The sequence below is a fragment of the Heterorhizobium halophytocola genome (genome assembly GCF_017873095.1).
In the GTDB taxonomy this organism is placed as follows: Bacteria; Pseudomonadota; Alphaproteobacteria; order Rhizobiales; family Rhizobiaceae; genus Allorhizobium; species Allorhizobium halophytocola.
Map to the genome: position 1 here is coordinate 113,719 of NZ_JAGGJU010000013.1, position 57,013 is coordinate 170,731.

Consider the following 57,013-nt stretch of genomic DNA (forward strand, 5'->3'; position numbering starts at 1 on the left):
TTCAGGTTTCGCTCAAAACCGGTCGTCTGGTCCAAAACTTCAAATTGTGCAGAACGAAGGACTTTTTTATCACCGGCTGCGACGGCGTCGCCAAGAAACGTAAAACGCTTTTCAAGCGGAGGTAGTGCGCGGCTCGCCCGCTTCTTTGTTTTGCCTCCGACCATGGCCCCGCTCCCCCACCCTGAAAACAAACAGTTAGAATACTTTACGTCGCTTAATCTCCACCGATCAACGGTTAACTTGCGGCTATACACGGTTGCAATCACGAAATAGAGCAGAAGCTTGCGCTCAAGCTATGATCCCTGATGTTCGAGGTGTTTGTCGCGGCGATAAATGGACTGGTAGCGCTGACCAAGTTGGATCAGTTCTGCGCTTCCTTCCGATGAGGGCACGGCTTTGACCAGAAGCCAGGTGCATAAGAGCGCACTCAACGCGATGCCGCTCATTGACTGAAAAAGTTCACCGTCGTCCAATGGAGGATCGATAATCATCCGATTGACGCCGTCCTCATCCGCACGAACGTGCCGATCTAGCGAGGTCAACGTGACATGTGCTGAATCAGCTGAAATCTCGCGATAGATCAGAATTAGCCGTTTGAAATCGCTGCCTTTCCCAAGGTCAGTGGGCTGTACACGTTTCGCGGTTTTATTGTTCATGAACTCTTGGACGAGGCGACGCGTTGCCGGATCGCTGGGAGGCTGATCGTCGTTCACTGCCTTGACTAGAGAACGCTTGCTGGCCCTGTCATCGTCCTTTATCGTCTGAACGTATTCGGGAATACGAGCGGCAGCTTCAAGGTGAATGGCACATTCGATGATTTCACGTGCTGTAATTCGCAGCTCGAGTTGTTTGTCTGCTTCAGCGTGACGAATTGCCGTGTCGAGCAGGGTCAGAAGGCGCGCATAGACGGCGAACCTAATGGACTGCAGCTCGGCATCTTTAGGGTCCTCGGGCGCGGCGACCACGTTTTGGACGAATTCGGTAGCGTCAGATCTGAAATCGCGTAGCCATACAAGCCAATCGTCCAACACCACTGCAACACCTATATCAAAACTGGAGAACTGAATTCTCCTCGTTGTTCACATTTTTCCCGGGGAAAAACGCGCCAGCCGTTTTCGCACTTCACTAACCGGAAGTCGACACCTCGGGTGACCCGCAAGTTTGCTCAGTCCGCCATGAAGATGCTCAATTGGTACGTGGTCTCCGTCCGCAAACTGGTCAAACAGCCACAAGACACCGTGCATTTCCAACCGCTCGGTTACAGCAAGTTCCCGGAGCACACCGTCACCCGTTAGCAGCCCCCATTTTCGGCTTTCCGCAATGGCGAAGGCGAAAGTATCCGGCGCAGACAGGCGAGAATACTGTCGGTTGATCACGGTCGCGCGGCGAAGCTCGATTGATGTCAATTCTTCGATACGAAGCCCTAGTCCCACCAACCTGTCTCCAAGCTCGCCCGCGAGCTCCCGATCATAGAGCAGATCGGGGACCGCGAATTCGAATGGTAGGAGAAACATCTCGTCGAGAAGCGCGGCTCTTTCGAGGTCAATCAGGACCGAAGTGTCTGATACAAGAACAGCCACAGATCACACCGCGACTTGATCCAGGCGCTTGTCGAGCTCACGAACTGAAATGCCAAGCAATTCAGCAGCACGGGATTCACCAATCGCTCCTTCTGACAAAGCACGATAGCAAAGGCGCTCGAACCGCCTTGGCTCCTCCAATTCCGGCTTCATGCTTTCGGGCTCTTCATAAGGAGCATCCCTCCAACCTCTTTCGGCGAACACCTTGAACAGACGCGCGCAGGAAGATTGGCTAATGATGCCAAGATCTTTGCATCGATAAGCCAGCGCCTGAATGCTGACGCCGAAGCGCTTCTTCAGTTCCACGAGTTCACCGATGCTGATCGATGATCGATGCGCACCAACCTCTGCGCGTAAGACATCAGCCGGCATTAAAAACGCGCCGGCAAAACGATGAGCAGCCTTTTCCTCATCGACACCACCACTTGGGGCGATGATCATATGTCCGAGTTCATGCGCTAGGTTGAAACGCTTGCGCTCCGACCATGTGCTTCTTTTGATGACAATCACGCGCGCTGCGTCACGGTCTTTTCGGCGCACTTTCGCTGCGAGGCCATCGACGTTGTCAAGGTCGAGCGATAGAATCTTTATCCCCCTTTCTTCTAGCAATTCAGCCAGTTGCGGAATGGGATCATTCCCAAGCCCCCAATCCTCCCGGACGGAACGTGCGGCATCTTCGGCATCGCGCACTTCCGCCACAGGATGAGGCGCACTTCTCGGCTGCTCCCACTCGACACTACGCATATGCAGGAGGTCCTCAACAGCAAGATATCGCTCCAGCATGTGGATGGCACGCGCCTCTAGTGCGGACTCCTCCTTTGAGGACGTGCCGGCCTTTTTTCGGAAATCCACACCTTCAAGCGAAAGCTCGTCTTCACTGAGGAGAGACTCTTCCGAAACCTTCAGTGCTTTCGCGAGCGCCATGAGTACGCGAGAACTCGGCATATCCTCGTTCCTCTCGTATTTCCCGATCGCCTGTGCTGACACAATGCCGCCTATTGCGGCGGCAAGTGCGCGCAAGGACAGCCCCGAAGCCGTCCGAGCGACTTTCAGTTTATTTCCAATCATGTCCGCCTCCTGTGTTGATGGTTTACAAAATAGAATTTTTTTTGCATTCTGTAAACCGCGACCTCTTGAAATAGTCGAGTCGTGATCTGACCTAATTAAGGTCACCGCTTTAAGCGTCGCTCTGTCGGCCCGATCGAGCGACATGTAGGGATGCCGGCCCGCTTCCGGTTCGTACGCAATACCAACCGGGAAGGACGGGGCGAATGGCTCTAAGCAACACGGAATTCCGATACTACGATAGCAATATCCTTCGCCTGCCGACCGACAAACGCACGGAATATCACGGTCAGGTCGATCGCCTGATCGAACAACTCCGCAAAAGCGTTCGCGACAAGACCGAGATCAAAATCACTAAGGTTGTGAAGGCAGGTTCTTTTGCCAAGTTTACTATTCTGCGTAAAACGGCTTATGACCCGGTCGATGTCGATGTGGTCTTCTATATTTCCGGAAAGGACGTGACGAAGGAAACACTCGATAGCCTCAGTCAGACTATCTACGAGCTCCTGATCAAGATCTATCCAACCAAGTCGGTCGAGGATTTCGAGATCCAGCGGAAGGCCGCTACGGTGACTTTCGTCGGCACAGGGCTCAGCGTCGATATCGTGCCAGTGATCGAGGATGAAGGCCGGCCGGGCTATGGATGGCAATTCGATATTCATGACGGGTCGAAAATGCAGACCTGCGCGCCTTGTCAGATCCAATTTGTTCGGAACCGCAAGAACCAGGACAGCGACTTCCGCACGCTGGTGCGAATGGCCAAGAAGTGGCGCAACTACGCCGAGATTAAGCCGCTCAAGTCGTTCGCCATCGAGTTGATCATGGCGCATGTGCTGGCTGCGCAGGGAAAAGAAGGCAGCATTGAACAGCGCTTCCGCAATTTCCTGCTCTACATTGCGCAGTCCGGCCTGAAGGACAAGATCAGCTTTCCAGAGAACACACTTCCTCTCGGCTCATTTTCTGATCCTGTCGTGATTATCGATCCTGTTTACAGCCTAAACAACGTGACAAGCCGAATCTCGGAGGCTGAGCGAAAGGAAATAGTCGCCGCCGCCCATGTGGCATGGGAAACCGCCAATTTCGCATCGGTGGAGAACGACAATTCGGTTTGGAAGGAAATCTTCGGGCCGGGCTTCAAGGTGGAGGAATAAATGAGCCAGACAACGACCGCTTCAGCCACCTATACCACGACCGATATCGAAAACGTCGTTCGGAGGGTGAAGGCTGATCTCATCATGATCGCCAACAGCACTGGTGCCTGGACCAGTGAAAAAGCTGCTGAATACGCGCACGACATCGAGATCCTTGCCAAGGAAGGTTACCTCGCCTGGGTTGACGTCACGCTCTTGCAATACGGCGTAGAGCTCCAGGCCACACGCTTTGATGTTGATACGGCAGCCGGAACTCTGACGACTAGCCGCCCTGGTGGTGTTTTATGGCCGCGAGTGGACAATGCCAAACTCCGCATCGTGATCAGCTATACCAGCGCCTATACGGATACGGCGCGTGAAGCGACCAGAAAAAAGCTGAAGATTGGTTGGACCACGTCCCATGACGACACCAGCCATGCAAGCCTGTCATCCTCAGGCGGCCGCAACTATGTCAGCAGCACCTACGGGATGCAGAGAAAGGATTGGGCCGCATGACCCAACAGAACATTTTCGACAGCGAACTTGCACTGCCGGACGAAGGTCTCGTCAAGCGCGAAAAAACGTTGCTTGGTTTTGCCAATCGCTACACCCGCGTTCATGACCAGCTTCGCCTCTTGTTAAACGTTGGCGCTCTTGGGGACTGGAACCGCAAGCATCACGGCGGCAAGCTGGGTCTTTGTGATCTGGTGGCTGAGCAATATCCCTTGGTCATTTTTCATGGCGACGTGGGCACCGGCAAAACCGCCACAGCGGAATGCATCGCAAATCGTCTGGTCGCCGAGGCTCGGAGCTCAGACTCCATCCTGTTCAAGCTGTCCAATCGGGTTCGCGGCAGTGGCATGGTCGGCGAGATGGGCACTTTGATCGCGGAGGCCTTCCGAAAGGTCACCCAGGCGGCTGGCAAATCGCGACGAGCTATCCTGATCATTGACGAGGGTGACAGCCTGGCAGCATCGCGTACGCAGGATCATAGCCACCATGAAGACAAGGTGGCGGTAAACACGCTCATCCAGGGCATTGATGACCTCCGGCAATATGGAGGCCGAATTGTCGTCATCCTTTGTACCAACCGATTGTCGGCCCTTGATCCTGCTCTGCGACGCCGGGCGGCAATCGTGGAGGCATTCAATCGGCCCTCGGACGCGGAGCGCCAGCAGCTTTTTCAAATGGACCTTGCAGAGTTGGGGCTGACACAAGCAAATCTCGCCGATTTGGTGCGGCTAACGGCAAGCCGGGATGGGCGCCCTTGCTGGACCTATTCCGACATCCGTACACGCCTGTACCCGGCTGCGCTCGCTCGAGCCTATCCAGATCGGGCATTGATTTTCGACGACCTCGCCGCTGTCGCAAACAGCCTGCATGCATCGCCCGTCATGGAGGATAAGTAATGGTGCGTTCCCCGCTGTTCGGTAGACGGATTCATATCTCTGGTAGCGTCGTCGATGATCTCACCACCGCCTCCACCTCCGACGTCGAGGCCGCACGCGACCTCGTTGCGGCCTTGGTAAAGGAGTTGGTCAAACGCGGCGCCAACTTCGTTATTCCCGTTGATGCCGAACCTACGCGAAAAACGGATAAGTTGCCCATCTGTTTCGACTGGCTAGTCTGGAGGAGCGTCAGGAGCAATCTCACCTTGCGCCCGCAGAACGTGCCCGGCCCGTTTGTCGTCGCCGTCCAGCACCATAAAACCGAAGAACAGATCCCGGAACAGTACATCGATTTGTGGGATGAACTCCGGGCTTCCCAGCTGGTCAAGATCGAAAGCGCGGCACAGTGGAATATGAACAGCAAGCGCATGGAAGCCCAAGCGCGCTTCGGGGACGTTCTGATCACACTTGGCGGAACGGAAGGCGTCCTCTATCTGGCAAACCTGTATCACGATGCCGGCAAGCCGATTGTTCCCTTGAACCTTCCACTGTGTCCAGAAAATGCCGGCTCACGCCGTCTCTACAGCTTCGGCCTTGCCAGCAGTCAGACCCGGCGCCTTTTCCAGATTGCCGATGATGGGGATGCGCACAGCTGGATCAATCGGATTGGCTTTCCAAAGCGTCAACCAATCGCCGATCGTGTGTCGGCGCTGATTGATCTGCTAGAAGCGTTAGACCGTCCCAAAGCGTTCGCTGTTCGCCTGCTGAACCCTGACCATGAAGATTACGCCGACGTCCAGAACTTCTTTGACATCGTCGTCAAACCTGTTGTCGAGGACGAACTCGGTTACCGACTGATTGTCATCGATGGCCAGCAGGCTTACGATCACTCCCGTATCGACCAGGAAATCTTCGCCAAGCTTCATCGCAGCAGCATGGTCATAGCTGACATCACTGGTGGACGTCCCAATTGCTTCTTGGAATTGGGTTACGCCCTCGGCCGCAGCTTACCCACCATGGTGACAGTGCGAAAAGGCGCAAGCCTACCTTTTGATATTGCGACCTTCTCCGGCCTGCATTGGGCGACTTCCGGAACCGCCGAAGACCGTAGACGCACTTTCAGAGAACACTGGACCGCGATTCGCAATCGCCCCTCCCTTGTTCCAGCGGAGCCTTTGATCTCATGAGCGAAAAAGCCGAGATATTCATTTCTGTAGATGTGGAGACCTCAGGACCGATACCGGGCGAATATAGCTTGTTGTCGATCGGAGCTTGCTCAGTTTTTGAACCTGAGAAAGTCTTCACCTGCACATTGAGGCCGATTACCGACGCGTTCGACCCGAAGGCACTCGAGGTCACGGGTTTGTCACTGCAGGACCTGACAGAAAACGGTTTGGAACCCAAACTGGCCATGAATCAATTCTCTGAATGGCTTCAGAAGATCGCGAAGGATGATGAGACAATTGTGTTCGTCGGCTTCAATGCTCCTTTCGACTGGTCGTTTATAAACTATTACTTCCATCGGTTCTTGGGCGAAAATCCGTTCGGATTCACCGCACTCGACATCAAAGCACTCTACATGGGTTCGACTGCGTGCACTTGGCGCGACACTCGATCGAGCAAAATCGCAGCGCATCTCAGACCTCAAGAATCTGGCACGCACGATGCTTTGCAGGATGCTCGGTACCAGGCCGAGATATTTCGTCTTGTCTGGCAATACATCACCAACCAAAATCACCGAGCTTAGACGATATCGCGACATGGAGCGGTTCTGGAACCTTGCAAACTAAGGCAATGCCGGCGACCCGTTCGATATTAAGCGCGTGTTGCCGGCGAATGATCCAGCGCTGCCGATGGAAACACGAGTTCGCCGATGGCCGACAATACTGCCCGCGCGCAATGGGCGAGAAGATGAGCCGGAAAGTCGTCGACAGCAACGCAATGCAATCGGAGGCGCTTCGGTCTTTTCTGAGCGCCTCTACCAGCAACTACGCGGTACTGAACGATTATGCCGCCATGGAGGCGTACAAGGGCGACACCTTGATATCGATCTTCCGCTCCATGAACATCGTGTGCGAATTTCCACGGCAGATTATCGTCCTGAAAACGACCGGACGCATCTGCTCACTTGCCGGACGCGCGCGAGGTCTTCAGCGGCGAATGATCGAAGAGCGCCAGACTCGTGACTTTCCGAATTTTTGCCGGCGCGTTTCTACCGGCAGCGTACCTGCTGGAGAACGAACCGCCAGATGACAATCGATGCCGAAATCGCCACGCTCCGGACCGCTTTCAATCGCGCGGAAGATATTCCGCTAACTACCGAGCCGATCTCGATCCGGGAACCGACAGAACGCCTGCAACGTCTTCCGGGGCGCGAAGCCCGATCTTTGTGAGCTGAAAACGCGTTCAGTACTTCTCGTGAGTAGGATCATCGTCCGGAAACGGGTCGACATAGCCGAAGTCCGCCGAAACTTTTGTCGACGTGACCGTTGTCTCCAGAACCTCGATCACGCCGCCGTCGATTTCCCTCGATACTGTCAGGGTCACATCGAACGTGAGGTCGTCTTCGGTATATGGCGTTCGTGATCCCAGAGAGACGTTATCCCCATCGATCGAGTCGTGCGCGTAGAAGCTAAATTCGGCCTCGAACCCCACCTTAGCGACCACCTTGACGGAAAAAGTCACCTGGTCGTCGTCCTCGGCGATAACTGCGGGCGACCCAATCTTATCCTTGTAGATGTGCTGAAGCACCGCGCTGATTGGCTCGACATCATAGTCGAGCGGCGCATCAGCGTTGATGCCGAAGTCGATGCCATCGAGGTAATATTCGAAACCCCGGTCGATTTCGACTTCAATGTCTTTCGCCTCGCCCTTTGTCCAGATCGCAACGATCTTTTCCGCAAAGTGCCTGCCAGGATCGTTGAACCACGACAAAAGCAGGTCGAGCTCTGGAACAACGACCAAATGGTCCGACTGTGCGGCAAACGCGGCCCAGCCCTTGTCGGGGCTCACGCATACGATCAGTGTCTTGCGCGCGGAAGCCACCTGTTCGAGAGCGAGCAGAGCGAACGCATCCGGAAATTCGTGCTTCTTGGCTTCCCTCGCCTCAAAGGGAGTTAAGACCTCAAAGTAACGGCGCAACACTTCTGCCGCGAGGTTTCCGTCGCCCTCTCCCGGAATAACTTCTGCGCCAACGGAGTCGAGATATTCGGTCACTTGTTCAGTAGCGGCGACATCAGGATCAACGTTGAGCTGGAATTCGGCCTTTAGGGTCGCGAGATCCTTACTCAGGCCCCACCTGCGATCGTGCCGCTTCAGAGCAGCGTTCAGTTCGCGTTGGGTCTCGGCCGCGGCGCGAGCAATGTGGTTGATGACCTCTTTGACGACAATCTCGGACAGCATGACATTCACCCCGCCTTTCTTGAACTGATCAAGGCGCGCGAGCACCGCGTGGGTGAGATTGCATCCATATTTGTCGAAGATGGCGGTATCTATCGAGATCGATGAGATCGTCCCATCCGCTATGTAGGCCTTGACGTCGCTTTGCTGCAATTTTGGCATCCCCGCCCTCCTTATTACTTACCGATATCCAAAACGTCTTGCTCGCGGGCAGCGGGCAAGATCCGGTCCTGAGCGCGAAATGTTTACTTCCACTCTCCCTTACAATCCTCGCGACCTGGCCGAAGCGAAGTCTCTGGGCGCGCGCCGGCAATCGGAAACTGAACGAACTGAATCGTGCCCATTATGACGACCCCACATCTTCGATGATCTCGATCGGCGTTATCATGACAAATCGTAAGCGATGCCGACGACGGATAAGCGAATTGTTGCACGCTTAGATACGGGAACAAGCAATGCGTAGGGGTCCAAACCTTTGGCTCGCTATACAACTCCCCACGCACGAAACCTCCCCCTCCCCGTCATCTCGCGCAAGCCCAGCTCCAAAACAATCCGCCGCGCGGCCTGCGGCGTCACCTCGAGCGTCTTGGCCACCATCTTCGCCGACACCAACGGTTTTGCCATCACCAGCTCGATCAGTTCAGGCAGTTTTGAAGACGTCCGGCGGCCGTCCAGCTTCCGCTCCAATAGGGTGCGGGCCAGCGCCAGCCGGTCATGCTCTTTCATGCCGATCTCGGCGGACGCCAACATCCCATGCGCGATGGCGACCAGCCGGGTTTCCCGGTTGCGATCGCGGCGCCGATCGACGGGAATGGTTTTCAGGCCAAGATTGATGGCAGCGAGATGCGCGCCGGTGGTGATGCCGGCCTGCCGTAGGATCGACCCAGCAAACAGACGGCCGAGCCAGGGCGCGTGCTGAAGCACCGAAACCTCGTTCCAGGCATCGAGGGCGACGATCGCCTGCAGCACCGTCGGCAGTTCCTGTGCCTGTCGCAACACGCCGCGCCATTCGTCGAGCCGGGCGTCCTCATCCCAGTCGAGGTCGTAGACCATCGGATCTTTTTCCTGGCCGCCGGCGCGGCCGGGCCGTCTGGCATTCTCGATCGCCGCCTCGGATCGCGCGAGGACCGCATCAATGGCGGCATAGTCGACGCCAGGCAGATTTTCGGCCTCGTCAATATCGTCCCGCTCCCCTTCTCGATCGACGGCAGGCGCAGGTCGCATGATCCTCGCCGGCTCTGCCGCCTCGGCGCCGATCGCACCGGCGTCCGAGGTTTGTCGCAAAACCCGGATACCCTCCGCGGACAGAGCCCAGTCGACTGACTGGCCAGAAATCCGCCGTCGGGTGCGCAGCACGTCGCGGGCGATGGTGAGTTCGTGGGTCGGTGTCCGAATGTCTCGGGTGGCGTCATGGAGTACCAGGTCTTCGAGATGGACGAGTTCGCCGTCGATCCACAGTGAGGCGCAGGCGTCGGCGAAGTGCGACCGTTCGAGGAAGCCCGAACCGACCGGCGAACGGGCGATACGTTCGTCGAGACGTGCCAATTCGATACCGGCGCGAAAAGCCGGTTCCATCAGGGCTTTCATGCTGATTTTTGCGAGATCGTAAGCCATTGAAATCATGGTAAATGATTTCATAAAGGAACTCTATCTGAATATTACGGTTCGTCACATGGTATGACTGCGGGTTGGGTCTCTAACCATCGATAAGTAACCCTTATCGTATGTGATCAGACCAACCACTTGATCAACTCTGTCGGACAGCATATTTTGGTGCGCGAAGCCCAAGCAATGAGGTGCGCGATGACGACCACAGTGAAGATTTCCGAAGCAAAAACGCATCTGTCCGACTTGCTCGCCCGCGTCGAGGCCGGCGAGGATTTTGTTATCGCCCGCGGAAATGATCCCATCGCCCATGTGACCCGCATGCGCAAGGAAACCGACTTGCAATTGCTGCTCGCGGAAGTCCGCGTTGCGCGTCAGAAGGCGGCCGCTTCCAGGCATAATGAAATCCTCTCGTGGCGAGACGAAGGTCGCCGCTGATGACCTTTGTCATTGACGCCTCGATGGCGGCCGCCTGGCTGCTGCCAGAAGAGTTTTCCGATGCAGCCGACGCGGTGATTGCGACGATCGACGCTCCCTGCCCCATTCCATCGTTGTTTTTCTTTGAGATTAGAAACATCCTCGCCATGGCCGAGCGTCGCGGGCGCATCTCTGCTGGCAGCGCGCTGGTCAATATGGAGCGGCTGCGCCGGCTGCCGCTCGATGATGCCGGCATTGGCGGCGACGGTTATGTCCTGCTGCTCGCCGCCAATCACGGCCTCAGTGCCTATGACGCCACCTACCTGGCACTCTCCCTCAATCGCGAGGCTCCACTCGCCACACTCGACCGCAAACTGACCGCTGCCGCTCGCAAGGAAGGTGTTACCGTTCTCGGACCATTCGCTCATGGGGACTAAGCGGCCCGCCGGCGACCGGGTCGATCGTCGTGCCCACGAACTCGACACGATCGCCGCCGTCCTGCCGATGGAGCGGCGTGACGAGCTTGCCGAGCTTTTATCCGACCAGGACATCGAGACACTGCGGCATCTCGTCAACGAGGGCATGGGTCCCAACACACTTCGCGCCCTTACCTCGGATCTCGCCTATCTGCAGGCCTGGTCGGTGGCGGCAACCGGGCGCTCCCTTCTCTGGCCCGCCCCCGAAGCCCTGCTCCTGAAATTTGTGGCGCACCACCTGTGGGATTCAGAAAGGCGTCTGACCGATCCGGACCACGGCATGCCGGCAGAGGTCGAACAAAGCCTTCGCAGCCAAGGTTTTCTGAAATCCAGCGGTCCGCATGCGCCTGATACCGTCCGCCGGCGTCTCGCCACCTGGTCGACGTTGACGAAATGGCGGGGTCTGGCTGGTGCCTTCCCCTCCCCTGCCCTGAAGTCTGCAATCCGCCTTGCTGTCCGTGCCATACCGCGGCCGCGCAAACGCAAGAGCGCAAAGGCGGTCACGGGTGAGGTGCTGGCCAAGTTGCTGGCGACCTGCAGGGCCGATAGCCTGCGCGACGTCCGTGACAGGGCGATCCTGATGGTCGCTTTCGCGTCCGGCGGTCGCCGCCGCAGCGAGATCGCCGGTTTGCGTTGGGAGCAACTGACAGTCGAGCCGCCGATTGCAGTCGAAGGCGGCTCCCACCTCCCCTCTCTCGCAATTCATCTCGGCCGGACGAAGACCTCCGCCGCCGATCACGACGAGGTCGTGTATCTCACGGGGCGGCCGGTGGATGCGCTGAATGCCTGGATCGAGGCAGCCCGGATCACCCAAGGGTCGCTGTTTCGCAAGATCGATCGCTGGGGCAACATCTCCAGTCGAGCCCTGGATCCAAAAGCGATCAATGATATCGTCAAGCAGCGGGCGGCGATGGCGGGGCTCGATGCGCGGGAGTATTCGGCGCACGGGCTGCGATCGGGGTATCTGACTGAGGCAGCAAATCTCGGGATCCCGCTCCCAGAGGCCATGGAGCAATCGCGCCATCGATCCGTGCAACAAGCCTCGGAATACTATAACAGCGCAACACGGCGAAGCGGACGTGCAGCGCGCTTGCTATAGGGTGTTCGAGCGAACCTCTTGGCTGTTATTCACCGTATAGAGCAGCAGCATGTCAAGTCGTCGTTGCTGAGTAAGCCGGTCGGTATTGGGTGGTCTCGCTCCGCGGCTTTTCATGAAAACTTCTATAACTCGATCTGCTTAATTACGGGCAATTGTGTTCCGTAAGGTCTGAGCAGGTCCGGATCACCTACCGCGACTATCGGGCGATCGCTATCCCAGCGAGATTGTCGGTTTGAGCCGCGAGCAGCTGTCGGTTGAGGCACCTGTACCCGTTGATGGCGGCCTTCCCATTCCTTCTCGGACCCACATGACCTCCAGTCCTGATCGTGACGCAGTCGCGTATTTCACCGGCCACCCGATGGGTGCCTGGCTAGAGGCGGGGGAAATTGAGGGCGCAGCATTGTTCGGAAAGTCGATCGTTGGGCAAGTGTTTCTCAGGAGCCCCTTGATCCGAAATCCATCAACGGGCGACTGAACGAGTTTCAACTTCGCCATGGAGCCTCGCGGTTCGTTGAACTAACTTTCTAAAACTGAAGAGCCAAAGCCTGACAGCTGTCAGGGTTTAGTCGGGGCTATTGCAATCATCCAGGAGTAAGGTGAGACCCGACCATTCAAGCTTGGTAGGGCAGGGGAGGCTTCTGCCTTCTGTAGAAAACCTGACAGCTGTCAGATTTTCTGAGATTAAGGTGATACTGCTTCAGCGCTCCAGGCCGACCGGCGAAGCCGGCCGCACCCGCTATGGCAAGGGCGATCCGAGGTGGTGAATTGGAGATCGGCCGGCATAGACCGGCTTTATTGTTCGCGAAATGTATATTGGGAACGATCCGGGCGAAGGTAGGGTCTCGATAGCTTGGTCGTTTCCAAAGTGGCGCGAGGGCCAGTGAGCCTTAGTGGGTGGGGGCGTCAGCCGCCAAACGACCATGCCCTGATCTCAGCGTGAAGCGGGCAGGGGTATTCATATGTGGCAAGTCGGGGTGGGTCGGAGTGGCAAGGTAACGTCATCGCGGCATAATTATTCGCGACAGGGCCGGAACTCGGCTTGTAATGAGACGGGTCAGCGGCAACCACAAATCGAGAGCACGTCTCGTTGAGAGGACCTGACAGCTGTCAGGCTTTTGCTGACAAGACCTGCTCGATGGGAATTGTTATAGAGCTTTTGATCGACCTCGAGCACCGCATCATGGGAAATTTCGCGATCCATGCAGTAGGGAGCGCCTACGATTCTGGCGGTCTAACGAATAGCTGAAGGGCGCTCTGAATGACGGTCTACAGGGAAGGGCTATAGAGGTTCCGCTTGAGCGTTTCTCCACATTGTCCCGGGAGGTGAGCCCTCGGTTACGCGGCAAAGATTAAGACTAGCTGCGCCTATGCCTTCGGTCGGCGGATAAAATAGCTAGCGGGAGAGGCCCCTATGCCTAGTTCAAGCCAGCGATGCTCTGCTTGGAGGCAAGCGCGAAAAGGATATCTTGGCTCCGCGGAGAAGCTACAGCAGGTCGACAGAGGGTCATTGGCTTTCATGATCTGTCGGCGGCGGAACGGCGCTAGGGTGTATGGCGGGACCAGACGTCTTCAATTGCATCTGAAACGCGGAAAAGATCGCGTATCCGCCATGTTTCTTACGCAAATGAGATACTTTGCACTCAAGTGGATGTGCAACATGGGCGATCGGAGACGGTCGAGGTTGTGGGCCATGTTGAAAGTCTTATCAAGTATCTGGGCTCTTCTGGTCGGCATCGTTCTTATCATGTTGGGTAACGGCATGCATTTTACCCTCATCGGCTTGCGCGGCGGGTTGGAGGGGTTTTCTGCGACGGCACTTGCCGTTGTCACATCCGGCTATTTTGTCGGTTTTCTTTCCGGTGCGCGTTTCACTCCGTCTTTGATACGCAATGTCGGCCATGTGCGCGTTTTCGCGGCCCTCGGCAGCTTTATGTCAGCTGCACTGATCACCTTTCCCCTCCTCGCCGAGCCGTGGGCATGGACACTGCTGCGAATTCTCGTTGGGTTCTGCATGTCGGGCGTCTACGTCACGGCAGAAAGCTGGCTCAACGATGCAGCGACAAACGAGACACGCGGAAAAGTGCTGTCTGCCTATATGATCGCCCAGACACTCGGCATCATCGGGGCGCAAGGGCTGCTGACACTTGGCGATGCGCAGACTTCGGTGCTTTTTATCGGAGCGTCGATCCTGGTCTCTATTTCTTTCGCGCCCATTCTGCTGACCGTTGCGCCGACCCCGCAGACAGAGGTCACACGACCAATGCCTTTGATCGATCTGTTTCGCCAATCGCCTCTCGGCACTATAGGGATATTCCTTCTGGGAAGCGTCTATGCGACGCAATCAGGAATGGGAGCCGTCTTCGGCACGCTAATAGGGATGACGGCCGATCAGATTTCTCTGTTTGTGGCGATGCTGTTCGCCGGCGCCCTCGTTCTTCAATATCCAATAGGCTGGATCTCGGATCGCGTGGATCGCCGTAAATTGATCTTCGCAGCGTCGCTTATCGGAGCTGCGTCATGCCTTTGCGGCTGGATATCCGGGGAAGGACTGTGGCCGCTGATGGCATCGGCCTTTGTCGCCGGCGGAATGACAACCCCTCTCTATGCGCTCTTTTTAGCCTACACGAATGATTTCCTCTCGTCGGAAGACATGCCGGCCGCATCGGGCGGTCTCGTCTTCACTTTTGGGCTCGGCGCCATCATAGGTCCGCTTGTCACCGGTTGGGCAATGGAATGGGCGGGCCCCTTCGCCTTTTGGCTGGTTCTCAGCACTACGTTTGGCGCGATCGCTCTCTATGCGCTGTATCGTATGACGCAGCGGCCCGGTCTTCCCGCTAGCCAAACGGAGAGTTACCTCGGTGTTATTCCGACATCGACGCCGGTTGCAATCGAAGCTGCAAGCGCCTGGGCAGTCGAACAGGCGGAAAATGAACGCGGCTGACATCTCAAACAAAACGTTCTTATCAGCGGAGTCGTGCGCGGTCTGAAGGAGTTTAATGATGCCAGTGTCCGGAGCGGTGGGCGATGCCACGCGCGCAATTGCCGATCAATGCGGCGCTCTTCTGCAGCGTTGCTATCGCTGTAATTGCGTTTACGTGGCAAGAGGGGTGTTGCAGCAGCAGTTACGCCTCATTTGAGAAGTATTAAATTATCCTGATAAACACCGTCTCCATGTCGACTCACGCAGGCGCGGCCATCGGCCGCGCCAAATTGCATGTTCTTGTCATACTGCAGTCTTTGACAAGCTAGCTCAACTCGCCATGCGCATCTGCTGGGCCATGCCATGCAAAGCGTTGTTGGAACTGGCGTTTGACACCTTGAAGCCACGGATCAGCATAAGCAGCTCTTCCGTGTCGGTTGCCAAGACTTCGGCCGAGGCTGTCGTCTCCTCAGCCATTGCGGCGTTCTGCTGGGTGGCAGTGTCCAGCTGATTCATCGACGAAGCGATGGATCGCAATGTCGTGTCCTGTTCGGTAGCCGAATGGGCGATCTTTGTGACGATGTCGCTCGCCGCCTTGATCTGATCGGATATCCGCTTCAGTGCCTCGCCGGCCTGGCCGACCAACTGAACCCCATTGTCCACCTGACCGGAGGAAGTGGCGATCTGCTCCTTGATCTCTTTTGCTGCAGACGCAGATCGCTGGGCGAGTTCACGTACTTCCTGCGCAACGACGGCGAAGCCCTTGCCGCTTTCACCTGCGCGGGCGGCCTCCACACCGGCGTTTAGTGCGAGAAGATTAGTCTGGAAGGCGATGTCCTCGATCACGCCGATAATATTAGCGATCTGCGTGGACGATTGCTCGATACCGCTCATGGCATCGATCGCTTGGCTGACGATGCCGTCGGACTTGCTGGCTTCGCTGGCAACCGACGTCACGCGCTTGGCGGCTTCCTGAGCGCCGTCTGCGGTCTGGCGGACAGCGACGGTAAGCTCGTCGAGCGCCGCGGAGGTTTCCTCAAGACTGGCAGCTTGCCGTTCGGTGCGCTGGGAGAGTTCGTTGGAGGCGCGGCGAATTTCGTCCTTCGAGCCACCGATGTCGATGCCCTTGGAATTTACTTTGGCCATCGCCGCTTCGAGATGGTCGATGGCGTCGTTGAAATTGCTTCGAAGCGCGGCATATTTGGCGCCGAGATCGTCGCAACGGATAGTCAAATCACCCTTGGCGAGGTATTCCAGTGTTGTGCCGATTGTGCTGACGACGCGAGCCTGTTCTTCGGCCTCATTACGCTGCATATCGGCATTCGTCTGTCGCTCTGCATCAAGCTGATGCTGTTGCTCTTCCTGCCGGGCCACCATCGCATGGCGCTCGCGTACCTTTTCCTGCAGGGCCTCAGTGGCTTTGGCCATCATGCCGACTTCATTGCCCATGTCGGTATGGGGGATCTTCAATGAAACATCCTCGTCGGCGACAGCTTCGAGGGACTGATGAATGGCCGCCAGCGGCTTGGTAATGCCGCGGATGATGTACCATGCGGCAGCGAGCACCAAAAGCAGGACGCTGGCGCCGATCCCGACAGCCTTCAATACCATGCTGCGAATCTGAGCCTGCAAGTCATCGACGTAGACACCGGTTGCAAGAACCAGTCCCCAAGGATCAAATGCCTTGGCATAAGAGCTTTTCAAGTAATTTCCGGCCGGTTCGCCCGGCTTAACCGTGCTGTAGTAATCGATAATGCCGCCGCCGGCCTTACCGGTTGCGACCATTTCGTCGCGGTACAGATGCCCCGTCTGGTCACCCTTGCCCTTGCCGTTTTCGCCGATTTTACTGGCGACCGGGTGGATGCGCATGACGATGTCATAGTCGTAGGCAAAGATATATCCATCCGGATTGTATTTGATCGTCGTGATCTCGCGGAATGCTTGGGCTTTGGCTTGTTCTTCTGTCAGTTCGCCGGACAGTTGACGATCGTAATAGGATTGCATGATCGAAAGCGCGGATTCGACCTGGGTGCGCAGCATGCCGTAGCGCTCTGCATAGATGGCGGTGGTTGCCATCTGGATCTGATAATAGACCAGCCCGGCCGTACCGACGACCAGGGCCATCACCAGCAGAAACAGCTGGCGTGAGATTTTCAAGTTTTTCATCGACGGGCCTTTGAGCAGAACGTGAATGTATCGGGGAAAGCTGCGGGCCTGTCATGGGACGCGAGCCGGAGGTCGATGGGCGCCGGCGATCATTGCCTTTTGCGTAGTCCATTCGCATTTCACTATCTCTTGCGAATGGAAACAAATGGCTAAAAATGTCTGCGACGGAGATAATTATCTAACAATTTCAGAATATCTATCCTTGCGTTGATGCAGCAGGAGAATGCTAAGGTTGTAATTCCGCAGATGGCCGCGCGACATAGCACACTACACGTATCGTGAATTTTTATAGTCAGATCTCCCCGCACTCCCAAGGCGCAGCGTTAGACTTTCATCGGGCACTGCCATCTGCTGGTGCTGCGCTGTTATCCCGCTGCTGGAACGCCTCGATCCGGCGCATTCGCACCGAAATAACGCTGCAGCGAGATGAGAAGGCATGGGTCTTCAGCCCACTGTTCTCCGAGTTTACCTGCATTCTCGCTGTGGCGAACTGGCGCTGCGGGCGCGCGCATCCATCGTCTTGTTCGCGTTTTCGACGTCGTCAGCATGTCCCTTGCGTTTCTGCAAAAGGCCTGCGGCTCCTTATTCGAATGCTGTAGTGGAACCTGTCGAGCCTCCGCCAGTTTGAGATGGTATCCGATAGAAAGGGATCGTCCACCGCGGCATGAGTGCCGCTGATGTCTGATCGGTCAGCCGGCAATTTTGCCTCATCCTTCCATCCTGGAAGGCGTAAACACATAGCGTGCACTCAAGAAAAGCAAAAGCAATCCAAACAGGCTAAAGGCATAACTTTGGAAAGTCTGATAGGACAGAACGCCTGCGACACCTCCGAGTGCGAAGGACAGGAGCGTTGCGAGGTTAAGACGCAGACGACTTAGCGATATCGATCTCTGTTTTTGATCGTTCGATGATAATAACTGACCCAGGCCAATCCCGAGATCTGTAGCAACGCCGGAAACGTGGGTGGTCCGCACTCTGCTGCCCGATAGCCTCGTTGACGCAGCGTTTTGAATGCCCATTGCAAATGAGAGCGTTCCGACTACGAGGACACCGTGAGCGGCATTCGCCGAAAGTGCCACCGCCATCCCCGTTGCGATCAACAACACTGCCTCGATAGAAAGGGCGACCGCATATATCTTTTTAAGCTCTAGCCGCTTACCGGCTTCGATGAAGAGAGATGCCAGAAACGCTCCGAGCATGAACATGACGACGATGATCAAAAATGCACCGGCGGCCGTCAACATCATCACCGAGGCCATTTCTGCTGATGTCGATACATTCCCCGTCATGTTAGCAGAAAAGTATCCATAAGCGACGAAGCCTGCACTGTTCACACCGCCTGCCAGAAATGCCAGCACCGTGGCCAGGGACAGGTCGACCTGAAGCGTTCGTTCAGAGCCTTCTCGAATAAGCATAGACCTTCCTCTGCTGCTTAAGCGCTCGGCGACGAGCGTGAACGGATGGGATATTGCTGACTTTGAGCTTCGCACGCTATGGCAATCACGGGTGGGTCGCTACGGAGATTGGAACGGGTAGATGATGCAGGTCAATACCGCAGCAAGCAGCAGAAGCGAAAGAAGCCAGAGCAACCAGGTGCGAGGAGGACGGCTATCGTCGTCGGGGTCTGGAGGGTTATGGCGTTGTTCGGGCTGTGGCGTCATCATGTTTGCAATGTAGAACGAAGGGGCGGCAGCCGCTCAGACACCGGTGTTGTGATAGCCGTTACCACAGAAGGATTAGAAATCATGACACTGCGCCAAGCGAGCCGTTGATAGCGCCACGTCTTGACAAAGCTCCTGGTCGTAGCCTCTTGAGATTTCGAGATATCCAATGCTCAGGGATCCCCTTGCAGGCAGGGGAGGCGGGTCGGCCGCGGCGTGTCTGCAACAGACCTGTCGCTACATTCTTCGCCCGTACTGGACCGGCTGCGCCTTCTCGATTCAACAGGGCCGCGCCTGCGATTTTTACCAGTGCGCTCCATTGCAGGCGGTACACGTATACGCGGATAGCACACGTGATGTACTGGACATGTGCCGGCTCCTAAGTAGGACGATGACCCTTTGACGTGGCAGCAATTATGCGGGGATCGCAAGTGGTCTCACTACATGACTGACAAGGCAACCAGAAGTGCTGGCGTCATGACGATAACGCCCAGTTTGAGAAATGCCAAGGCTGTCATGTCTAGGCCCTCCCGGCGAAGCGCATTGAGCCATAGTATGGTTGCCAGCGATCCGGTAACGGAAAGGTTGGGGCCGAGATCCACCCCGATGAGGATGGCGCGGGCCATCTTCTCACTCGCTTGAGCGGTATGTACCGCTCCGCCTGCGATTAATCCGGCTGGCAGATTGTTGACGAGGTTGGACGCCAGCGCAATGCTTGCTCCAGCCATTGTCGGACCGAGCGTAGTGGACCATGAGGTGAGCTCTTTCAATTGCGATGACAGTACGTTGATGAGCCCCGTTGCTTCCAATGCCTGGACCAGGACGAACAAGCCGGCGACCAGTGGCAAAACACTCCAGGAAATGTTCTTCAACAGAGCAAACGGAGGCTTTCTCTGAAGAAATAGAATAATCGACGTCGATATCACGGCGGCTGCGAAAGTCGGTATCCCGAGATCGAAGCCAAGCGCAGACGATCCCAACATGATAATGGCTGTGATGATCAATGCGCTTCCGGTCAAGCGCGCACTTGCAGGGAGACTGGTCGGCTGGGTCACGACAACTTGGTCGGCGGCAAGGGCAGAGCGTTGCGTCCATAAGAGAGTAAGAAACGTAACGCCAACAGCTGCCAGTGACGGAAGGGTGAAAGCCTTGAGCCAAGGTACCAGCGTGGGCATGTGGCGATCACCGAAGATGACGAGGTTTGCCGGGTTTGAAATCGGCAAAGCGAAGCTAGCCGCGTTGGCTATGAAGACGCATATCAGCAAATAGGGCAGGGGATCCTTGACTTGCGCGGCACGACAGGCGGCATAGACAGCCGGCGTTAAGACGACCGCTGTCGCGTCATTTGAGAGAAACACCGTGGTAGCAACGCCGGTCATATAGATCAGGGAAAACAGTCGCCGCGGCGATCCGCCCGCATGGTGCGTCGCAATCGATGCAAGCCAATCGAACAAGCCCTCTTGCCTCGCGAGCTCCGACAGCATCATCATGCCGAGCAGAAAAAGATAGACATCGAACCCTTTTGCAACGCCGGCCAAAGCATCGGCGAAGCCGATAGCGCCGATCGCGATCAGCAAGATTGCGCCCACAACTGCCCAAATTGCTTCCGGCCAACCACAAGGCCGCGTCACGACGCCTAGTACCGCCAACGCCGAAATTGCCCAGGTGACTGTTATCGTACTCATGTAGCCGCATCTCCTTACGCCCAGTACGCTATCGGGCCGCACATTCAAGGCTCGATGCCTGCTTCCCTTCTCCTGCCGATACGGGCGCGATGCTTTGGCGACCGGGTAGAAACGCTGCAATCGCCAAGATTGCAACAAAGCCATGCACCCAGTAAGCCAGGCTGTAACCGCCAACGTCTGTTAGCCAGCCAGCAACCACATTGCTAGTGGACGCGCCGATGCCCTGCACCGTCATCACCGCAGCAAGGCCGACATTGAAGTGCCCCGTCAGCGATGAAATGATCGGAGGCTCGCCTCTTAGTATCAGTTGAGGTCAAAGACGGTCCGTTCTCCTGTGATCTTCTGGACGAAGTCAACTTGGCGACCATTCCAATGATACCGGAAGTGGTCTCCTTGTCGGGGTGGCGTCACGACATCCGGATAGAAAGCCGCAATGCACTCTTCGCCGTTGTGCCGTTGGCTTGGATATACGAGGCCGTTCATACCCTCGTCCTTCATCCGTCTTGCAAACGCCTGTGCTGCCGGATAACTGGCCAAGTCCGCATCAAGAATTTCGACGTGGTCACCCTCGCGAACGTCGACCAGATCGCTGTTGACCGAACCGATCAACTGGCGGACTTGAGATACCCAGCCTGGCGCCGTGCGGCTGGCGGCGTAGAAACGCGCCATATGGAACGTGTGCTCCCGAAATGCGCTCTCCAACACTCGTCCGGCGTAGTACACTCCGTAGGTCCCGTCACTGAAACGAGAAGCTCGATCGACTGATATGTGGGTGAAGGCCGCCATCACCCAAGACGCGCCGTCGCCAGACAGTCTTCGCTCGCGCGGAACTGGCGAGAGGTCGCCGATCTGTTCATAAGTACGCGGATTTGTTCTCGCTTGGGCAAGCGCTAGTGCCTCCCAGTCGCGAGGATCCGCCACATCGTCGAATAGATCGATCGGCGGAAAGTGCGACATAACCAGCCGATGAGTTTGCGGCCAAGTGACCCGACTGACTACGATACTCACCAACCGCGACGAACTGAATCGAGATAGCGCCGGATCCGCAGTATGTCGTCCATTCCGCCTCTTTTCATGACATCCAGTGCTGAACGCCCTCCGAAACTGGTGTTCTCAGCGCCGATCCAGGAGTAGCCGGTGGTCGGCTCAGAAAAAATAATTCGAAGGGCTTTGTGGATTCCAAGAATATTGGACATTCGATCAGCCAAATCACGCGTCACGCGGCCATAATCTTCGGCTTTCCAGCGGCGATAGGTCTTCGCCGAAATTCCTCCAAGAATTGTCGCAGCGTCCACGTCGGAGACGCCCCATTTGGCGAAAATGTTCATCACTGTGCGCTGCATCGCGCGTATTTCGTCTTCGCTGTAATTGGTGCCCGGATCGACCGGCATCTCCCAATCCTGAGTTTTCACAACATTGAGCATAGCGAACTCCTTTGTCCACATATTGGCGAAAAGGAGACAAATGTCCATACCTAAACCTGGCGCGCCCCCCGGGATGCACGGGCTCAAGGCGGTCGGCCGTATTAGTTGAGACGGACCGAGGGGGACGAAGAGCGCAAACGCCGCTAGTTCTGCGTATGTCGCGCTCATCTTTTGCCGACAGGTTTCGCCAGCGGACGGGGCTGACGCCAATGGAGTATGTGACACGCTGGCGCCTGTTTCGGATCCGTGCAGAGGTCATGCAGACGGATCGTCCGATCAACATCATCGCTGAGGAATGCGGCTGGCGCTCGCGCACGTCTTGCAAGTCCTTCAAGGACCTCTTCGGTATGTCCCTGCGGGATGCCAGGGCCGCCGTCTCCGAATATGCGGCTTGAGCCCGGATTTAGCCTTTGAAACGCCGACGTCCTCGGCGATCGAACATGCGCGGTGGAAAGCTGATTTCAGGCGGCGTCGTCTCGCACCCGTCGCTCGCGCCACAGGGAGAGCGAAAGACCGGTCGCCCGCTTGAAGGCATTGCTGAATGCCCCTTGTGAGGCAGCTGCAGCCAAGCTTTGGCAGATCTCGGAGCAAATGACGGGCGTCACTTTTCCGACAGCGGCGGGTCATGTCGATGATGATGATAACGGCGAGGCAGCGACAGCTATAAATTTTGAAGACCGCTTCAAATGATCAGCACTGACGCGACGAATGATTTCCCGCTTACATTCTCGTGACAGGACCTTTGCGATAAGAATGGAAAAGTGACGTTGCCCATGCAGGAGCGCAACACACCTTCAGAAGGTCAAGGATATGGGCTATAATTGCAGCAAGTGCAACGCAGACATGGACGAAGGTTTCCTGCTTGAAAGGGGGGATGGCGGCCTGCTGTCATCAACGACTTGGGTAGCAGGTGCGCCTGAAAAAGCATTCCTTTCCGGCCTGCGCCTCAGTGGCAAGGCAATTTACACCATAAAGACCTTTCGCTGCATTGAATGCGGCTACCTCGACTCTTACGCGTTAACGAGGCAGTGAAGTCGATCGACACACGCAACGACAACAATCGGCCAATGAGGGACGAAGTTTCGGCTTTGCGTCGCCATCTCATCCGACAATCCGCTGCACGAAATCGGCAAATGCCCGGGCTTTGGCGCTAGCCAGACGACCTGTCGGAAAGACCGCCCACAGCTCAAGTTCCGGAAGTTTCCAGTCTTCGAGTACACGTAGCACTTCACCACTTTGAAGTTCGGGCCAGAACATCCAGTCCGATGTCACTGCCAGTCCCATGTCGGCTTTTACTGCTGCGCGGATGCCCTCGGCGGCAGTAAAGCGAACTCGTCCTGCAACGGCGACCGAAGCTTCTGTGCCCTGTCTGTGGAAGGTCCAGCTGTTGCCGAGCTGGGTATAGACCAGCGCCTGATGCGCTGCGAGGTCCGCAGGCACCTGCGGGACGCCATGTTCTTCCAGATAGGCTGGTGTCGCGATCACAGAACGACGTCCGGTGGCAATCTTGCGCGCGATGGCGGAGGAGTCTGCAAGCTCGCCCATGCGCAAGGCGACGTCGATGCCCTCGGACACCAAATCAATAACACGGTCGTCCAGAATAACATCGACCTCGAGGTCCGGATGCCTTGCCATGAATTGCGGCAGGTGAGGAAGGACCATGATCCGCGCAAATGTGGTCGCTGCACAGACCCGCAGACAGCCCGCTAGACCAGCGCCCGCGCCCTTTGCTTGCAACTCCGCCTCATCCGCCTCATGGATTGCCAGCTTCGCGCGCTCGTAGAAGCGTATCCCGGCATCGGTCGGCGTCAGGCCGTGGGTCGACCGGATCAGCAAACGGACTTGCAACCGGTCTTCCAGCTGCGCGATCGTCTTCGAAATTGCCGGCTGACCGACGCCGATCCGTCGCGCCGCCGCCGAAAAGGATCCCGTATCCACTACCCGCACGAAGGCGGTCATTGCTTGCAGTCTGTCCATTTAGCTATTCCCATCTGGAATAAGTTTTATCGCCACAAGCTGCCTGCCGCAAGCCGCGAGGAATAGACAAAACTCTCTCCAACGACCACGAACCGACGGAGATGAAGATGATTGACATTTACGCCTTTGCCACCCCCAACAGCGTGAAGGTAACGATCGCACTTGAGGAACTCGGTCTTGCCTACACGTTGAAGCCGGTCGATATCCGCAAGGGCGAACAGAAAGATGCTGCCTATCTCGCGCTCAATCCGAATGGCAAGGTGCCCGTCCTGGTGGACGACGGCTTGGTTCTGACCGAGAGCGCCGCGATCCTCATCTATCTGGCGGAGAAGACCGGCAAGCTGCTGCCGAGGGACGGCGAGGCCCGTGCCCGCGTCTTCGAGCAACTCTTCTTCCACGCTTCTGGCTTAAGCCCCGCCTTCGGCAATGCCGGCTTCTTCAAGCGGTCCTCACCGGAACCGCAGCCGATTGCCGAAGCACGCTTCACCACAGAAGCCGAACGCATCCTCAGCCTCCTCGATGGCAAGCTTGCCGGTCATCCGTTCATCGCGGGCGATGCCTTTACCATCGCCGACATTGCTCATTTCGGCTGGCTGTGGCGCCGGCAATTCCCCGGCCTGACGCTGGAGAACCGCCCGAACCTCTCCCGCTGGTATGACACCGTGGCAGGGCGCCTTGCCGTCCAGCGCGCCATCACCCGCGTCGAGGCGTTGCTCGAAGCCCCGACCTCCGCGGCCTGACCCAATCGCCTTCTCTTCAGCCCCACCGCACAACACCAAGAAAAAAGGAATACCCCCATGTCTCGTTTTGATACCTACAAGAACAGCTTCCCGAATGCCCGCCTGACCCGTTCGCCAAGCGGCGTACTCGAAATCGCCTTCCACACTGAAGGCGGCAAGCTCGTCTTCAACGGCCATACCCATGAGCAATTCGTCGACCTTTTCCATCAGGTCGGCTCCGACGCTGACAACCGCGTCGTCATCCTGACCGGCTCGGGCGACGCCTTCATGGATGCGATCAGTCCGGAAGGCTTCGATTTCTTCTCGCCGTTCGGCTACGACAAGATTCTGCGCGAGGGCAAGAAAGTCCTCATGAACATTCTCGATGTCGAAGTGCCGATGATCACGGCGCTCAACGGCCCGATTCTCCTGCACTCTGAATATGCGCTGCTGACCGACATCATCCTTGCAACCCCGGAGACGATCTTCCAGGACAAGCCGCATTTCGACTTCGGCATCGTGCCGGGCGATGGCGTCAACCTGCTCTGGCCGGAAGTGATCGGTAGCGTGCGCGGCCGCTACTTCATCCTGACCCGCCAGGTGCTGGATGCCAAGACCGCCCAGGACTGGGGCGTCGTCAACGAGATCGTCGCGTCCGACAAGCTGCTCGCTCGCGCCCACGAGATCGCCGAGGGTATCGCAGCGCTTCCGCCGCTCACCAGCCGCTATACCCGCATTGCGCTCACACAGAAGCTGCGTCGTATCGTCGACGAAGGCGCCGGTTACGGCCTGGCGCTCGAAGGCATCAGCGCCGCCGAAGTGGCCCGCTCAATGGATGCCAATGGCTGATCGCTCCCCCATACATCACCGGGCTTCAGCGTGAAGCCCGGTACGTCCCCCATTCAGATTAGAAGAGCAAAACCATGACACTCCAATCCAAACTCGATGCCTTCAAGGCTGATTTCGAAGCCGGCAAGCCGCCCTACAACGTGCCCTATTCCGTCATCGGAACCATGCGCCGCGCCACTGCCGAGCTGATTGCCTCGGGTGCCGCCCATAAGGCGCTGAAGGCCGGTGACCGCCTGCCGGAATTCACGCTGTTTGATCCTGACGGCAAGACGGTTTCGTCCGCCGATCTTCTGGCACACGGCCCGCTGGTAATCAGCTTCTACCGCGGCGTCTGGTGTCCCTATTGCAACATGGAACTTCAGGCCCTTGAGGAAGCGCTGCCGAAATTCCGGGAACTTGGTGCGACCTTGGTGGCGATCTCGCCGCAGAACCCGGTCAATAGCCGCAAGTCTATCCGGCAGAACAACCTGTCCTTCCCGATCCTGTCGGATCCTATGAACAATGTCGCAGCCACCTTCGGCCTGCGCTTTGAGATGCAGGATTATTTGGTCGACCTTTATAAATCGCTCAAGAACGACCTTCCGGCCTTCAACGGCGATCGGAGCTGGACCCTGCCGATGCCAGCCCGCTACGTCGTCGGACAGGATGGTGTGATCCTCTACGCCGAAGTAAACCCGGATTATACCCATCGTCCGGAACCGGAAGACATGCTGCCGGCGCTCAAGCTCGCCGCAAGCCGCCGCGACGCCGTGTGAGCCACTCAACCCCTAAGGGCCCTGCTTCGTTAAGAGGCGGGGCCGGAGGTTTTTTCCGATGAAGAGAACATTCCTGATCACCGGCGCCAGCAAGGGTATCGGTCTTGCCCTGGCGCAGCGCCTTGCCGCCCGCGAACACACCGTCATCGGCATTGCCCGCAACCCGACAGACGCCTTTCCGGGCCCGCTCCACACACTCGATCTTTCCGAGCGCGCCGGCAATGAACAACTGGCAGCGATCGTCAAGGACAGCAATGTCGATGGCGTGGTCAACAATGTCGGACTGGTCAGGGCAGCCTCGCTCGGTAACATCGCCATCGAAACGCTCGAGGAGGTAATGCGCGTTAATCTGAATCCCGCCCTGATGGCCGTTCAGGCGGCATTGCCCGGCATGCGCGCACGCCGCTGGGGACGTATCGTCAACATCTCCAGTCTCACCGTTCTCGGCAGCGTTGAGCGGACAAGCTATGCCGCCGCCAAGGCCGCGCTCGTCAGCTTTACCCGAAGCTGGGCCCTGGAACTCGCGCCGACCGGGATAACGGTCAACGCCGTCGCTCCGGGTCCCACCGAAACGGACCTATTCCGGGCGAACAATCCAATCGGCAGCCAGGGCGAGGCGCGCTACCTGTCCGGCGTTCCTATGCAGCGCTTCGGCCAACCCGATGAGCTTGCCGCCGCGATCCAATTCCTGCTCTCGGACGATGCCGCCTTCATCACCGGGCAAACCCTGCACGTTGATGGAGGCGCTTCGATCGGGAAGTCTTTACTGTAGCTTCTTGAGCCTGCTTATCGCCCATGCCGTATCCGTTTCAGACATCGGCACCACGAGAGGTATACGGACGGTATATGTGTTCAGGATCACGCCTCGCGTGACATCGCCGTCCCGCTTCGGGCACAAAGTGCAAACTTGTCCACAGTCACATGTCAGGACGCAAGAGATGCGATATTCTTTACCCGAAGGGCCTTGGTTCCTTTGCGCCTGACATCCTTTCCTGTGAAAGCCCTTAGGTCCTTTTCTGAACAACCGGGATCAACAATCGCACGGCCAAGCCCCCAGCTGCGTTCACTCGCGCCTCGACGTCGCCGCCGTGAACATGGATCGCCCGTTTGGTGATGGAAAGGCCGAGGCCGAAACCTGTGGGTACATCTGTTTTGGCACCAGCGCGCTCAAAGGGTCTGAAGATGTGCTCCAACATGTCTTCCGGAACGCCGGGGCCATCGTCTTCGATGGTAATAGCGAAACGTTCTTCCTGGCTGGAGGTCGAGACTCTAACGGACGCCCGCTCGGGGCAATATTTCAGCGCATTGCGGACAACGTTTTCGACCGCGCGATAAATCAGTTCTCCGTTGACCGTCATCACATAAGAAGAAAGTCCGGCATATTCGATGGAGATGTTTTTTGAGGCGCTTTCGAATTCGCTGTTTTCGATAATCTCCATGATCAGATCGACAAGGTCGACCGTCTGAAACTGAAGGACGCCTGGAACACCGGCGTTCAGCCGAGCCAGTGTCAGGATTTCATCGACGAGATCATCGATTCGCGCGATTTCCCGTTCCAATCGCTCTACCATGGCCCCCATCCGGGCCGGGTTCATTCTCAACAGGCCGATCGCAGCCTGCATGCGCGAGAGTGGAGAGCGCAATTCATGGGAGACATCATGAAAAAGACGCCGCTGCACATCGTGGAACTCCTCCAGACGCGCGGCAGTGCGGTCGAAATCGTGGGCAAGAGCCGCAACCTCGTCACTCTTCTGTCCAATTCGCTGGCCGATGCGCACGGAGAATTGACCCTGGGCCAGTGCGCGAAGGCCGTCCTTCAGCAGCTGCACCGGTTCGGTCAGATATCGCGCCAGCCAGAGCGCGGCCCCCACTGCTGCCAAAAGGGCGGAGAGCCATGGCAGCGTTCGAGGGAAGAACCAGTTGGCCATACTGCTGTCTGCTGGTTTCGCGGAGAGCCTGTAGCAGTCCCCCCTGCTAACGACGATCCGGCTCCAGCGATCGTTCAGGTCCTCAACGCAGTCAACGGTGACCGGGACGCGTGCGATGTTCAGCTCTGCGCTAGAAGACGTCCTGTCGAGAGAGTTTGTGAAGGTTTGCGCTGCTGAGAGACCATGCTTGCGCAGGAGTTCGCTCGCCGATGAAAGCACGAGCTTCGCCTCGCGTTCATTCAGATCGGTTAGAGACGGTAATCGGCTGGTGAGCGTGGCGACTCCGAGAACAAAACCTATAGAGACCGACATGGCGAGCCAGGTGACAAAGAAGGCCTTAAGGAAGAGCTTGTGCATCAGGTTTCCTGGAGTAGCTGGTAGCCTTGGCCGCGCACAGACTTGATCCATGTCGTGCCGTCGGTCCGACTTCCCAGCTTCTGCCGAACGCTGCTGATATGAACGTCGATGCGACGATCGTAAGGGGCAAGACCCCGGCCGAAAACGTGTCGGGAAATCTCCTGCTTCGACACCAACTGTCCAGCATTACGAACCAGAATTTCCAGGATGCTGTATTCCGTCCCGGTCAGTTCCACCGGTGTATCGTAAAGCTTGGCGGTGCGCGTCCCAGAATGGAGCGCCAGTTCGCCCGCCCTCAGATTGTCCACCTCGCCTGCACCTGGTTTGCCCGCGCGACGCAGGACTGCCCTGATCCTCGCGACGAGTTCTCCTGGCGAACACGGTTTGGCGATATAGTCGTCCGCTCCAAGATTGAGACCCGAAATGCGATCCACGTCATCACCCTTGGCGGTCAGCATGATGATGGGGACTTCGCTGCGTCTGCGAATACGCTGAAGGGCGTCGATGCCGTTCATTCTTGGCATCATGACGTCGAGTATGATGATATCAACCCCGGCATCCGCTATCTGGACAATTCCGGCGCGCGCATCGTCCGAACTCTCGACCTCGAACCCCTCTTCCACCAGATATTCGCTGAGCAAGGAAGTCAGTTCGACATCGTCGTCGATGAGCAGGACTTTTGGCATTTGAGTTCTCGTTTGAATTGCAGGCAGCATTACACCGATGACCGGTCTGCCACAGCGGTTTTACGCAGTTTAACCTATTCTTAACAGCGGTTAACGCTCGCTCGTTTATCAAGGTCCTACAGTGAAAAGTTGGACCCTTGGTGTGCAGTCAATCCCGTTTTTTCCAATGATAAAGGCCCCCAGCGGCGCGGGCGCATGCCCGACGCGGCAACAACCCCTTTTCCCGATGAAAAGGATTGAACGGCGATGAAGGCACGCGACAACATGCTTGCGCGCTTATCGGCGCTGCTCGGGGTCAGCCTTACGGTCAGCGGTTGCGTTGTTGGTCCCGACTACGAGAAGCCCGCCTTGCCGCTGCCGACCAGCTGGTCCTTCGCCGGCAAGGCGACGAAGGAGCGTTCGGCGCCGACGCTGAGCGCATGGTGGGTGCGGTTCAAGGACCCGGCACTCGATCAGCTGATTGCCATGGCTGTCCAGTCCAACAAGGATGTCGCCAGGGCGAAGGCGGCTGTGCGCGAGGCGAGAGCGACGACCGCCAAGGAGGGCGGCAGCCTTCTGCCGTCGGCATCGGGCTCAGGTTCGATCACACGCAACCGTTCCCAATCGACGGGAGCCGGCATACAGGACTACACGCAATATCAGACCGGTTTCGATACGAGTTGGGAGATCGACCTGTTCGGCGGCAATCGCCGTACCATCGAGGCGGCGCGTTATTCTGAACAATCTTCCGAAGAAGATTTGCGCGATACCCTGGTGACGGTGATCGGCGATGTCGCCTCTAATTACATTCAGGCGCGCGAGTATCAGGAACTGACGTCGCTCGCCCAGCGCTCGGCGATCTCGCAGGGCAGAACGGCCAAACTGACGCGCGACCAGATCGAGGTCGGCTTCGTCTCACGCGTCGATGTCCGAAAGGCCGAGGCACAGGCGGCCTCCACCGAAGCAGATATCCCCTCCCATCAGATTTCCTACGCCAAAGCCGTCAACCGGCTTTCCGTTTTGACGGCCACCCCGTCATCCGACATTGAGGCCATGCTTTCGAAGCGGGGCCGCATCCCACCGCCGCCGGGCAGGACGTCTGTCGGCATTCCGGCAACCGTGCTTGCAAGCCGGCCGGATGTTCGCGCCGCAGAGCGCGAACTGGCCCAATCGACCGCGAAGATCGGCAAGGCCGAGGCTGACCGCTATCCGTCTTTCAGCCTGACGGGATCAATTGACAGTTCCTCCAGCAGTTTGAGCGACCTCGGGAAGAAATCGACGATCGGCTGGTCCTGGGGTCCGCAGATCAGCGTCCCGATATTCCAGGGTGGTCAGTTGAAGGCGGCCGTCGATATCGCAAAGGCCCAACGCGACCAAAAACTCATGGACTATCAAGCGACGGTCCTGACAGCGATGGAAGAGATCGACAATGCGATCATTGCCTACAACAGATCGGGAACGCGCTTATCGGCGATTGAGAAATCAACCCGTGGCTACCGGGATGCCGCCAAACTCTCCCGCGAGCTCTTTAAGTCTGGCGAGAACGACCTCTTCGATTCACTGGATGCGGATCGCTCACTCTATTCTGCCGAGGAGAAGCTCATTGAAGCAAAGAGCGACATCGCAACCTATTACATTTCGCTCATGAAGGCGTTAGGCGGCGGCTGGGACGGAGCCGCCAATGTTAGCGCACCGCTCGTCGTGGACGAAAATGATGGCCCGCATCTGTCCCGATTGAATTGAACATGACTTGCCGGGCCAGGTGTGCTCCCCCGCACCCGGCTTGGCACTGTCGGCCGTGGTCCTGACCCACCGGCAGCGGAGGCATCGTCAACATGCGATGCCTCCGACACCCTGATCCGATGTGCTACTCCTCACGTCAAAGCCACATAATCACATGGCACACCTTAGAGGCTGCCTCAAAAAGAGGTGGGTGATTTCAACAGGTTATGATTCCTTCGGATTTGCAAAGATTCGATGGAGTTCACGATGGCGTGGACTGAAATCACCCGTCGGCAATATGCCCGGCGAATAGCACGCTACGCAAGTGACATGACGGATCGGGAATGGGTGTTGGTTGAGCCTTTTCTGCCGATACCCCGCCGCTTGGGCCGTCCCCGCACCACTGATTTGCGCGAGGTCGTCAACGCTCTGCTTTACATCGCCACGACCGGTTGCCAGTGGCGCATGCTGCCGAAGGACTTTCCGCCCTGTTCAACCGTCCAGCGCTATTTCTATGAATGGCGGGCACTGGGACTTTGGACACGCATCAACCATCATCTGGTGATGGAGGCTCGCGAGTTAGAGGCCAGAGAGGCAAGTCCGACGGCTGGCGTGATCGATAGCCAGAGCGTGAAAACCACGGAAAGTGGCGGCATACGAGGCTATGATGCGGGCAAGAAGACGAAAGGTCGCAAGCGCCATATCATCGTCGATACGCTTGGCCTGATGGTCGGTCTCATGGTGCACAGCGCCGACATCCAGGATCGCGATGGTGTTCCCGATCTCCTGAAATCCATCCGCCACCGGTGGCCATGGTTGCTGCATGTCTTCGCCGATGGTGGCTATGCGGGCGACAAGTTGAAGCGGCGACTGAAGAAGCTCGGGCGCTGGACGGTCGAGATCATCAAGCGCTCGGACAAAGCGAAAGGCTTTGAAGTCCTGCCACGGCGCTGGGTTGTCGAGCGAACCTTCGCGTGGCTTGGCAGATGCCGAAGACTGGCAAAGGACGTCGAAAAGTCCATCGCCTCCTCAGAGGCATGGATCATGATCGCCCACATTCGCCTGATCACCAGGCGGCTTGCAAGGTATCGATATCATTGAAGGCTTTTCGAGTCCGACTCTTAGGCGCGCGGTGATGAGCTACGAGCTGCTGACGCTGCCTCTTCTTCGATCCCTATGCAGGCGAGGTCTATGGCGAGAAGTCCGGCCGATCGTGCCATAACTCTTCGTCTTCCGTTCTGCGCATTCCCAGATCGAAGATCTTGGACATATAGACGGTGTCGAAGGGGTTCAGAGGCGAATAGGGCACCTGCTCATCGATCGACGCGACGTTGAAGTCGAAGCCACTGCGGATCGAATAGTTATAGAGCGCCAGCAGCGCCTCCTTCGTCTGCGATTTGACCAAGATGGCATAAGCGCGTGTCGTCACCGGAAGTATGCCATTCTTGACGACGGCGAACTCCGGGATGAGCGCGTTGTTGACGATAATATAGAAATGCAGTTTCTTGACGCCACTCGGCAACGAACCGCTTGCGAGCATAGCTTTGTCGGGTAGACTGAAAAACTGATCGGATGTGCCTCCGTCAGAATGCATTTCCTCGATCGTGCCGCCCTTGCTTGTTGCCTTTATCATGACCGCGGGGAAAATACCTGGAATGCTTGCGGATGCCAGAAGCACGTTTTTGAACAGTGTGGCGGCATCGGGTCGCTCACTGGCGGCGATTGCGCCCATGTTCCAGATGACCGCCCGTTGGGAATCGAGATTTGTAGTCATCACGAACAGGCGGCGTCCCTTGCGATGCTCGGCTGCCACGGCCTCCAGCAGGTCCGTCGTGACATAGGAATCGACCAGAGAACGCAGCGCGTGCCCTGTCAGCAGACTACTGCCGAATATTGCACCGGCGCGCCAGTTGACATCAACCAGTTGCTCGGCCCCTCCACCCGTATAGAGCACTTCAAGAGAATGGTCATATTGAGGGCCGAGGAAAGCAAAGGGGGCAATCAAGGCCCCCGTGCTGACGCCGGTCACCACATCGAAGTTCGGTCGATCGCCGCGCGCGGTCCAAGCGTTGAGTATGCCGGCTGTAAACGCCCCGCCTGCGCCCCCTCCGGAGATACAGAGTATGTTCAATTCCCGTTGGAGGGCTTGAGGTTTCCATTCTGAGGCCGGCTTAAACTTTTCGGGATCGGCATCCGCATAGACGCGAATGCGATCGAACCCGCTGAGCTGAGCAGACCTTGCCTGCTGCTCCGTATAGGCGATCCGCGGCGCCATGGCGCACGTCGAAAGTCCGAAACCCACCACACTCACGGCCAAGACCCATCGGAATATAGAGAAAGGGTGAAAAATACCGAGCATGAAATTCGCTTCCAGAGATCTGGGCTCACCCAGTCCACATCGACAAAGAGGATCGTTAACGTTTTGGGGTGCGGGGCTCTGTGTCGTCTGGACGGATCAACGCGCAGTCTTCGCCATCCGATCTTCAGCTGCTTTACTCTGTCGATGGAGGCAGCGGCGGTGCGTATTCGCTCGTTCGCTTCAATCAACTTGCAGGAATTTTCAGGGTCGCGACCCCTTGGTATAGGCCCGTGGCGACGAGCGTCGTCGATGGAAAAGCCAGATAATCCCCCGCTCGATGTCGTCGATCAGCGTGTAGACCACCGGGATGACGAGCAGGCTGAGGAATGTCGACGTGATAAGACCGCCGATGACCACCGTCCCCATCGGCTGGCGGAAGCTCGGATCGCCCTCAACCAGGCTGAACGCGGCCGGAGCCATGCCGGCAGCCATGGCGACCGTGGTCATGATGATCGGCCGCGCCCGCTTGTGGCAGGCATCTACCATGGCCTCGAATCTGCTCATTCCTCCTCGCCGAGCCTCGATCGCATATTCCACCAGAAGGATGGAGTTCTTCGAGACGATGCCCATGAGAAGCAGAAGGCCGATGACGGCGGGCATCGAAAAGCTGGTTCCCGTGACCACCAGCGGGAAAAGTGCCCCGCCCAGTGCGAGCGGCAGTGCCATGAGAATGGTGACAGGCTGGAGGAAGTCGTGGAACAGAAGAACCAGCACGCCATAGAGGCAGAAGACGCCGATCAGCATCGCCGTGGCAAAGCTGGAAAACAGTTCAGTCTGCCGCTTCAGGTCGCCCTGCTGCGTGAATGTCACGCCCGTCGGCAGGTTCTTGTAGCTATCGAGCTTCTGCGCCTCGGCATTGACATCGGAGAGGTTGCGGCCATTCAGTTCGATGGTGATGGTAACGTTTCGGGAACGGTCCAGCCGATCGATCTCGCTGGGCGAGGATCCGACCTTGATATCGGCAATGGCCGCCAGCGTCACGTTTCCGTCGGTTCCGGCGACCGGCAGCAGCTTAATCTGATCCAGGGTTTGCCGTGCGCTCTTGTCCAGCATGACGCGAATGTCGATCTGCCGCTCCGGCAGGTTGATATGGGCCAATGCCGAATCATAGGCGCCGGATGTCGCCACCCGGATGGCATCCGAGATGGCTTCCGAGGTCACCCCGTAAGATGCCGCCCTCGCCATATCAGGAGTGATGACCACTTCCGGCGACTGCAGGGCTGCCGACGACGTGACATTGCCGATACCGAAGATATTTGCGCGAACGTCAGCCTCAAGCTTGGAAGCCGCTTCCTCAAGGGCGTGGGAATTGTCGCCGGACAGGGTCAATTTGAGTTCCGTTCCGTTTCCGCCGGTGCCTACCTTGATGCGCGCACCCGGTATCGCGTCTACCGCGGCGCGGATCTCGCTCTCGATTTCCGTCTGCGTGACATCGCGGTCGTCTATATTGGTCAGGTTGACGACGAGCGTTGCAGATGTGACGGAACTCGAACTGCTGCCGCTGCTGCCCATTCCTCCGGTCGATGCGCTGCCGGTCGCCTGGAACACGCCGGTGACGTGTTCAACCGTTTCAGCTGCGCTTGCGACTTGGCCGGCGATAGCGTCCGTCTGTTCGATCGTCGTTCCGGGCGCGGTGGTGATAGATATCTGCGTCTGGCTGTCGTCAGAGGCCGGAAAGAAGCCTGTGGAGAGGCTGCTCAGCAGGAGCAGCGTCGCACCGAAAAAGACAAGTACGCCAATGACTGGAATCCATCTCCGTCGCAATGCTCCCTTCACCACACCGATATAGTTGCGCATCAGCCAGCCGTCTTCTCTGTTGGCCTGCGCCTTCGTCTTCATCATGTAGGCCGCCATCATCGGCGTCACGAAACGCGCCACGAGCAGCGAGCAAAAGACGGCGACCGACGCCGTGATGCCGAATTGCTTGAAGATTATCCCGATGACCCCGCTCATGAAAGCCGTCGGTAGGAAGACCGCAATCAGTGCGAAGCTCGTGGCGACAACCGCCAGACCGATTTCATCGGCCGCTTCCATCGAGGCGTCATATGCGGATTTTCCCATATGCATGTGCCGCTCGATGTTTTCGACTTCCACAATCGCATCGTCGACGAGAATGCCGACCACAAGAGAGAGAGCCAGCAGCGTCACGGTGTTGAGACTGTAGCCCACCAGATCCATGATCAGAAAGGTCGGTATGATGGACAGCGGCAGGGCGATCGCGGAAAGCATCGTGGCCCGCCAGTCCCACAGGAACAGGAAGACGACGATGACAGCAATCACAGCCCCTTCGTAGAGCATGTCCATAGAGGCGCTGTAGTTCTGCTCGATCGGCAGGACCGTATTGTAGCCTTCCTCGATCTTGACTTCGGGATGGGCGACTGCGAATTCCTTCATCGCCTCGGCGACATCGTCTGCAACGGCGAGGTCGGAATAACCCTTGAGGCGCTTGATCTGTGCGGCGATGACAGGCTTGCCGTTCAGATAGGCGAGCGAGGTCAAGTCCGCGTTGCTGTCGGTAATGGTTCCGAGCTCGTCCAGGCGAACCCAGCTGCCGTTGGAAAGCGGAATGGGCAGAGCCCGCAACGCCTCGACACTGTCGGCAGCCGCCGCCACACGCAGGTTCTGCTTCGCGCCGCCTATGTCGGCCTCGCCGCCGGAGAGGTCACGCTGGACGGCCTTCAGCTGCGTATTCACGTCTTCGGCGGTCAGGCCGAGCCCGTTCAGCAGATTCGGATTGAGTTCGACGCGCACTTCGCGATCGACGCCGCCCAAGCGACCGACCTCGCCGACGCCTTCAACCCTCATCATGGCCTTTTCGATATCATTGTCGATGAACCAGCTCAGTTCCGCATCGCTGAGTTTGTCCGAGCTGACGACATAGGTGACGAGTGGGGAAGAGCCGAGATTGCTCTTCGATACGGTCGGCGCATCCATGTTGGGCGGCAGTTCGCTCTGAGCCTGGTCGACGCCATTCTGGACCTCGTCCAGCGCAACCTGCGTGTCCTTGCCTACCTGGAAGGCGACGGAAATCGAAACCGAGCCGTCCGTGATGGTAGTCGTCACGGAGTCCAGCATTGAAAGGCCGGTCAGTTGGTTCTCGATCTTCCTTGCGACCTCGGTCTCCAGCTGCGATGCGGCTGCACCATCGAGCGTCGCTGAAATATTGATCGTCGGCAGGTCCATATCGGGGAAGTTCTGCACGTCGAGACGGTCGAACGCCATCAAGCCGGTGATCGTCAGCAGAATGAAGGCGAGAATCGGCGGAACCGGATTGCGGATCGCCCAAGCTGAGAAGTTCATTCGCCGGTCCCCTGCTTCGACTGCTCGGTGGTCTTGCTGCCGTCCTGTTCGACGACCTCCACGGTCGAGCCATCCGCCAAGAAGGCGCCGCCGGACTGTACCACCTCGCTGTTTTCATCGAAGTCGTCGACAAGCTCGACCCGGTCATCCTCGCGCCGGTCGGTCGTGACCTTGACGCGGCTGACTTTGGAGCGGTCTTTGCTGTCCAGGACGAACACATAGGTAAAGCCGTCCGACTGGACGATCGCGGAGGTCGGCACGCTGATCGCCTTGCGCTCGCCGATCTCGAATGTGCCGGTGACCATCACACCGGTCTTGGGCTCGAAAGCGTCGTCGCGCTTATCGAGCGCGACATAGACCTTGACGCGGCCATTGGTATCGGAAGCGCTGGGCGCGATCTGGCGCACCCTTCCTCTTACGGGATCGACCGGCGTCGGAATCTCGACGGGCGTTCCTATCTTGATGTCCCTCAGTTGAATGAGTGGAACTTCCGCCTGCCACTCGACGCGGTTGTCGCGGATCATCTTGAACATCTCGGCGCCCTGCGCCACGACGTCGCCGAGGGCTGCGCTGCGCGAAGAAATTGTGCCGTTGCTCACCGCCAGGATTCGTGTCCGCTTCAGATCAAGCTTTGCTGACGCGAGTTTTGCCTGCGCCGATTCGACATCGGCCTTCGCCTTCCGCTCGCTGACCAGATATTCCACGATCTGTTGCTGGGACACCGAACCGGAACCCTGTAGCTGACGGGCCCGGTCGGCATCGGCCTTTGCCTGCTCGAGTGCGGCTTCACTGGAGTCGACCGACGCCTGCTGCTCGGCTAGGTCGTTTTCAAGGCTCTCTCGCGAGAGTTCGACGAGCACGTCACCTTCCTTGACCTTCTCACCGACATCGGCGTTGACGGCAATGACCTTCTGCTGACCGATTTCGGCGGAGATCACGGCCTCCTGCCACGCTGTAATCCACCCACTGGCCGTGACCTCGACCGGCCACTGCGCCGTCTGCGGCTTTGCCACCGTTATCGTCAGCGCCGCCGGCGAACTCTGGCCGGAATCTGCAGCTTCCTGTTTGGCATCTTCGGCAAAAAGCGAACCGGAAAGCAACAGACAAGCCAATGAACAGGTGATCAGCTTTTTAGCGGGCGAACAAACAGTCATCAATCAGCCTTCGGGATGAGTCGGAGCCGTTAGGCCAAGGGGGGCCCTTCCATACCAGGGCCTCGTCGGATCTGCGGACCTCCAGGTCTGCGTGAGGATACGGATGGGGTCCCATGACGTTATCAGCAAGCCTGGATGCCCTCGCCGTGGGGTTTTAGAGCGCTCCAATGTAAAGTTGGGTCAAGAATAGGATAAGTTCGGCAAAGCTTGCGTCACTGGAGAAAATAGCAAGAGCGCGCAGGTCTCCTTCGTTTTTAGATTTTGGAACGTGCGGGTCCGTGGTCCGGTCTGACGCTCTGCTTTCAATCACGGCGCTGATACCGAAACGGCGCAGGGGCGCGCTCCATGTATGTCGCCACAGGACGATCTATCGGCAGAGGGATACCGCATCTCGACCTGGCCTAAAAAACGACGGTGCGACCGCGCCTCGGGGTGACCGACATCAATGATGCTGCCAGCCGGGCGAGGCCTCGACCGAGCAGGCGGCGTGGTTGACCTAAACTCGACACCGTCGGTCATGGCAAGGACTTCCGCGAGTCTCGCCGACTTGAGGCAAGCGCTCGAAGCGGTGCCGCTTCCGGAGGCACACGATGCCGACCTGAGACACACTTCCATTCAGGTTTTAGGGATCAAGAACATAGATCGGCTCCCGTGAGGGCGGTGGCGGCCCTTTATCTTTTCTTTATTCCCGTCACAGCTCTTGCCCATCGAAGCTTGACCCGAAGTGCCGTTAATCCTGTGTCGACATAAACAGGAGAAACGGACATGTCCGACCTCATCTTCATCGCACTCGGCGGCGGCACGCTTTACGCGCTTGCGCTCTATGCCCGTGCGCTCGACCGGCTGTGAGAGGTTCCGATGCTTGAACCTCTTTTCGGCCTCGCCGTCGCCATTGCGCTGGGCGTCTATCTCGTCGTGACGCTCTTGCGTCCCGAGCGTTTCTGATCGGGAGAGACTCATGACAATCGTCGGATGGCTGCAGATCAGCCTCCTCTTCCTCGCCGTCCTCTTCGTCATCAAGCCGCTCGGCCTCTACATGGCGCGGGTGTTTTCCGGCGATCGGACATTGCTTTCACCCGTGCTGGGCCGCATGGAGCACGGTCTCTATCGCGTGAGCGGCATCAATCCTGAGAAAGAACAAAGCTGGCTCGGCTACACGCTTGCCATGCTTGCCTTCTCTCTTTCGGGCTTCCTGACGCTCTATGCGATGCTGCGGCTTCAGGGCCATCTGCCGCTCAATCCGCAGGGCTTTGCCGGCATGCCCCCGGACCTAGCCTTCAACACGGCCGTCTCCTTCGTCACCAATACCAACTGGCAGAACTACGGCGGCGAAACGACGCTCAGCGATTTTTCCCAGATGGCCGGCCTGACCGTGCAGAACTTCCTGTCGGCCGCAACCGGGATGGCACTCGCCGTTGCGGTCACCCGCGCGCTGGCCCGTTCCAAGGTCGCAACACTCGGTAATTTCTGGGTGGATATGACGAGGGCCACGCTTTACGTACTTCTGCCGCTCGCCGTCGTCGTCGCACTCGCCTTTGTCGCCATGGGCCTGCCGCAGACGCTCGATGCCTCGGTGACGGCCACGACGCTCGAAGGCACCAACCAGGTTATTGCGCTCGGGCCCGTCGCATCCCAGGAAGCGATCAAGCAGCTCGGCACCAATGGCGGCGGCTTCTTCAACGTCAATGCCGCACACCCCTTCGAAAACCCGACTGTCTGGTCGAACTATCTCAACATCTTCGCCATGCTGTCGATCTCGGCTGCCCTCGTCTACAGCTTCGGCCAGATGGTCGGGAACCGCAGACAGGGCTGGGCGCTGATCTCGGCCATGGCCATCCTGCTGATTGCAGGCGTCGCCGTCACCTATTGGGCCGAGGCCCAGGGCAACACCATTCTGACGGCGATCGGCGTCGATCCGGCGCTTGGCAATATGGAGGGCAAGGAAGTCCGCTTCGGTCAGGCCATGACCGCGCTCTATGCAGCGGTCACCACTGGCCTCTCGGATGGCGGCGTCAACGGCATGCACGGTTCCTTCACCGGGCTGGGCGGCCTCGTGCCGATGTTCCTCATCCATCTCGGCGAAGTGCTGCCGGGCGGCGTCGGCTCTGGTCTCTATGGCATACTGGTCTTTGCGCTGCTGTCGGTCTTCATCGCCGGCCTGATGGTCGGGCGCACGCCGGAATTCCTCGGCAAGAAGATCGAAGGCCGCGAGATGAAGTTCGCCATGCTGGCCGTGCTGATCCTGCCGCTGGTCATCCTCGGCTTCACCGCGGTCTCCGCCATGCTGCCCTTCGCGGTGGTAAGCGTCGGGACGGCTGGCCCCCACGGTCTGTCGGAAATCCTCTATGCCTACACCTCCGCTGCCGGCAACAACGGCTCGGCCTTCGGGGGGCTGTCAGGCAACACGCCGTGGTACAACACCACCCTCGGAATCTCGATGCTGCTTGGCCGCTTCGCCTATGTCGTGCCGGTCATGGCAATGGCTGGGTCGCTCGCCGCCAAGGTGAAGTCGCCTGCGTCTGCCGGCACCTTTCTGACCGACGGCACGCTCTTCGTCGGCCTGCTAATTGGCATCATCCTCATTCTCGGCGGCCTGCAGTTTCTGCCCGCGCTGGTGCTCGGCCCCATCGTCGAACACTTTGCCATGCTCGCCGGCCAGACCTTCTAAGGAACCATCATGTCAACAGACTATAAGGCTCCCGGTCTTCTCGACCCGTCGATCCTGTTTCCAGCGATCGGCGATGCGTTCGTCAAGCTCGATCCACGCAAGCTTCTGCGCAACCCGGTCATCTTTGTGACCGAGATCGTCGCCGCCGTCGTGACGATCCTCTTCATCCGCGACCTCGCCCAAAATTCCGGCGGGGCCGGCTTCTCCTGCCAGATCGCCGCCTGGCTCTGGTTTACCGTGCTTTTCGCCACCTTCGCCGAGGCGATAGCCGAGGGGAGGGGGCGCGCCCAGGCCGACAGCCTGAAGAAGACCAAGTCCGAACTCGTCGCACGTCGTCTTGCCGCCAACGGCAAGACGGAAACGATCCCGGCCTCTAGTCTCAAGGTCGGCGATATCGTGCTGGTTGCCGCCGGTGAACTGATTCCCGGCGACGGCGACGTGATCGAGGGTGTCGCCTCGGTCAACGAAAGCGCCATCACCGGTGAATCCGCCCCCGTGATCCGCGAATCCGGCGGCGACCGGTCGGCCGTCACCGGCGGCACGCAGGTGCTCTCCGACGAGATCAGGATCAGGATCACTGTGCAGTCCGGTTCCTCTTTCGTCGACCGTATGATCGCCCTGATTGAGGGCGCACAGCGCCAGAAGACGCCGAACGAGATCGCCCTGTCGATCCTGCTCTCGGGCCTGACGCTGATCTTCCTGTTTGTCTGTGTGGCGATCTGGGGCCTGGCCGGCTATTCCGGCACGGTGCTCTCGGTCACGGTGCTGGCAGCCCTGCTGGTCACGCTGATCCCGACGACCATCGGCGGCCTGCTCTCGGCCATCGGCATCGCCGGAATGGACCGCCTGGTGCGGTTCAATGTCATCGCCACGTCAGGCCGCGCGGTCGAGGCCGCCGGTGATGTCGATACGCTGCTGCTCGACAAGACAGGCACGATTACATTCGGCAACCGCATGGCCAGCGACTTCCTGGTCGCTCCGGGCGTGACGCCGACCGAGCTCGCGGAAGCCGCCCTGATCGCCTCGCTGTCGGACGAAACGCCGGAAGGGCGCTCGATCGTCGCGCTGGCGACCGGTGAATTCGGCGTGGTCAGGCCGAAGGCGGAGTTCGACGCGGTCATAGGCTTCACCGCCGAAACCCGGCTCTCGGGCGTCGACATCGGTCAGCGCCGTCTGCGCAAGGGTGCCGTCGATGCGGTGCTGAAGTTTGCCGGCCTCGCCGATCAGGAAGCACCGGACGAATTCCTCCGGGCCGTTGAACAGGTCGCCCGCACTGGCGGCACGCCGCTCGGCGTTGCCGATGGTGACCGCCTGCTCGGTGTCATCCACCTCAAGGATGTCGTCAAGCCAGGCATCAAGGAACGCTTTGCGGCACTGCGCGCCATGGGCATCCGCACGGTCATGGTAACCGGCGACAACCCGGTGACCGCCGCGGCGATAGCCTCGGAGGCAGGTGTCGACGACTTCCTCGCCCAGGCCACGCCCGAGGACAAGCTCGCCTATATCCGCCGGGAGCAGCAGGGCGGTCGCCTGATCGCCATGTGCGGCGACGGCACCAATGATGCGCCTGCTCTCGCTCAGGCCGATGTCGGCGTCGCGATGCAGACCGGCACCCAGGCCGCTCGCGAAGCCGCCAACATGGTGGATCTGGATTCCAGCCCGACCAAGCTCATCGAAATCGTCGAGATCGGAAAACAGCTCCTGATGACGCGCGGTTCGCTGACGACCTTTTCGATCGCCAACGACGTGGCCAAATACTTCGCCATCATCCCGGCGATGTTCGTCGCGACCTATCCGGCGCTCGCAGCGCTCAACGTCATGGGTCTCGCCTCGCCCCGGTCGGCGATCCTCTCGGCGGTCATATTCAACGCGCTCATCATCGTGGCTCTGATCCCGTTGGCCTTGAGGGGGGTGGGCTACCGTCCGTCCGGTGCGGCGGCTCTCTTGCGCCGCAACCTTCTCGTGTTTGGCGTCGGCGGCCTGATCCTTCCCTTTGCCGGCATTAAGGTCATCGATATCGCCGTCAGTGCTCTTCATTTGGTGTAATCATGCTCAACCTTCTCAGACCCGCACTCACCCTCGTTGTCGCGATGACCGCGTTCACTGGTCTCATTTACCCGCTGGCGGTCTACGGCATTGCCCAGGCAGTGATGCCTGGCAGGGCAAATGGCAGCCTGATCGAACGTAACGGTATCGTTGTCGGATCCGTCCTTATTGGCCAGAACTTCATGGACCATCGTTACTTCTGGTCAAGGCCCTCTGCCACCATTCCGCAGCCCTATAACGCAGCAGCGTCGTCCGGCTCAAACCTCGGCACGACTTCGGTCAAACTGAAGGACCGGGTAAGGGCGGATGTCGCGCACCTGATACAAACCGGAATTGCGCAGCCGGTCTCAGCTGATGCAGTCACAACCTCCGGCTCCGGCCTTGACCCCCATGTCTCGCCAGCCTTCGCAGAATCGCAGGTTGCGCGTGTCGCAAGAGCGAGGGGGCTGCAACCCGCAGCCGTCGCAGCGCTCGTTGCGCAGCAAACCGAAAATCCAACCTTCGGCATTATCGGCGAAGCAAGGGTCAATGTGCTAGAGCTGAACTTGGCGCTCGATGCCCTCAAGATGTGAGTTCGTGAATGGCGGACGACGACCGTAGGGACGACCGACGTCCCGATCCCGATGCCCTGCTTGCCCTGGCGGATAAGGAACGCCGGGGCAAGCTTACCGTTTTTTTGGGAGCTGCGCCGGGCGTTGGCAAAACCTATATGATGCTATCTCGGGCAAAACGGCTCCAGGCGGACGGTGTGGAGATTGTCATAGGGCTTGTGGAAACGCATGGTCGCAGCGAGACGGCGGCCCTGCTGGACGGCCTCGAAATCCTGCCTCGGCGCAAGGTCGCCCATCGCGGCCGGATGCTTGAGGAATTCGATCTCGATGCGGCTCTCGAACGACGCCCGCGCATCGTGATCGTCGATGAGCTTGCCCATTCCAATCCGGATGGCAGCCGTCACCCGAAACGGCACCAGGACATCGAAGAACTGACGGTTGCCGGCATTGATGTCTGGACGGCACTCAATATCCAGCATCTTGAAAGCCTTGCCGATCTGATTGCGCAGATTACTGGCGTGACGGTGCGCGAACGCGTGCCGGACCTAGTGTTGAAACGCGCTGACGAAGTCCTGCTGGTCGACCTATCCCCGTCGGAGCTGATTGAACGTCTGAAGGATGGAAAGGTCTATCTCCCTGAAAGCGCCAGCCGCGCTGTCGACCGCTTTTTCCGCCTTGGCAATCTGACGGCCCTGCGTGAGCTGGCGTTGCGCCGCACCGCCGATCGTGTCGACGACCAGATGGTCGATTTCCTAAAGCAGAACGCCATAAGCGGTCCTTGGGCGACCGGCGAGCGACTCCTCGTCTGTGTCGGCTCCGATGCGTTATCGGAAAGGGTCGTGCGCGTTGCCAGTCGCCTTGCATCGGGTCTCAATGCGCCCTGGCTCGTCGTTTCGATCGAACGGGCGGACCGCGAGACTCAGACACCGGAGTACCTTGAACGAATAGAGGCCCTCTTCCGGCTCGCTGAACAGTTGGGGGCGGACACGCGTCGCATCATCGGCAACGACTTCGTAGAAGAAATCCTCAAGCTCGCGCGAAGGGAACACGCCACGCAGATCGTGCTTGGGCGCCGCAAGCGCAGCCGATGGCAAATGCTGACGACCCGCTCGTTGCCAGATGCCCTTTCATCGCAGGCAACCGGTCTCGGTCTCCATATTGTCACTGCGGACCAGACGGACACAGGCACGCGCCCAGGCAAGCATCGGCCGAAGACCGGTCCGCTTCGCCAAGCAGCACTCGCTGCACTCGGCTTCGTCGCAGTGGCGACACTCGTCGGCAAGAGCATCGACATGCTGGTCAACTTGCCCAATATCTCGCTGCTCTTTCTCCTCGCCGTTCTCGGCGCCTCGGTGAGCGGAGGTTATGCCGGCGCCTTTCTTGCAGCGGCCCTGTCGGCGCTTTCATACAATTTCTTTTTCATCAACCCCGTCCACACTTTCACCATCGCGGCCCCGCACGAAGTCTTTGCGCTATTGGTGTTCTTTGCCGTGGCGATGATAGCCGGCGGATTCGCCTCCCGCATCCGAGAGCAGGCGGAGGTCGCCCGTGTGCGCGCAACAGCGCTGCAGTCGCTTTACGACTTTTCTCGCAAGCTGGCGAGTACTGCAAAAGGCGATGACGCCATGTGGCTTGCTGTTTCGCAATTGCAGGCGAGCGTGAGGCGCAAGGTGGTGCTGTTGGTGCCCGGCGGAGGCGATCTCGCCGTGGCTGCAGCATGGCCGCCAGACGCCGAACTTAATGTCAGTGATATGACCGCGGCACGTTGGACACACGACAAGCGCGAGCCGGCGGGCTACGGCACGGGTACGCTGCCAAACAGCCGCTTCGAGTTCAGACCATTGCTTGGACCCCATGGCATCGTCGGGGTGTGCGGTATCGAGCATTCGGGGGAAAGCCTCGACCTGAATGCGGAACGTGCACTGACCGCAATACTCGACCAGACTGCCATCGCGCTCGACAGGGCTCGGCTTGCAGAGGAGACGGTAGAACAGGCGGCAAGGCTGGAGGGGGAGCGATATCGGGAGGCGCTATTGTCCTCCATTTCCCATGACCTGCGCACGCCGCTTGCGACGATCACCGGTGCCGTCACGGGTTTGCGTCAGTTCGGGGCCCGCATGACCTCGGAAAACCGCGACGACCTGCTTCAGTCGATCGAGGAAGAAAGCGGCCGTATGAGCCGCTTTGTCGCCAACCTGCTCGACATGACACGGATTGAGGCGGGCACATTGAAGCCCAAGCGCGACTGGGTGGATGTCGCAGACGTCATCCAGTCCGCTGTCGAGCGCACACGAAACCATGCGCCGGGACGAGTGATCGAAACCGGAATTGCAACTGATCTGCCGCTCATCCATGGCGATAGTGTGCTGCTTGGCCAGGTCCTGTTCAACCTGCTGGACAACGCGGTCAAATACGGCGGTGACGAGTCGATCAACGTTTATGCCCGGCGCGACGGCAAGGACGTACTGATCTCCGTGACGGATCTGGGCAAGGGCATTCCAGCCGACGATCTGGACCGCATCTTCGAAAAATTTTATCGCAGGGGAAAACCGGATGGGCGCGCACCAGGGACGGGCCTTGGTCTATCCATCGCTCGGGGCTTCGTGGAGGCCATGGGCGGAAGGATTCATGCCGAGAGCCCCGCGCTGAAGAAGAAAGGTACACGTATCGTCATGCGGTTCCCTGGAAGCATTGAAGCGAGAGGCGATGTACGATGAACCAGTCCCGCATCCTCGTGGTGGATGACGAGCCGCAAATCCAGCGCTTCTTAAAACCCTCGCTGACGGCTGCTGGTTACGAAGTGGTCGAGGCGGCAACAGGGGCCAAGGCGCTAGAGGCCGTGGCCACCCAAGCGCCCGATCTCGTCATCCTTGATCTCGGCCTTCCGGACATGGACGGTAAGGACGTCATCGCCAGCTTGAGAGGCTGGTCGGACATCCCAATCGTCATCTTGTCTGCCCGTGACCGCGAAAGCGAAAAGATAGCGGCCCTTGATCTCGGCGCTGACGACTATGTCGAAAAGCCATTCGGCATTGGGGAACTGACCGCTCGCATCCGAACCGCGCTGCGCCATCGCGGACGCCGCGATGCTATACCCACCGTCATGGAGATCGATGGCTTGACGATTGATCCGGTCAAGCGCCGCGTATCGCGCGATGCCGAGACTGTGCACCTTACGCCTAAGGAATACGACCTGCTGCTGCTGCTTGCGCGCCATGCGGGCCGAGTCGTTACGCACCGCACATTGCTGACATCCGTCTGGGGACCCGCCCACATCGACGACTTGCATTATCTGCGTGTCTTCATTGGACAGTTGCGCCAGAAGATTGAGCGCGATCCGACCCAGCCCCGGATCGTGCGCACGGAACCTGGCGTGGGTTATCGGATGGCTGAGCAAGAGTAACGTCAAACTCCATCACCCTGTCTGTGGTGCTCGGGTCCACAGTATCCGCGCGGACAGGGCTCCCCCACCCTTGGTCAAAAGAGGATGATCGGTTCACAGAGGCTGATGGGCAGGATCTAGAAAGAACCTCGCGGTCTGCGCTTGTCTGGCGTCTCAGACGATAGATAATATGCGGCCCATAGCCGTGCGACACGCGAACCGGCATTGACTCGCCTGAGTATGGCGACAATGCTCGGTCCGCAATTGGGGCGCAGAGAATCGCTTCGGCTGATAGAAGTCAGTCTACAGATCGATAATCAGCTTACCCCTGGCTTCTCCCGCCTCCAGTTTGCGATGGGCGTCTGCAGTCTGGTCGAGGCCGAAGCGCTGGGGGTCCAGGCGTGGCGTGAGTTTTCCAGCGTCAACCAGTTGTGCGATCCGTTCGAGGATCTGCCCCTGCAGCGGGCGCGCCATCCCAAACATGATCGGAACAAGGACCAGAACCATGTGAAGGTTGGCACCTTTGAGATAGAGCGGCGCGAGATTGTGACTTGCCGCGCCAACCACGGTCACGATGTCGCCCGCCGGCTTGATCATCTGGAAAGCCGCATCGAGCGTAGCCCCGCCGACTGTGTCCAGAATCACGTCGAAGCCACGACCGGCAGCATGGTTCTCGACAATTTCCTGCGGAGTGGTTCCGGCCAGATCGACACATACGCGGGCGCCAGCAGAAATCGCAGCTTCACTGCTCTCCTCTGACCGCGTGACAGCAACGACGTCAGCGCCAGCGGCGTTTGCGAGTTGCACTGCCAAATATCCAACGCCACCGGCGCCCCCGCTGATCAGCACGCGGCTACCTGGCGTGATCGTCACCTTCTCGAATAAGGCCTTCCAAGCCGTCGTTGCCGTGAGCGGCAATGCGGCCGCCGATCGGAAATCGATATTCGAAGGCATTTTGGCCATGAGGTCTGCATCAAACACTGCAAACTCTGCGAGCGCGCCAGGGACATCGCCTTCAGCGCTACGGAACCCACCTGCAAAACCAAACACGTCGTCCATCGGCGCAAAACGTGTGACACCCGGTCCAACGGCGTCGACTGTTCCCGCAAAATCCGATCCGAGCACGGCGGGAAAGGATGTCGGTGTCATCGGCAGCCTTGCCTTGCGCACTTTTGTGTCGATCGGATTGACGCTCGTTGCACGGATGCGCACAAGAACCTGTCCGGCACCCGGGATGGGTTTCGGCAAATCGACGAGGCGAAATACGTCTGCGCTTCCTTGCTCGGTTGCGACCACAGCTTTCATGAGTTTTACCCTTTTTCTTGTCGGTGACCCCATGATATTCATCTATCATAGAATAACAATGCGAAGGAAAAGCAGGAGACCTATTCTTGGCGGGACGTAATCGGCGTTTGCAGCACAAGACTGCGGGGATCGAGGAATTCCTGCGTGTCGCCGAAGCCTTGAGCTTCAGTCGGGCCGCGGAATCGCTCGGACAGGCTTCGTCTGCCACCTCCAAATCCGTTGCCAAGCTGGAAGCCCGGCTTGGGGTAAGGCTCTTTCATCGCACCACGCGCAGCGTGAAATTGACGGAGGAGGGGGCACTGCTTTATGCGCGAGCCAGCCGATGGGCCGAGGAGCTGGAGGAGATGCAGAGCGTGTTTCTGCAGGATCCGGAAGAACTGGGCGGCGTGATCCGTCTTGAAATGCCAGCATCCCTGGGGCGTGCTCTGGTCTTGCCGGTTCTAGGCCGATTCCTGTCGGCCCACCCAAAGCTTAAGATTGAGGTCCGTATGAATGACCATCATGTGAACCTTGTTGCGGAAGGGGTGGACCTCGCCTTGCGGGTCGGGCAACTTTCAAACGACGATCTTGTCGCTAAGCCGCTCGGAGTTCTTCGACAAGGCACCTATGCATGCCCAAACTGTCTTTCAACATTTGGCCGACCAGGGGTACCTAACGATCTGCTGTCGCATCGATTGATCAGCCTCGTGCCGCCGTCGGGCCGTCACAGACCCATGGTCTATTGTATAGAAGGAAACGACATTGCGATCGATACCCGCGGCGCTGTCGCGACCTTTACCAATGGTGAGGCCATGGTCGACGCCGCGATTGCTGGGATCGGTATTACGCAAGCGCCGGAGATATACGCTAGGCAGGCCGTGCGCAGCGGCGCGCTGATCCAAGTTTTGACCGGCCAGGATGCGCCCGGCAACCCGGTCCAGCTCGTCTATCCCTCCCGCCGCCGCTTACCGCGCCGTGTCCGGGCATTGAAGGATTTTATGGTCGATACCCTTCTTGGTGAAAGCGCTTTGTGTCAAGATAGGCATTGATCACAATGCCGGCGAGCAATCGGATTGTGGTCGAGCATCAGGTTGCCAAAGGTGCAGCAACGAAAGCAGACCCCTTCAGAAATTCCTGCAATTGCATCCATGCGGAATTGGCTCAGCACACAATGTCCATCAAGCATCGGAGAGTCTTTTCCCGTCGCAAGCGACGGCAGATCTCGCCTGCATGGGCCGCCTCTGGGCATCGGTCAATCAGGCGAGGTAAGCGGCATTGATTTCCAGTTGCGAGCCTAAAGTCTGCGGCGCGGCGCAGAGCGAGCACCGCAGCCTTGCGACTTCCTGCCAGTCGTTGAGGATGTCATTGCTCGAATGAATAGCAAAGTGGCTTTGCCGGTCGGCGGCGCGAAGGGTATTGGTCTGGCGATTGCAAAGCGCCTTTCAGCCGGAGGGGCGCATGTCTTCCTCACCAGTCGTGGAGGTGAAGATGCTGAAAAGGCGTCCAAGGGTATCGGCAATGGCGCCGTCGGTATTGTCGCGCTTGTGCTCAATGCGGGTATTTCCGAGTCTTCAGAGATCGCGGATATGACAGCTGAGTACTTCGACCGCCACTTTGACGTCAACGTCCGAGGGATGGTGTTTGGTCTCCAAGCAGCGCTCCCCGCAATGACAGAGGGCGGCTCGGTTGTCCTCGTTAGGTCCATTGCCGGAAGCACAGGCTATTCGGCTCATGCGACCTACTGTGCAGGCAAAACTGTACCTGATCTCAAGTCGGCCGGGTACAGCAACTGCCCTGCCACGGCTCAGAACTGCCAGTTAATCAGCGTTTCGCCGCCGGAGACCTCAAGCACGGTACCGGTGACGAAGGGATTGGTCATCAAAAACACGGCCGCGTGACCTACGTCGGACGGATATCCGATCCTACGTGCAGGAAAATTGGCGCGTACCTTCTCACGGACATCTGCCGCATCTGTGGGAGATAAAAAGTTCCACAGGTCGGTGTCGATGAATCCGGGTCGAATTGCATTCACCCTTATGGGTCCGAGTTCGAGTGCCAGCGAGCGTGCCAGTGCCTCCACGGCCGCAAAAGTCGAGGTGACAGCTGTCATGCCGATCTTGGAACGCGCGGCGATCCCTCCGGTCAGAAAGGTGATAGACCCACCGGAGGAAAGGTTTGGGGCTGCATAGCGCGCGCATGCCCAGGAGCCAAGAAACTTGCTATTTGCATAGCTGCGTACACCTCGCATGTCTTCGTCCATGAATGCACCCCAGCTGCCATCGGTCGGACCCGCGGCGACAAGCAAATGATCCAGACTGCCGATCTCGTTGAAGGCGGCGCGAACGGCTTCCTCATTACTGATATCGAGCACCATCTGCCCGAAAGGTGCTAGCTCCGGATGCTCTGTTGCAGGGGCCGAGCGCCGGCTGGCGACCGTTACCCTCGCTCCTGCCGCGTGAGCAGCCAAGGCCATGCCTAGCCCTATCCCTGTCTTTCCGCCGACAACGACTACGCGTTGTCCGGTGAGATCATAGGAAGGTGAATGTGGACGCTTCAGTTCTTCGTTCTGTGATTTTGTCATGGTCAATTTCCTAACAGCGTGGTCGTGAACGGATCAGGCGATCTGCCTGAGCACGCCGCCGTCAACGCGCATCGCGGCCCCGGTCGTGCCGGAGGCCTGCTGCGAGCACAGGTAAATCACCATGTTGGCCACTTCTTCCGGCGTTGTGAACCGTTGCAGCAGCGAGGTTGGCCGCATGGTCTTTACGAAGTTCAGCTCTGCCTGCTCTTGCGTAATGCCTTCGGCGGCGGCTGTTGCTTTCATCCAGGTCGACATGATTTCTGAACTCGTAGGGCCAGGAAGCACCGAGTTGACCGTTACGCCGGTCCCGGCAACTGTTTCGGCTAGCCCTCGCGAAATCGCCAGCTGCGCTGTCTTTGTCATACCGTAGTCGATCATGTCTTTCGGGATTGCGAGTGCGGGTTCGCTGCTAATGAATACGACCCGCCCCCAGCCGCGCTCCGTCATCTCAGGCAGATAATAACGCGCTGAACGGACACCGCTCATGACGTTAAGCTGAAACAGATTCAGCCAGTCTTCGTCGGCGAGATCGTAAAACGGCTTGGGGTTGGCTGTGCCAGCATTGTTGACCAGGATATCCGCCCTAGGGGCTCGGGACGCAAGAACTGCGCTGCCTTCCTTCGTTGCCACATCCGCAACAATGCCGTTGATCTCGACGTTCGGGAAGAGTGCCTGGACCTCAGCCACCGCTGTGGTGACCCGGCTTTCGCTACGGCCGTTGATAACGACTGAGGCACCCGCGCGTGCCAAACCCTCTACGATTGCCCGACCAATGCCGGCGGTCGATCCGGTAACAACCGCTTTGCGGCCCGCAAGTGAAATGTTCATGATCGGTCTTTCTGATTGCGACGATCATTTTCCATAGCGCATGACGGAAAGAGCGATAATAAATGATATCAGCATGGTATTCATACCCAGGCGGAATAAATGACTACCACCCCGTGAAAGCATTCATCGGGGTCAACCAGGATTCGATCAGTTAGAACTGCCCTTCTAGCGCCATGGCCAAAAAGTCCGTCACGCGGCGGACCCGGGCGGAAACCAACCGACGTTTGGGCCAGACGAAGCTGATGTCTCTTGTGGCCTGGACATAGTCGTCCAGGATTGTCACCACGTCAGGATGCGAAAGCTCTTGGACAAGCGACGCTTTTGTGAACATGCCAATTCCGACGCCGGCAAGCACACCCGCACGGATCGTCTCCATGCTGTTGGAGGAGAGGTTACCGCGCACAGCAACGCTGAAATGACCTTGTGGGCCGACGAATGGCCAATTCGCCACCTCCTCGAAGCCGCCGTAAACGAGGCAATTGTGACGTGTGAGCTCGGCGGGCTCTGAGGGGACCCCATGCTTTTCGAAGTATTGACGTGCGCCGACACATACGAGGGAGCTTCTTGCCACGCGCTTGACGATGGCATCAGGCTCCCCGACAGCTCCCACTCTTATTACCAGATCGACCCGATCCTCGACCATGTCCCGACGGAGATCTGATAAAATCAGATCCACTCGGAGCTTCGGATATTCGGCTAGCATATTAGGAATGACGGGCAGGATATGAAGACGACCGAACGTTGTAGGTACCGCGATGCGGATCGATCCCGACATGTCTGCGCGGCTGCCCATCGCTTCTCGATTGGCGTCGTCAATCTCCTCGATCAGAGGTCTCATGCGATCATAATATCTGCGGCCCTGGTCCGTCATGGTGACGTTTCGGGTGCTGCGATTGAAAAGCGCGACGCCGAGCCGCTCTTCAAGCGTACCGATCGCCTTGCTCACCGCCGGCTGTGATGTGCCGGTTCTCCGGGCGGCGGCCGTAAAACCGCCCGTTTCAACGACAGCAAGAAACACCTCAAGCTCGGAAAGCCGATCCATGTTAGTCCTTCACGATATCGGGGCTCGGTGGACCTCCTACTACGCCAGCACCTCGTTTTAAACACATGTCAGTCTTCGGTGTTAGCGCGTCGTCGCCTTAACCCGCTTGCTGAGCTTGATATACAGCTCCACCGCGCAAATTCGGTCTGCATGGGAGCACAGGAACTCCTTCTTGGCGATACAAGTCTTCGTCCGCCCCCCAACCGTTACATTTCAAGGAGCAGCGTGTTCCCACGAAATGCCAAACGGGTGGCGCGGCGAGCGATGAGTCTGTCGAAATAGACCAGATTGGCTGGATCCGGTCGCAATGCTCCTGAGCCATCGAAATGTTGGTATCATTGGGCAGGTTGATCGAATACGCGGGCGTAGAGCGCCTCGATCTGTTCAACCTCCGTATCGTTGAGTGCAGCAAACTCCCGTGCGCGCGCGCTGCGACAGTCGACCCCTATTTTGCTCGAGAAACCTGTGCAGCAATTCGGCTTGGGCCATAGGCATGTCGACGACCTCCTGAACACCAGCCGCGAAAAGATCAAAGGCTTGGAGGAACCAGACTTCCTGCGGCAGATCATGATCCACGGTCTGTTCTACGCAGTCGTATAGGAAGGCGGCATGCTCAGTCAAAGCTCGCCCGGCCCGTTGCGCAGGACAAAACGAGCGCACAGAGCAATTGGACGCCGCGGACCTGAACGATCCCTTCTTCAAGCCCACCAGTGACCTGTGAGAACCAGGTTGCCGCAATGGCTTCTGTCCCCTACCAGTCCGCAGAAGTGTGCGACAGTGCGACACCCAGTATTCAAGGTTGGCACCGGACGCCGCCTTCGTGCGGGCCATCTACTCATCCGCGGATTGGCTGATCATTGACGAGGTGAAGACGTTATGCGCGATCAGTTTCTTATCCGCAGCGTTACGCAGGGTGGTAAGCTGACGGCGGTCTTTGCCTGGACGATGATCACGGGCCATTGCGAGATCCGGGCGGTGAATCCATCGGCGGCATTTTCATAGCCGAGAAAGGAGATGGCCACCCGAGGCGACAGCACCGGTCGGTCCCGCAACTGCATGCGTGTTCATAAGTCTCGGCAGCGTAACGGTGCGGTTATCCTAAGGCTGGCGAACCTCGGCTCACTCTGCAGAAGCCATGGGAAGTCGTGATGAGACATTTACCGCGAAAAAATTGACGAGCGGGGTAGCTGCCCTCAGTGGCATCTCAAAGGACAACTGCAGCTTCAAAAATGGAAATGGCCGCGCAGCCACGGGGGGATGGCTGCGCAGACCACTAACTTGGCGTCGATATGTCAACGTCAAACAGCAAAATAACACCGTCTTATGCGCGTGTAACCTAGCAGACCTTAGGGTCTCTGGAGAAAAGCGAACGGCTTCTCCGCGCCACGTTTCCAGCGGGCTTTTCGTTGCGCATTGCCGATGGTAGGCTCCGGCGCAATACTAAAGTGAGAGGTGCGCGCGGCCATTTCGGTCACTTACCGTGCGCTTGGGGGTAGTTTATTGATCGAAAAGCATGTTGCTGAGATTGCCCATCTTACACCGGAGGATCTGAAGATCCTGCAAGCTGTATTCGATAAGATTTGCCAACGGCGCGGAATTTCGAAAAATGGCTTTGTAGCAAAACGTGAGGCCCGTATTCTAATCGAGATTTACAGAGCCGGCATAAGATCCGAAGTCCAGCTGATCGAGATGCTTGGATAGATCGGTAGGATGGTAGGCAGCGGCGAGGACGCCGTCTTGCAAACGATGCGATGCGGCAAACGCCATACAGCTCTCCGAGTGCGAAGCATTAAGAAGCTTTAAAAAGAAGGCCAAATAAGGGTTGCGGTGAAGACTATTAGCCTCTCTCGAATTGCGAAAAGCTTTCACGTATACGAGCCTGCAGCCCCATGTGGCTTTCGATATCACCGCCGTGACCGGTGTGAAAATCATCCATGCGATTGCCTTTGGCGATTGCGATCCTGATTTCCTCTCCGCGTGATATTCGCTGTCTCTTACCTGTCGAAACAATCGAAGCATTGCTGAAGGCTCGCGATCGTGATGAGCTCTTCTCAAATTATTGCAGTCTTACGCTACCCTCATGTCAAGGGACTCGGACGCGGCCTGACCATGGCTTGCTCTTTCCCGTGCAGGCCTCTCAGGCGATCGGCCAGCTCGCCCGAAATACCATTCCGTTGTCGCGCTCGAGATGCAGTTCGCCACCAAGCTGGGCGATGAAGCCCGCAATCAGCTTGCTTCCCATGCCCTGCGGCGCCTGCAGCGGATCATAGCCCGGCCCATTATCTCGGATCAACAGATTGCCTTTCAGGCCCTCTTGCGACAGACGCACCTTGAGCTTGCCATTGTCGGCTCCGTTGAATGCATATTTGAAGGCGTTGGACACAACTTCATTGATCAGCATGCCGAGGGGAAGGGCATGGTCCCTGGCGACGGCGACGGCGTCCAGCTCAAGATCCAGTGCGACATTCTTATCGAATGACGATGCGATATCCGTGACGAGCTTGTTGACGTAGGGCGCAATCTCGATGGTCTCGAACTGATCGGTCTGATAGATCTGCTCGTGGATCGACACCATCGCGGCAATCCGGCGACTTACATCCGATTTCGCCTCCGGCGATAGCGGCTGCAGGCGAACTAGCGCCTGAACCGTCTGCAGGTTGTTTTTGACCCGATGATGGATTTCTCGGAACAGGAACGTGTTCCGTTCCAACGCCCGTTCAAGTTCATTGTTGCGGATCGCAAACCCGTGCAAAAGGCGGACGATCCAAGCGGTCGCCAGACTGAGCACGCAGGCAAATGGGATGACGATAAGCAGTTGCGACTTCAGGTTCTGCCAGAACTGGTCGAGCACCTCGGCACGATCTATCGCGGCCAGGGCGACCACCGGCCAGCCATCGATTTTCTGAAACGCGACGATGCGCGATATGCCGTCGATCGGCGACACCGGGCTATGATAGATCCCGCTTTGATGATCCTTCAGCATTGCAAACCATGCGGTCTGGCCAAGATCCACTTCCGCGTCGGGCTCCGGATGCCGTGCTATCAGCCATCCGTCGTCTCGGATGATGGACACGGTCGAGTTGGCCCCGAGCCCCATGGTCCGCCAAAATCGATCGACGAAGGCATTTGAGATGGTGATCGCCGCCACGCCCTGGAATTGTCCGTCACGCATGACGCGCCGTGCAATGGTGAACGCCGAGGCGTTTATCTGATTGTCCCTGGTCAGCCGACCGATCGCCAGATCCTGACCGCCCGCCAGTTTGGCGAAATAACCGCGTGTCTCGATGTTGATGGAGCGGGCGTCGCCCACGCTGGAAAAACGCAGATGCCCGGCGGCGTCGAAAACGGCGTAGTTGAAACCGATAGGAAGGTCGCCGACCGCTTTTTCGAGGTCGAGGATTTTGCCGGCCGTGCGGATGCCGTTAAGGCTCAAGGCGGCATCGATCCGCTGCAGCGCCTGATTGCTGGCCTCCATCATCCACTGGGCATTGGCAGCCACTGTCTGGGCCGATGCGGCCGCGCGGACTTCCCCGTTTCTCAGCGCCGTTCGATAGCTCTGCATCAGCAACATGCCGCCGAAGACCAGCATCAAGCCTATAAAGGCAAGGCTTAGCCAGATCGGCAGTGCCGACAGTCCCCTTGCGTCATTCGCTCTGCCCTGTCTCTTCAGGATAGCCATCGCATCTTCTTGCCCCTTCACACTCACCTTGACTGGATGAACCCGCAATGATGCAGGTACCGAAAGGCGATGCCATGGCTTCTCCTGCCACAGCCGCTCGATGACGGCAATGTTACGGCGTTCCTCCAGCGGTTTTTGGGGACCGCAGTGGGAGGGTGTCCAGAATCTCTGCACCAAACGTCCCACTGCGCACATCGCGGTGTGGCTACAGCCGATGCGCGGGAATTTCAATGCGCTGCCAAGAGCCCCGGGCGGGGATCACGGCCAGGCCTATGCGTTGATATATCCAGAGAGCTTTGAAGCAAGTCCGCGGAAGAATGCCATGAGGAACGACGCAACAAGCTAATCTAATTCCCCTAGATCATTGGTTTGCCGCCGGTTACGGCGATCGTTGCGCCGGAGACATAGCTTGAGAGGGGATCGGCCAACATGACATAGGCAGTTGCCAGTTCCGCCGGCTGGCCCGGCCTCTTCATTGGTACCTGCAGGCCAAACGTCTCGACCGCCTCGGCGGGGAGGGTGGCTGGGATCAGCGGCGTCCAGATTGGACCGGGCGCGACAGCATTTGCGCGGATCTGCTTTTCTGCCAGAAGCTGTGCAAGTCCTGCCGTGAAATTTTGGATAGCGCCCTTCGTCGTGGCATAGGCTAGGAGCGTGGGATTGGGATTGTCGGAATTGATCGAGGCGGTATTGATGATGCAACCGCCGGGCTTCATGTGGGAGACCGCGGCCTTGGTGAGATAGAACATCGCATGGATATTCACCTTGAATGTGAGCTCCCATTCTTCGTCGGTAATGTCTTCCAGTTCTTTGAAACTCATCTGGTGCGCCGCGTTGTTGACTAGAATATCGATACCACCAAAGCGCTCGACAGCGGTGTCTATGATCCGGCGGCAATGGCCGGGGTCCTGGATATCGCCCTTGATTAAGATCGCCTTACGGCCGGCCTTTTCCACCAGGTCGCGCGTCACTTCGGCATCGTCATCCTCCCCAAGATAGGATATCAGAACATCGGCCCCTTCGCGTGCGTAGGCAATTGCGACGGCGCGGCCTATGCCGCTGTCCCCGCCAGTTATGACGGCACGTTTTTCTGCAAGTCTGCCAGAGCCCTTGTAGGACAGCTCTCCGTGGTCTGGCCGCGGGTTCATTTGC

The 57,013-nt window shown here is 58.2% G+C and carries 51 protein-coding genes and 1 pseudogene (2 of these 52 running past the window's edge); 28 read left to right on the plus strand and 24 right to left on the minus strand.

Annotation, left to right across the window (positions count from 1 at the left end; genetic code table 11):
* The 4 genes from J2Z17_RS21260 to J2Z17_RS21275 form a co-directional block, all read right to left on the minus strand.
* Nucleotides 1–164: the beginning of an AAA domain-containing protein gene (locus tag J2Z17_RS21260; RefSeq protein ID WP_209948009.1), read on the minus strand. It extends 3,442 nt beyond the left edge of the window; the window shows 164 of its 3,606 coding nt (coding positions 1–164); its start codon is at nucleotides 162–164; the stop codon falls past the left edge of the window.
* Between the two features lie 129 nt (nucleotides 165–293).
* A complete protein-coding gene (locus tag J2Z17_RS21265) occupies nucleotides 294–1,031 on the minus strand; it encodes a hypothetical protein (RefSeq protein ID WP_209948011.1) in 738 nt (245 codons plus the stop codon).
* A 48-nt stretch (nucleotides 1,032–1,079) separates the two neighbouring features.
* A complete protein-coding gene (locus J2Z17_RS21270) occupies nucleotides 1,080–1,580 on the minus strand; it encodes a PIN domain-containing protein (RefSeq protein ID WP_209948014.1) in 501 nt (166 codons plus the stop codon).
* A 3-nt stretch (nucleotides 1,581–1,583) separates the two neighbouring features.
* Entirely contained in the window at nucleotides 1,584–2,648 is a 1,065-nt protein-coding gene (locus J2Z17_RS21275) for a helix-turn-helix domain-containing protein (protein WP_209948016.1), read from the minus strand.
* A 203-nt stretch (nucleotides 2,649–2,851) separates the two neighbouring features.
* Between J2Z17_RS21275 and J2Z17_RS21280 the strand changes: the two genes are divergently transcribed.
* The 7 genes from J2Z17_RS21280 to J2Z17_RS21310 all read left to right on the plus strand — a co-directional run bounded on the left by J2Z17_RS21280 (nucleotide 2,852) and on the right by J2Z17_RS21310 (nucleotide 7,556).
* Nucleotides 2,852–3,796, plus strand: a complete 945-nt coding sequence (locus J2Z17_RS21280) for a CBASS oligonucleotide cyclase (RefSeq protein ID WP_209948018.1) — start codon at nucleotides 2,852–2,854, stop codon at nucleotides 3,794–3,796.
* Complete coding sequence (locus J2Z17_RS21285; RefSeq protein WP_209948019.1) at nucleotides 3,797–4,291, plus strand: HORMA-1 domain-containing protein; 495 nt, start codon at nucleotides 3,797–3,799, stop codon at nucleotides 4,289–4,291.
* Nucleotides 4,288–5,184 carry an ATP-binding protein gene (locus J2Z17_RS21290; RefSeq protein WP_209948021.1) on the plus strand — a complete coding sequence of 299 codons (897 nt, stop codon included), beginning with the start codon at nucleotides 4,288–4,290 and terminating at the stop codon, nucleotides 5,182–5,184. Before J2Z17_RS21285 ends, J2Z17_RS21290 begins: the two co-directional genes overlap by 4 nt.
* Nucleotides 5,184–6,350, plus strand: coding sequence for a hypothetical protein (locus tag J2Z17_RS21295; protein WP_209948023.1), 1,167 nt, complete (start codon nucleotides 5,184–5,186; stop codon nucleotides 6,348–6,350). The genes J2Z17_RS21290 and J2Z17_RS21295 overlap by 1 nt, the downstream gene beginning before the upstream one ends.
* Nucleotides 6,347–6,910 (plus strand): 3'-5' exonuclease, encoded by a 564-nt coding sequence (locus J2Z17_RS21300; RefSeq protein WP_209948025.1) that lies wholly within the window; start codon nucleotides 6,347–6,349, stop codon nucleotides 6,908–6,910. Before J2Z17_RS21295 ends, J2Z17_RS21300 begins: the two co-directional genes overlap by 4 nt.
* Before the next feature lie 89 nt (nucleotides 6,911–6,999).
* Nucleotides 7,000–7,416, plus strand: coding sequence for a hypothetical protein (locus J2Z17_RS21305; protein WP_209948027.1), 417 nt, complete (start codon nucleotides 7,000–7,002; stop codon nucleotides 7,414–7,416).
* Nucleotides 7,413–7,556 carry a hypothetical protein gene (locus J2Z17_RS21310; protein WP_209948029.1) on the plus strand — a complete coding sequence of 48 codons (144 nt, stop codon included), beginning with the start codon at nucleotides 7,413–7,415 and terminating at the stop codon, nucleotides 7,554–7,556. Before J2Z17_RS21305 ends, J2Z17_RS21310 begins: the two co-directional genes overlap by 4 nt.
* A 13-nt stretch (nucleotides 7,557–7,569) precedes the next feature.
* On the opposite strand, the gene J2Z17_RS21315 is transcribed toward J2Z17_RS21310, so the two are convergent.
* Both J2Z17_RS21315 and J2Z17_RS21320 read right to left on the minus strand, forming a co-directional pair.
* A complete protein-coding gene (locus tag J2Z17_RS21315) occupies nucleotides 7,570–8,724 on the minus strand; it encodes a PIN domain-containing protein (protein ID WP_209948032.1) in 1,155 nt (384 codons plus the stop codon).
* A 321-nt stretch (nucleotides 8,725–9,045) separates the two neighbouring features.
* Nucleotides 9,046–10,185: an RHE_PE00001 family protein gene (locus J2Z17_RS21320; protein WP_209948178.1), complete on the minus strand. Its 1,140-nt coding sequence runs from the start codon at nucleotides 10,183–10,185 to the stop codon at nucleotides 9,046–9,048.
* 180 nt (nucleotides 10,186–10,365) lie between these two features.
* Between J2Z17_RS21320 and J2Z17_RS21325 the strand changes: the two genes are divergently transcribed.
* From J2Z17_RS21325 to J2Z17_RS21340, 4 genes are all read left to right on the plus strand, one after another.
* Nucleotides 10,366–10,605: a type II toxin-antitoxin system Phd/YefM family antitoxin gene (locus J2Z17_RS21325; protein WP_209948034.1), complete on the plus strand. Its 240-nt coding sequence runs from the start codon at nucleotides 10,366–10,368 to the stop codon at nucleotides 10,603–10,605.
* On the plus strand, nucleotides 10,605–11,021 hold the full coding sequence (locus J2Z17_RS21330; protein ID WP_209948036.1) for a type II toxin-antitoxin system VapC family toxin: 417 nt from the start codon (nucleotides 10,605–10,607) through the stop codon (nucleotides 11,019–11,021). Before J2Z17_RS21325 ends, J2Z17_RS21330 begins: the two co-directional genes overlap by 1 nt.
* Entirely contained in the window at nucleotides 11,011–12,159 is a 1,149-nt protein-coding gene (locus tag J2Z17_RS21335; protein ID WP_209948038.1) for a tyrosine-type recombinase/integrase, read from the plus strand. Before J2Z17_RS21330 ends, J2Z17_RS21335 begins: the two co-directional genes overlap by 11 nt.
* 1,690 nt (nucleotides 12,160–13,849) lie before the next feature.
* Nucleotides 13,850–15,100 (plus strand): MFS transporter, encoded by a 1,251-nt coding sequence (locus J2Z17_RS21340; RefSeq protein ID WP_209948040.1) that lies wholly within the window; start codon nucleotides 13,850–13,852, stop codon nucleotides 15,098–15,100.
* 309 nt (nucleotides 15,101–15,409) lie between these two features.
* Here the strand turns inward: J2Z17_RS21340 and J2Z17_RS21345 are convergent, their stop codons facing one another.
* The 6 genes and pseudogenes from J2Z17_RS21345 to J2Z17_RS21365 all read right to left on the minus strand — a co-directional run bounded on the left by J2Z17_RS21345 (nucleotide 15,410) and on the right by J2Z17_RS21365 (nucleotide 22,015).
* Nucleotides 15,410–17,245 carry a methyl-accepting chemotaxis protein gene (locus J2Z17_RS21345; protein WP_209948043.1) on the minus strand — a complete coding sequence of 612 codons (1,836 nt, stop codon included), beginning with the start codon at nucleotides 17,243–17,245 and terminating at the stop codon, nucleotides 15,410–15,412.
* Between the two features lie 707 nt (nucleotides 17,246–17,952).
* Entirely contained in the window at nucleotides 17,953–18,660 is a 708-nt protein-coding gene (locus tag J2Z17_RS21350; protein ID WP_209948045.1) for a YoaK family protein, read from the minus strand.
* 686 nt (nucleotides 18,661–19,346) lie between these two features.
* Nucleotides 19,347–20,591: an arsenic transporter gene (locus J2Z17_RS21355; RefSeq protein WP_209948047.1), complete on the minus strand. Its 1,245-nt coding sequence runs from the start codon at nucleotides 20,589–20,591 to the stop codon at nucleotides 19,347–19,349.
* Nucleotides 20,592–20,619: 28 nt separating this feature from the next.
* Nucleotides 20,620–20,859, minus strand: a pseudogene (locus J2Z17_RS25325) (MFS transporter); the annotation flags it as partial.
* A 35-nt stretch (nucleotides 20,860–20,894) separates the two neighbouring features.
* Nucleotides 20,895–21,548: an RES family NAD+ phosphorylase gene (locus J2Z17_RS21360; protein ID WP_209948049.1), complete on the minus strand. Its 654-nt coding sequence runs from the start codon at nucleotides 21,546–21,548 to the stop codon at nucleotides 20,895–20,897.
* Between the two features lie 47 nt (nucleotides 21,549–21,595).
* Entirely contained in the window at nucleotides 21,596–22,015 is a 420-nt protein-coding gene (locus J2Z17_RS21365) for an MbcA/ParS/Xre antitoxin family protein (RefSeq protein WP_245224258.1), read from the minus strand.
* Between the two features lie 155 nt (nucleotides 22,016–22,170).
* On the opposite strand from J2Z17_RS21365, the gene J2Z17_RS21370 reads away from it, so the two are divergent.
* The 3 genes from J2Z17_RS21370 to J2Z17_RS21380 all read left to right on the plus strand — a co-directional run bounded on the left by J2Z17_RS21370 (nucleotide 22,171) and on the right by J2Z17_RS21380 (nucleotide 23,047).
* Nucleotides 22,171–22,410: a helix-turn-helix domain-containing protein gene (locus tag J2Z17_RS21370; protein ID WP_209948051.1), complete on the plus strand. Its 240-nt coding sequence runs from the start codon at nucleotides 22,171–22,173 to the stop codon at nucleotides 22,408–22,410.
* Between the two features lie 130 nt (nucleotides 22,411–22,540).
* On the plus strand, nucleotides 22,541–22,705 hold the full coding sequence (locus J2Z17_RS21375) for a hypothetical protein (RefSeq protein ID WP_209948053.1): 165 nt from the start codon (nucleotides 22,541–22,543) through the stop codon (nucleotides 22,703–22,705).
* Nucleotides 22,706–22,858: 153 nt separating this feature from the next.
* Nucleotides 22,859–23,047, plus strand: coding sequence for a hypothetical protein (locus J2Z17_RS21380; RefSeq protein ID WP_209948055.1), 189 nt, complete (start codon nucleotides 22,859–22,861; stop codon nucleotides 23,045–23,047).
* Between the two features lie 69 nt (nucleotides 23,048–23,116).
* On the opposite strand, the gene J2Z17_RS21385 is transcribed toward J2Z17_RS21380, so the two are convergent.
* Nucleotides 23,117–23,992: a LysR family transcriptional regulator gene (locus J2Z17_RS21385; RefSeq protein ID WP_209948057.1), complete on the minus strand. Its 876-nt coding sequence runs from the start codon at nucleotides 23,990–23,992 to the stop codon at nucleotides 23,117–23,119.
* Nucleotides 23,993–24,099: 107 nt separating this feature from the next.
* Here J2Z17_RS21385 and J2Z17_RS21390 point away from each other — a divergent pair, with 107 nt between their 5' ends.
* The 4 genes from J2Z17_RS21390 (at nucleotide 24,100) to J2Z17_RS21405 (ending at nucleotide 27,087) form a co-directional block, all read left to right on the plus strand.
* Complete coding sequence (locus J2Z17_RS21390) at nucleotides 24,100–24,732, plus strand: glutathione S-transferase family protein (protein ID WP_209948059.1); 633 nt, start codon at nucleotides 24,100–24,102, stop codon at nucleotides 24,730–24,732.
* 57 nt (nucleotides 24,733–24,789) lie between these two features.
* Nucleotides 24,790–25,560: an enoyl-CoA hydratase/isomerase family protein gene (locus J2Z17_RS21395; RefSeq protein ID WP_209948061.1), complete on the plus strand. Its 771-nt coding sequence runs from the start codon at nucleotides 24,790–24,792 to the stop codon at nucleotides 25,558–25,560.
* Nucleotides 25,561–25,634: 74 nt separating this feature from the next.
* Entirely contained in the window at nucleotides 25,635–26,315 is a 681-nt protein-coding gene (locus tag J2Z17_RS21400) for a peroxiredoxin-like family protein (RefSeq protein ID WP_209948063.1), read from the plus strand.
* Nucleotides 26,316–26,373: 58 nt separating this feature from the next.
* Nucleotides 26,374–27,087, plus strand: a complete 714-nt coding sequence (locus J2Z17_RS21405) for an SDR family oxidoreductase (protein WP_209948065.1) — start codon at nucleotides 26,374–26,376, stop codon at nucleotides 27,085–27,087.
* A 232-nt stretch (nucleotides 27,088–27,319) separates the two neighbouring features.
* Here the strand turns inward: J2Z17_RS21405 and J2Z17_RS21410 are convergent, their stop codons facing one another.
* Together J2Z17_RS21410 and J2Z17_RS21415 are read right to left on the minus strand one after the other, a co-directional pair.
* On the minus strand, nucleotides 27,320–28,600 hold the full coding sequence (locus J2Z17_RS21410; RefSeq protein WP_209948067.1) for a HAMP domain-containing sensor histidine kinase: 1,281 nt from the start codon (nucleotides 28,598–28,600) through the stop codon (nucleotides 27,320–27,322).
* The gene (locus J2Z17_RS21415) at nucleotides 28,600–29,286 is read right to left on the minus strand and encodes a response regulator (protein ID WP_209948069.1); all 687 of its coding nucleotides are present in this window, start codon (nucleotides 29,284–29,286) and stop codon (nucleotides 28,600–28,602) included. The genes J2Z17_RS21410 and J2Z17_RS21415 overlap by 1 nt, the downstream gene beginning before the upstream one ends.
* A gap of 246 nt (nucleotides 29,287–29,532) precedes the next feature.
* Here J2Z17_RS21415 and J2Z17_RS21420 point away from each other — a divergent pair, with 246 nt between their 5' ends.
* Nucleotides 29,533–31,008, plus strand: coding sequence for an efflux transporter outer membrane subunit (locus J2Z17_RS21420; RefSeq protein ID WP_209948072.1), 1,476 nt, complete (start codon nucleotides 29,533–29,535; stop codon nucleotides 31,006–31,008).
* A 246-nt stretch (nucleotides 31,009–31,254) separates the two neighbouring features.
* A complete protein-coding gene (locus tag J2Z17_RS21425) occupies nucleotides 31,255–32,088 on the plus strand; it encodes an IS5 family transposase (protein WP_209948073.1) in 834 nt (277 codons plus the stop codon).
* A gap of 88 nt (nucleotides 32,089–32,176) precedes the next feature.
* Here the strand turns inward: J2Z17_RS21425 and J2Z17_RS21430 are convergent, their stop codons facing one another.
* The 3 genes from J2Z17_RS21430 to J2Z17_RS21440 form a co-directional block, all read right to left on the minus strand.
* Nucleotides 32,177–33,346: a patatin-like phospholipase family protein gene (locus J2Z17_RS21430; RefSeq protein ID WP_209948075.1), complete on the minus strand. Its 1,170-nt coding sequence runs from the start codon at nucleotides 33,344–33,346 to the stop codon at nucleotides 32,177–32,179.
* A 201-nt stretch (nucleotides 33,347–33,547) separates the two neighbouring features.
* Nucleotides 33,548–36,646: an efflux RND transporter permease subunit gene (locus tag J2Z17_RS21435; RefSeq protein WP_209948078.1), complete on the minus strand. Its 3,099-nt coding sequence runs from the start codon at nucleotides 36,644–36,646 to the stop codon at nucleotides 33,548–33,550.
* Entirely contained in the window at nucleotides 36,643–37,800 is a 1,158-nt protein-coding gene (locus tag J2Z17_RS21440) for an efflux RND transporter periplasmic adaptor subunit (RefSeq protein ID WP_209948080.1), read from the minus strand. Before J2Z17_RS21440 ends, J2Z17_RS21435 begins: the two co-directional genes overlap by 4 nt.
* Nucleotides 37,801–38,658: 858 nt before the next feature.
* Between J2Z17_RS21440 and kdpF the strand changes: the two genes are divergently transcribed.
* From kdpF to J2Z17_RS21470, 6 genes are read left to right on the plus strand one after another with little or no spacing between them, the layout of a single operon-like run.
* Entirely contained in the window at nucleotides 38,659–38,745 is an 87-nt protein-coding gene (kdpF, locus tag J2Z17_RS25630) for a K(+)-transporting ATPase subunit F (protein ID WP_082352480.1), read from the plus strand.
* 13 nt (nucleotides 38,746–38,758) lie between these two features.
* The gene (kdpA, locus tag J2Z17_RS21450) at nucleotides 38,759–40,468 is read left to right on the plus strand and encodes a potassium-transporting ATPase subunit KdpA (protein ID WP_209948083.1); all 1,710 of its coding nucleotides are present in this window, start codon (nucleotides 38,759–38,761) and stop codon (nucleotides 40,466–40,468) included.
* Between the two features lie 9 nt (nucleotides 40,469–40,477).
* On the plus strand, nucleotides 40,478–42,514 hold the full coding sequence (gene kdpB, locus J2Z17_RS21455) for a potassium-transporting ATPase subunit KdpB (RefSeq protein WP_209948085.1): 2,037 nt from the start codon (nucleotides 40,478–40,480) through the stop codon (nucleotides 42,512–42,514).
* 2 nt (nucleotides 42,515–42,516) lie between these two features.
* Nucleotides 42,517–43,086 (plus strand): potassium-transporting ATPase subunit KdpC, encoded by a 570-nt coding sequence (gene kdpC, locus J2Z17_RS21460; RefSeq protein WP_209948088.1) that lies wholly within the window; start codon nucleotides 42,517–42,519, stop codon nucleotides 43,084–43,086.
* 8 nt (nucleotides 43,087–43,094) lie between these two features.
* Nucleotides 43,095–45,782, plus strand: a complete 2,688-nt coding sequence (locus J2Z17_RS21465) for a sensor histidine kinase (RefSeq protein ID WP_209948092.1) — start codon at nucleotides 43,095–43,097, stop codon at nucleotides 45,780–45,782.
* A complete protein-coding gene (locus J2Z17_RS21470; protein ID WP_209948095.1) occupies nucleotides 45,779–46,468 on the plus strand; it encodes a response regulator in 690 nt (229 codons plus the stop codon). The genes J2Z17_RS21465 and J2Z17_RS21470 overlap by 4 nt, the downstream gene beginning before the upstream one ends.
* Before the next feature lie 282 nt (nucleotides 46,469–46,750).
* Here the strand turns inward: J2Z17_RS21470 and J2Z17_RS21475 are convergent, their stop codons facing one another.
* Nucleotides 46,751–47,752 carry a zinc-dependent alcohol dehydrogenase family protein gene (locus tag J2Z17_RS21475; protein WP_209948097.1) on the minus strand — a complete coding sequence of 334 codons (1,002 nt, stop codon included), beginning with the start codon at nucleotides 47,750–47,752 and terminating at the stop codon, nucleotides 46,751–46,753.
* Between the two features lie 86 nt (nucleotides 47,753–47,838).
* Between J2Z17_RS21475 and J2Z17_RS21480 the strand changes: the two genes are divergently transcribed.
* On the plus strand, nucleotides 47,839–48,780 hold the full coding sequence (locus J2Z17_RS21480; RefSeq protein WP_209948099.1) for a LysR family transcriptional regulator: 942 nt from the start codon (nucleotides 47,839–47,841) through the stop codon (nucleotides 48,778–48,780).
* 324 nt (nucleotides 48,781–49,104) lie between these two features.
* Nucleotides 49,105–49,629 carry an SDR family NAD(P)-dependent oxidoreductase gene (locus J2Z17_RS21485; RefSeq protein WP_245224260.1) on the plus strand — a complete coding sequence of 175 codons (525 nt, stop codon included), beginning with the start codon at nucleotides 49,105–49,107 and terminating at the stop codon, nucleotides 49,627–49,629.
* Here the strand turns inward: J2Z17_RS21485 and J2Z17_RS21490 are convergent.
* The 5 genes from J2Z17_RS21490 to J2Z17_RS21510 form a co-directional block, all read right to left on the minus strand.
* The gene (locus J2Z17_RS21490) at nucleotides 49,536–50,312 is read right to left on the minus strand and encodes an SDR family oxidoreductase (protein ID WP_209948102.1); all 777 of its coding nucleotides are present in this window, start codon (nucleotides 50,310–50,312) and stop codon (nucleotides 49,536–49,538) included. The genes J2Z17_RS21485 and J2Z17_RS21490 overlap by 94 nt on opposite strands.
* A gap of 33 nt (nucleotides 50,313–50,345) precedes the next feature.
* Complete coding sequence (locus J2Z17_RS21495; RefSeq protein ID WP_209948104.1) at nucleotides 50,346–51,140, minus strand: SDR family NAD(P)-dependent oxidoreductase; 795 nt, start codon at nucleotides 51,138–51,140, stop codon at nucleotides 50,346–50,348.
* Between the two features lie 151 nt (nucleotides 51,141–51,291).
* The gene (locus J2Z17_RS21500) at nucleotides 51,292–52,182 is read right to left on the minus strand and encodes a LysR family transcriptional regulator (protein WP_209948106.1); all 891 of its coding nucleotides are present in this window, start codon (nucleotides 52,180–52,182) and stop codon (nucleotides 51,292–51,294) included.
* Nucleotides 52,183–54,319: 2,137 nt separating this feature from the next.
* A complete protein-coding gene (locus J2Z17_RS21505; RefSeq protein WP_209948108.1) occupies nucleotides 54,320–56,035 on the minus strand; it encodes a sensor histidine kinase in 1,716 nt (571 codons plus the stop codon).
* Between the two features lie 182 nt (nucleotides 56,036–56,217).
* On the minus strand, nucleotides 56,218–57,013 hold the 3' portion of the coding sequence (locus J2Z17_RS21510; protein ID WP_209948111.1) for an SDR family oxidoreductase. Its footprint extends 62 nt past the window's final position; 796 of the gene's 858 nt are visible here — the last part of the coding sequence; the start codon falls outside the window, past its right edge; it ends in the stop codon at nucleotides 56,218–56,220.

Excerpts from the sequence above, each read along its gene's own strand:
- J2Z17_RS21320 (WP_209948178.1), bottom strand. The coding sequence starts at position 10,185 with ATGATTTCAATGGCTTACGATCTCGCAAAAATCAGCATGAAAGCCCTG.
- J2Z17_RS21420 (WP_209948072.1), top strand. The coding sequence starts at position 29,533 with ATGAAGGCACGCGACAACATGCTTGCGCGCTTATCGGCGCTGCTCGGG.
- J2Z17_RS21500 (WP_209948106.1), bottom strand. The coding sequence starts at position 52,182 with ATGGATCGGCTTTCCGAGCTTGAGGTGTTTCTTGCTGTCGTTGAAACG.
- J2Z17_RS21275 (WP_209948016.1), bottom strand. The coding sequence starts at position 2,648 with ATGATTGGAAATAAACTGAAAGTCGCTCGGACGGCTTCGGGGCTGTCC.
- J2Z17_RS21495 (WP_209948104.1), bottom strand. The coding sequence starts at position 51,140 with ATGAACATTTCACTTGCGGGCCGCAAAGCGGTTGTTACCGGATCGACC.
- J2Z17_RS21280 (WP_209948018.1), top strand. The coding sequence starts at position 2,852 with ATGGCTCTAAGCAACACGGAATTCCGATACTACGATAGCAATATCCTT.
- J2Z17_RS21295 (WP_209948023.1), top strand. The coding sequence starts at position 5,184 with ATGGTGCGTTCCCCGCTGTTCGGTAGACGGATTCATATCTCTGGTAGC.
- J2Z17_RS21485 (WP_245224260.1), top strand. The coding sequence starts at position 49,105 with ATGAATAGCAAAGTGGCTTTGCCGGTCGGCGGCGCGAAGGGTATTGGT.
- J2Z17_RS21350 (WP_209948045.1), bottom strand. The coding sequence starts at position 18,660 with ATGCTTATTCGAGAAGGCTCTGAACGAACGCTTCAGGTCGACCTGTCC.
- J2Z17_RS21310 (WP_209948029.1), top strand. The coding sequence starts at position 7,413 with ATGACAATCGATGCCGAAATCGCCACGCTCCGGACCGCTTTCAATCGC.
- J2Z17_RS21390 (WP_209948059.1), top strand. The coding sequence starts at position 24,100 with ATGATTGACATTTACGCCTTTGCCACCCCCAACAGCGTGAAGGTAACG.
- J2Z17_RS21475 (WP_209948097.1), bottom strand. The coding sequence starts at position 47,752 with ATGAAAGCTGTGGTCGCAACCGAGCAAGGAAGCGCAGACGTATTTCGC.
- J2Z17_RS21430 (WP_209948075.1), bottom strand. The coding sequence starts at position 33,346 with ATGCTCGGTATTTTTCACCCTTTCTCTATATTCCGATGGGTCTTGGCC.
- J2Z17_RS21415 (WP_209948069.1), bottom strand. The coding sequence starts at position 29,286 with ATGCCAAAAGTCCTGCTCATCGACGACGATGTCGAACTGACTTCCTTG.
- J2Z17_RS21490 (WP_209948102.1), bottom strand. The coding sequence starts at position 50,312 with ATGACAAAATCACAGAACGAAGAACTGAAGCGTCCACATTCACCTTCC.
- J2Z17_RS21385 (WP_209948057.1), bottom strand. The coding sequence starts at position 23,992 with ATGGACAGACTGCAAGCAATGACCGCCTTCGTGCGGGTAGTGGATACG.
- J2Z17_RS21405 (WP_209948065.1), top strand. The coding sequence starts at position 26,374 with ATGAAGAGAACATTCCTGATCACCGGCGCCAGCAAGGGTATCGGTCTT.
- J2Z17_RS21435 (WP_209948078.1), bottom strand. The coding sequence starts at position 36,646 with ATGAACTTCTCAGCTTGGGCGATCCGCAATCCGGTTCCGCCGATTCTC.
- J2Z17_RS21300 (WP_209948025.1), top strand. The coding sequence starts at position 6,347 with ATGAGCGAAAAAGCCGAGATATTCATTTCTGTAGATGTGGAGACCTCA.
- J2Z17_RS21400 (WP_209948063.1), top strand. The coding sequence starts at position 25,635 with ATGACACTCCAATCCAAACTCGATGCCTTCAAGGCTGATTTCGAAGCC.
- J2Z17_RS21340 (WP_209948040.1), top strand. The coding sequence starts at position 13,850 with ATGTTGAAAGTCTTATCAAGTATCTGGGCTCTTCTGGTCGGCATCGTT.
- J2Z17_RS21355 (WP_209948047.1), bottom strand. The coding sequence starts at position 20,591 with ATGAGTACGATAACAGTCACCTGGGCAATTTCGGCGTTGGCGGTACTA.
- J2Z17_RS21325 (WP_209948034.1), top strand. The coding sequence starts at position 10,366 with ATGACGACCACAGTGAAGATTTCCGAAGCAAAAACGCATCTGTCCGAC.
- J2Z17_RS21330 (WP_209948036.1), top strand. The coding sequence starts at position 10,605 with ATGACCTTTGTCATTGACGCCTCGATGGCGGCCGCCTGGCTGCTGCCA.
- J2Z17_RS21360 (WP_209948049.1), bottom strand. The coding sequence starts at position 21,548 with ATGTCGCACTTTCCGCCGATCGATCTATTCGACGATGTGGCGGATCCT.
- J2Z17_RS21305 (WP_209948027.1), top strand. The coding sequence starts at position 7,000 with ATGATCCAGCGCTGCCGATGGAAACACGAGTTCGCCGATGGCCGACAA.
- J2Z17_RS21470 (WP_209948095.1), top strand. The coding sequence starts at position 45,779 with ATGAACCAGTCCCGCATCCTCGTGGTGGATGACGAGCCGCAAATCCAG.
- J2Z17_RS21335 (WP_209948038.1), top strand. The coding sequence starts at position 11,011 with ATGGGGACTAAGCGGCCCGCCGGCGACCGGGTCGATCGTCGTGCCCAC.
- kdpF (WP_082352480.1), top strand. The coding sequence starts at position 38,659 with ATGCTTGAACCTCTTTTCGGCCTCGCCGTCGCCATTGCGCTGGGCGTC.
- J2Z17_RS21290 (WP_209948021.1), top strand. The coding sequence starts at position 4,288 with ATGACCCAACAGAACATTTTCGACAGCGAACTTGCACTGCCGGACGAA.
- kdpA (WP_209948083.1), top strand. The coding sequence starts at position 38,759 with ATGACAATCGTCGGATGGCTGCAGATCAGCCTCCTCTTCCTCGCCGTC.
- J2Z17_RS21465 (WP_209948092.1), top strand. The coding sequence starts at position 43,095 with ATGGCGGACGACGACCGTAGGGACGACCGACGTCCCGATCCCGATGCC.
- J2Z17_RS21315 (WP_209948032.1), bottom strand. The coding sequence starts at position 8,724 with ATGCCAAAATTGCAGCAAAGCGACGTCAAGGCCTACATAGCGGATGGG.
- J2Z17_RS21345 (WP_209948043.1), bottom strand. The coding sequence starts at position 17,245 with ATGAAAAACTTGAAAATCTCACGCCAGCTGTTTCTGCTGGTGATGGCC.
- J2Z17_RS21425 (WP_209948073.1), top strand. The coding sequence starts at position 31,255 with ATGGCGTGGACTGAAATCACCCGTCGGCAATATGCCCGGCGAATAGCA.
- J2Z17_RS21365 (WP_245224258.1), bottom strand. The coding sequence starts at position 22,015 with ATGCTCAATGTTGTGAAAACTCAGGATTGGGAGATGCCGGTCGATCCG.
- J2Z17_RS21380 (WP_209948055.1), top strand. The coding sequence starts at position 22,859 with ATGGACGAAGGTTTCCTGCTTGAAAGGGGGGATGGCGGCCTGCTGTCA.
- kdpB (WP_209948085.1), top strand. The coding sequence starts at position 40,478 with ATGTCAACAGACTATAAGGCTCCCGGTCTTCTCGACCCGTCGATCCTG.
- J2Z17_RS21285 (WP_209948019.1), top strand. The coding sequence starts at position 3,797 with ATGAGCCAGACAACGACCGCTTCAGCCACCTATACCACGACCGATATC.
- kdpC (WP_209948088.1), top strand. The coding sequence starts at position 42,517 with ATGCTCAACCTTCTCAGACCCGCACTCACCCTCGTTGTCGCGATGACC.
- J2Z17_RS21370 (WP_209948051.1), top strand. The coding sequence starts at position 22,171 with ATGTCGCGCTCATCTTTTGCCGACAGGTTTCGCCAGCGGACGGGGCTG.
- J2Z17_RS21395 (WP_209948061.1), top strand. The coding sequence starts at position 24,790 with ATGTCTCGTTTTGATACCTACAAGAACAGCTTCCCGAATGCCCGCCTG.
- J2Z17_RS21410 (WP_209948067.1), bottom strand. The coding sequence starts at position 28,600 with ATGCACAAGCTCTTCCTTAAGGCCTTCTTTGTCACCTGGCTCGCCATG.
- J2Z17_RS21440 (WP_209948080.1), bottom strand. The coding sequence starts at position 37,800 with ATGACTGTTTGTTCGCCCGCTAAAAAGCTGATCACCTGTTCATTGGCT.